Below are 53,129 nucleotides of genomic sequence, written 5' to 3' on the forward strand. Positions count from 1 at the left end.
GCTGCCAACCAGGTTATCGGTTTCGTTTGCGTCCAAAGCCATGATTTCCTCCAGTTGAGATTTGAAGGACGGAAAGCGAAAACGCGCGAGGAGCCGCTCCTGACAGGAGAGCGACGCTGCCCACTGCAAACGGTGAAGTCGCGCAAGTAGCGGAGTTCCTGTGTTACGTTTTGGACGAGCGCAAGATTGCTGATCGCGGTCGTCGCGGCCGTTGCCCGCGGCGCGCCCTGAAGCGCGCTCGATCACCTAACAGTGACGTAAACGATGTGAAGCAGCTCACGCGGCGCTTCCGCGATTGGGCGCAACGAATGTCGAAGGAAACGTGGGAGGGAAAAATGCGTATTGTATTTCTTGCCTTCGTGACATCGGCAATTGTCTTCCTGACCGGCATAAACGCGGCTTCGGCGAAGGATTACCCTTATTGCATTCAGGGTGACGACTTCGCCGGCGGGTCAGGCGAGTGTATCTTCTCGACGAGCGCGCAGTGTCAGGCCGCGGCTTCGGGCCGGACGGCTTATTGCGCCGACAATCGCAACTTCAGCGCCAACGCCCAGCACATCGACAAGAGCCGTGCCCGTCGTCGTTCGAACTGAAATCGGACGGCGCGAATAGCATTCACGACGTTTCGCGATGCACCGTTCAAAAACGATCGCGGCCTCCGCCAGGGAAGCTGACGGAGGCCGCGTTGACACTTCATCGCGCCGAGGTTCGCGATGGAGTGTGGGAGCTCGGGATAAGACGCAGAACGGCACAGCACGTCCATCACCCGCTGGCCGTAGCGGGCATGCGAGCCGCCGCAGGGCTTCCCCCTGCGGGGCTCGGCTGTTATTGTCCCGACAGAGAGCCTGAATGGCCCACGAGACGACACCGGGAGATGACGGATGGCAAGGACGTTGGTGACGATGGCCGGCGCTGCCGCGCTGACCGGGGTGCTGGCTGCTTTATCGGCGCCGGCGATGGCGCAATATCCCGATCGCCCCATCAAGATGATCGTGCCATGGGCCGCGGGCGGCGATACCGACAACATCTTCCGGCCGTTCGCCGTCGAATTCCAGAAGCATATCGGCCAGCCGGTGGTAGTCGCCAATGTCGGCGGCGCATCCGGCACTACCGGCGCACGCGAGGCCAAGGCGGCGGCGCCCGACGGCTATACGGTCTACGCAGTACACGACTATATCCATCTGACGTTCTATGCGGGCATCAGCGACGTCAAATACAGCGACTTCGAGCCGATCTGTCTGGTCTCGGCGACGCCCTCGGTGCTGACCGCAAGCGCCAAGACGCCCTGGAAGAACTGGCAGGAGCTCGCCGACGACGCCAGGAAGCGGCCGGGCGAGATCACGGTCGGCGCCACGCTCGGCTCGACCAGCCATATCTTTCCGGCACTGATCGAGAAAGCGGCCGGCTTGAAATTCAAGCTCGTGTCCTACGACGGCCTGGCCCCGCGAATGAACGCGCTGCTCGGCGGCCACATCAACCTCACCGACTCCAACCTGACGCAGAAGGGCAAGGTCGAAGCCGGCTTGCTGCGCTACATCGCGATCGCCAGCGAGAAGCGCGATCCGGAAGTGCCCGACGTGCCGACGCTCAAGGAGCTCGGCATGAACATCGTGTATGAAGTGGCGCGCGGCATCTTCGTTCCCAAGGGAACGCCCGCGCCGGTGCGCGCCAAGCTCGAGGACGCCTGCACCAAGGCGACCAAGGAGCCGAGCTTCGCCCAGGCGATGAAGCTGCAGGGCACCCGCGTGGCGTTCCTCAATGCCAGTGACTATGCGAAGTTCCTCGCCAAGATCGACGACGAGAACAAGGTCGTCATGACCGATCTCGGCCTGATCAAGAAATGAGTATCGGCCGCGACGGAATTGCCGGGCTGATCCTGCTCGCGATCAGCCTGGTCCTCCTGGTCAAATCCTTCCAGCTTCCGTCCCTTGCCATCGTTCCGGTCGGGCCGGGCTTTTACCCGGCCATCGTGCTGTCGTTCATGGCGGCTGCGAGCGCGCTGCTGGTCCTGCAAGACCTCCTGAAGCCCCGCCCGATGGCTGAAGCCGGCGTGGGCGACGCGCCGCGACGAAACTATCGCCTGGTCGTCATCGCATTCGCGATCGTCGGCGGCTATGTGGTGCTGCTGCCGCTTTTGGGATTTCGTGTCGCCACCGTCCTGTTCGTCGGCGCACTGCAGGCCGCATTGGGCCGGCCGCAAACGGCACGGCAATGGGTTGTGCTCGCCATGATCGCGCTCGGCACCGCCGTGGTGAGCTATTTCATTTTCGAACGCTACCTGCTGGTGCTGCTGCCGCGCGGCGCATGGACGGGTTTTTAGATGCTCGATCTGCTCTGGAACGGCCTCGTCAACGTCGCCCAGTGGAAATACCTGGTGCCGCTGTTTGCTGGCACCTTCATCGGCGTGATCGGCGGGGCCCTGCCGGGCGTCACCATCACCATGACGGTCATTGTGGTGCTGCCGTTCACCTACGGGCTCGACCCGCTGGCCGGCCTTGCGGCAATGACCGGCGTCTATGTCGGCGGATCGACCGGCGGCCTCATCTCCTGCTGCCTGCTCGGCATCCCGGGCACGCCGGCTTCGATCGCGACCACGTTCGACGGCTTTCCGATGGCGCGCAACGGCGAGCCGGGCCGCGCCATCTGGCTCGGCGTCTGGGCTTCGGTCTGGGGCGGCCTGCTCGGCGCTTTTTTCCTTGTGTTCCTCACCGGGCCGCTCGCGGCGATCGCGCTGGAATTCGGGCCGTGGGAATTCTTCTCTCTGTTCGTGCTCGCCATGGCGATGGTTGCGGGGCTCACCGAATCCTCGCTCGTCAAGGGCCTGATCTCGACCGCCATCGGGCTGCTGATCACGGTGATCGGCCACGATCCGATCGGCAGCGTGCCGCGTTTCACCTTCGGCTCGGAGTTCATCGGCGGCGGCTTCGCGTTCCTGCCGGTATTGATCGGCATTTTCGCCTTCGCGCAGATCATGACCGACCTGGAGAAGCTGGGTCGCCCGCAAGGCGAGGCGGTGCAATCCGCGGCTGACGTCAGGCTCGAACGTTTCTCTCACCTCAAAGTCAATTGGGAGATCGCCCGGCAGCCGTTCCTGCTCGGCTGGGCGACCTTCGTCGGGCTGATCATCGGCATCCTGCCGGCGATCGGCGGCAGCGCATCCAGCGTCATGGCCTATGACCAGGCCAAGAAATTCTCCAGGACGCCGGAGCGTTTCGGCAAGGGCCACCCCGAGGGCATCATTGCCTCGGAAGCCTCGAACAACGCTAACGTCAGCGGCTCGCTGATGACCATCATGGCATTCGGCATTCCCGGTGACGCTGTCACCGCCGTGATGCTCGGCGCGATGACGATCCACGGCATTCAGTCTGGACCGCTATTCATCTCGCAAAATCCCGACATCGCCTATGGCATCTATGCGGCCTACATCCTGGCGCACCCCTGCATGCTGCTGATCTGCGTCGCGCTGATGCCGCTGATGCTGCGCGTGACCTCGGTGCGGATGGCGGTGCTGGCGCCTGTCGTGCTGGTGCTTTGCATCCTCGGCGCCTATGCGCTCAACAACACGATGCAGAGCGTCTACGTGCTGCTGCTGTTCGGCGTCGTCGGCTACGTGCTGGTCAAGCTCGGCTTTCCGCTGGCGCCCCTGATCCTCGGCTTGATTCTCGGCGACCAGATCGAGATCAACCTTGTGCGCGCGATCATGACCGACGCCAATCCCTGGCTTTTCCTGACGCGGCCGATTTCCGGCTTGCTGCTGCTGGCGGCGGCGGCCTCGGTCGTGCTGGCCATATGGCAGCATTGGCGTCACCAGAACCGGGTGGCCGAGGAAGAGCCGGATTTTTGAACCGAGGTGATGGTGCCCTTTTTTCAAGAAAGGGGCATGACAGCTGTCACCACAGTGTTCAGGAGACTGCTGCTGTGCGGTCGCGGAGGATCGCGAAGCGACCGATGGCAAACTTGGAGAAAGGCTTACGACCCGACCCGCGAGTTGCGGTTGCCGGACTGGGAACGATTGGAGATTGCGACGGCGATGTCGCCATTCCTGACATTCAGCCAAACGACCACGGCCTCCGCCAGGGGAGCTGACGGAGGCCGTGTTGAACATCTCCGCCGCGCCTAGGTTCGCAACGAGATGTGGGAGCTCGGAATGCAGTCTAGAACGGCAGCAGCACGTCCATCACCTGCTGGCCGTAGCGGGGTTGCTGCACGTCGGTGATCTGGCCGCGACCGCCATAGGCAATGCGGGCCTGCGCGATCTTCGAGGAATCGATGGTGTTGTCGCTCTGGATGTCTTCGGGGCGGACGATGCCGGCGACGATCAGCTCGCGGATTTCGAAGTTGACGCGGATCTCCTGCTTGCCTTCGACCACGAGGTTGCCGTTCGGCAGCACCTGCGTCACCACGGCGGCGACGTTGGTCTGCAACGCTTCCTGGCGGTTGACCGAGCCCTTGCCGTCGCTCGACGACGTCGAGTCCGTGGTCAGGATCTTGCCGGGCAGGATCTTGTTTGCCTGCGTGATCGTGCTTGACCCAATGAAATCGGTGATCCCCGAGTCTTCCTTGGCGGAGCGGCTGCGTTGGGTCTCGTTGGACAGGTTGGCCTTGTCGGTGATGTTGACGGTCACAGTCAGGAGGTCGCCGATCCGCGCGGCGCGCTGGTCCTTGAAGAAGGCGCGCGAGCCGTTCCGCCACAGCGAGTTGGCATTGTAGGAGGCCTGCTCCGGCTTCGGCATCGGCATCTGCACCGGCTTGTAGCCGGGCTGCGTGGTCGGGTTTTCGATCTCCGTCAGCTTCGGCTTTTCGCCGATCTGGGAGAGACGGTCGATCGAGGAACAACCGCTCGCGGCGACGGCCAGCGACATCATGGCGCCGGTAAGGATGATGCGGTTGAGACGGGGGACTGACATTTACATTACTCGGCTTTTGGAGCGACTGGCGGACTGACGGCGGCGACTGCAACGGGCGCGGGTCGTGTTGTGCCGAGCGAGGAGGTGGTATCGCTGGTCTGCGCCGGGCGGGACGGTAGTGGCGTGATCGAAACCTGGCCGCGGCCGACCACGGTGCCGGACAGCGTGCGCTTCGACTGCAGGTTCATGACGTTGACGACGTCGCCCTCGGTGCCGTTGTCCAGCGCCTTGCCGCGCATGGTGAGGTAGATGCCGGGCGCATCGTAGATCAACGTGACGTTCTGGTCGCGCTGTACCAGGTCTGGCTTGACGAGATCGGCGGTGCGGATCGCCTGGCCCGCGCGGAGCTGGCGGCGGGCCTGCATGCCCACCGCGCGGTCGCGCGCGGCGGCGTCAGTGCCGACTTCCGTTTTCGGGCGGCGCTCGACCATCACGTCGGATGATTTCACGATCTCATTGCGCTCGATGGTGCGCGCCAGCACTGCGGCCTCGACGGTCTCGATCGCCGTGCCGGTAAAGCGCAGCTTGGCTGCGGCGCCGTTCTCGTTGGCGATTTCAAAGGTAACGTCGAAGCGGCCGTTGCGGTTGTCATAGCGCGCGATGGTCGGCTGCAGGCCGCCGGTGAAGCCGGCGTCCAGCCTGACGTCGCCGGGGTCGCGGTCGAAGGTCAGCGACAGATTGGCGGCGTCGCCGAGACCGTTGCGGCGCTCCAGCGCGCGCGCCACCTGCAGCTCGATGTCCTTGCCTTCAAGGGTGCGGGCGAGGCGCGTCACCGAAATTTCCTTCAGGTCGCGGGTGTCGACGCCGATCACTTGATGGGCGCGCAGCGTGTTGAGCACCTGCGCGACCGGCAGCGAGCCCGTGGTGCCCAGATCCGGCGCGCGGTAGATCGCGATCTGCCCGGCGCTGCCGGCATTGTCGATGACATCGCCGATCCGCACCAGATCGCCCGACACCTGCACGGTGGCGCGCAGCACCGGCGCGGCGATCACGTTGCGGTTCGCGAAGGTATCCCGGGTCTGCGCGACCGCGGCCGCGCTCGATGCGGCGATCAGGGCTGTGGCCAGGAGGAGGGCGCGGGCGATCATGACCAGTCCTTTAGCGGAACATGTTGGAGGTGGATTGCAGCATCTGGTCGGCCGCGCTGACGACCTTGGCGTTCATCTCATAGGCGCGCTGGGCGGCGATCAGGTCGGAGATTTCGGTCACCACCTCGACATTGGCCTGTTCGAGATTGCCCTGCTGCATGTCGCCAAAACCGTCGGTGTTGGCGACGCCGTCCTGCGGCGTGCCGGAGGCCGGGGTGTCCGTGAACAGATTGTCGCCGATCGGGTTGAGGCCGGCCTTGTTGATGAAGCGGGTCAGGCCGATCTGGCCGACCAGGGTTGGCGTGGTCGAGCCCGGCAGCATCACCGTGAGCTGGCCCTGCGCGTTGATGGTGATCTGCGAGGAGTTTTGCGGGATCGTGATCGTCGGCTGCACCGGGTTGCCCTGCGCGGTGACGACGCGACCCTGCGCGTCCATCATGAACGAGCCGTCGCGGGTATAGGCATAGGTACCGTCGGGCACCTGGATCTTGAAGAAGCCTTCGCCGCGGATCGCGACGTCGAGGTCGTTGCCGGTGGGCGACAGCGTGCCCTGGCTCATCAGCCGCGGCGTGCCGACGGTCTTGACGCCGCCGCCGATATCGACGCCGACCGGCAGGATGGTGCCCTGGTCGGAAGCCTGCGCGCCGACGCGGCGCACATGGTCGTAGATCAGATCCTGAAACGCCGCGCGCTGCTTCTTGTAGCCGGTGGTGCGCATGTTGGCGATGTTGTTGGAGATCACCTGAACGTTGAGTTCCTGTGCCGCCATGCCGGTCGCTGCTGTGTAAAGGGCGCGCATCGATCAATGCCTTACGGTTATGCCGGAACGTCGGCGAGTTTCTCGACTGCGGTTCGGTGCAGGTCGTGCTGCTGCTGCAGCATCGCCGAGATCTGCGTGTAGGTGCGCGTGATCTCGATCATGCGGCTCATTTCGTGAACGGAATTGACGTTCGACTTCTCGATAAAGCCCTGGCGGACCCGTGAGGTGGTGTCGGGCTGGGCGGCGACGCCCTGGCCCGCAGAGTAGAGGTTGCCGCCTTCCTTCACGAGCTTCTGCGCGTCGGCAAAATTGACCAGCCGCAGCTTGCCGCGGACCGAGTCGGTGCGGCCGGTGCCCTCGAGGACCGTGACATTGCCGTCGGCTGCGATGTTGATCGCCTTGTCGGTCGGCTGGAACACGATCGGGCCGGAGGTGCCCAGCACCGCATCGCCGCTCGCGGTCACGAGCTGGCCCTGATTGTTGATCTGCAGGCCGCCGTCGCGGGTGTAGCGCTCGCCGGCGGCGGTCTGCACAACCAGGAAGGCGTTGCCGTCGATCGCGACGTCGAGCGGGTTTTTGGTCTGCTCGGAGGGACCGGCTGCGAAATCGTGGAAGGTGGCGCGGTCGTGCACGAAAGAGACGCGGCGGTCGGCGCGCACGAAATTGTCTTCATGCGCCGGCGAGCGCAGATATTCCTCGAACAGCGACCGGTCGGCCTTGAAGCCGGTCGTGTTGATGTTGGCGACGTTGTTGGCGACGACATCCAACTGCCGTTCCAGCGTCATCTGCCGCGAAAGTCCGACGAGAAGCATATTCTCCATCGGTGGTTCTCCCCTTGATCGATCCGAAGCAGGCTCTCCCAAGCCCGTGGTCCGGATCCGTCGTAAACCTTTGGGCTCTCCCAAGCCGGCAGGTCACGCCAGTTACTCAGCGAAAGCCGTGCCAAGTCGGGAAATACCGATTTTTTAATGGGTTAAGCGTTTTCCAGGGCGCGGGGCGGGCGGCAGAAAGGTCTTGTTGACCATGTTTGCCCGGCAGATTTTTCCTACTTGGGCGCTAATGGAAAGGTTCCGTTAACCATTATTACCCTAGCGTTGCACGTATGGAGCGCGTGTGCGCTGGCGGCTTTTGTTTCGCGTTGTGGGGGCTTCGTTACCCAGGCTGGTGGCAACTGCGTTCGTTTTCGGAATCGAAACGGGCGGGGCAATGGCTGACAACGACCAGGCGGAAGGCGCAGACGGCGCAGAAGCCGCATCGTCGAAAAAGAGCAAGCTCAAGCTGATTGTTGCGGCGGCGGGTTTCGTCGCGATCCTCGGCGCCGGCGCCGGCTGGTTCTTCCTGATGCGCGGCCATGGCGAGGAAAAGCACGCCGAAGCGCCGCCGCCGAAGCCGCCGTCCTTTGTCGAAGTGCCCGATATGATGGTCAACCTGGTCGGGGCCCCCGGCGAGCGGGTGCAATATCTCCGCGTCAAGGTGGTGCTCGAGATCAAGGACGAGAAGCAGGTCGAGGCGATCAAGCCGAACCTGCCGCGCGTCACCGACCTGTTCCAGACCTACCTGCGCGAACTGCGTCCCTCCGACATCAACGGTTCGGCCGGGCTGTTTCGCCTCAAGGAAGAACTGACCAAGCGGGTCAACAACGCGGTCGCGCCGCAGCAGGTGAGCGCCGTGTTGTTCAAGGAAATCGTCGTGCAGTGATGGAACGGATCTAGCATCATGGCCGGCAACCAAGACCAGATGGACCAGGACGCGATTGCCGCCCAGTGGGAGGCTTCGCTCGATTCCGAGGATCCCGCGGCGGCCGCGGAAGAAGCTGCCGCCAATGAACTCTCCGAGAGCATGGCGCTGCAGTGGGCGGCCATGGTCGAGGACGGCGGCCGCGAGTTCGGCAACAAGAATTCCGGCGAACGGGTTCTGTCGCAGGAGGAAATCGACAATCTGCTCGGTTTCAGCGTCGGCGACGTCAATCTCGACGACAATTCCGGCATTCGCGCCATCATCGATTCGGCGATGGTGTCCTACGAGCGTCTGCCGATGCTCGAAATCGTGTTCGACCGTCTGGTGCGGCTGATGACCACGAGCCTGCGCAACTTCACCTCGGACAACGTCGAAGTCTCGCTCGACCGCATCACCTCGGTTCGCTTCGGCGACTACATGAATTCAATTCCCTTGCCGGCCGTGCTCAGCGTGTTCAAGGCCGAGGAGTGGGAAAATTTCGGCCTTGCGACGGTCGATTCCAGCCTGATCTATTCGATCATCGACGTGCTGCTCGGCGGCCGGCGCGGCCAGACCTCGCTGCGCATCGAGGGCCGGCCCTACACCACGATCGAAACCAATCTGGTCAAGCGGCTGGTCGAGGTGGTGCTATCAGACGCCGAGCAGGCGTTCCGGCCGCTGTCGCCGGTGACGTTCTCGATCGACCGGCTGGAAACCAATCCGCGCTTCGCCGCGATCTCCAGGCCCGCCAATGCCGCGATCCTGGTGCGGCTGCGCATCGACATGGAAGACCGCGGCGGCAATATCGAATTGCTGCTGCCTTATGCGACCATCGAGCCGATCCGCCCGGTTCTGCTCCAGATGTTCATGGGCGAAAAGTTCGGCCGCGATCCGATCTGGGAAGGACATTTCGCGACCGAAGTGGCGCAGGCCGAGATATCGGTCGATGCGGTGCTCTATGAAGCCGACATTCCGCTGAAGCAGCTGATGATGCTGAAGGTCGGCGACACCCTGCCGCTGGAAATGCGCCCTGAAGCGCTGGTGCAGGTCCGCTGCGGTAATGTTCTTTTGACCGAAGGACGTATGGGCCGGGTCGGTGACCGCGTCGCCATTCGCGTCACCAAGCAGTTGCGTAAGCCCAATACCACCTTCGCGATGTTCGAGAAGGCCGACGAGCAAACCAAGTTGATGGAGGCACAATGAGTCATTCCCTTGGCGTTGTAATCGAGAGTCTGGTGGCGGTGCTGCTGATGCTCACGATCGGCTACTGCATGCTGCTCAACAAGCGGCTGCAGCGGCTGAAGGCGGACGAGCATTCGCTGAAAGCCACGATCGCCGAACTGATCACCGCGACCGAAATCGCCGAGCGGGCGATCGGCGGCCTCAAGCACACCGTGCGGGACGTCAATGAGAATCTCGGCAGCCAGCTTACCGCGGCGACGCAGATGGCGGGGCATCTGAAGAACATGCTCGCCGAAGGCGACGGCGTCATTCGCAGGCTGTCCAAAATCGCGATCGCGGCGCGGCCCTCGCAGGAGGCCGAACCCGCTGCACCCAAGGTCTCTACCGCCAGGGCGGTTGCCGCGGCGGCTGAGGCATTCTCTGAACGCCGAAGGGCCAGTGGCCTCGCCGCATGAAGTCGTTTCGCGACATCCGCGTCATTCCGGTCGTGCTGGTCGCGATCTTCGGCCTTGCAGTGCTAAAGGTCGCGGGCCTCGTGATCGATGGCGGATACGTGTTCGACTATCAGGTCAGTGAGCCGGCCAAGCGTTCGTGGGCGCAGGATAATCTGGGTTATCCGAGCGGCGCCAAAGCCGATCCCGCCGACATCACCGGTTCGGTCAAGAAGGAAGAGAAAAAGGAGGAGGCGCCGAAGCCGGCCGCTCCCGCCACCGACGCGCCGAAGCCCGACGGCGTCGTGGTGTTTCCCGACCAGAACCCGCAATCGGTGTCGCCGTCGGAGCGCGCCATCCTGGAACGGCTGCAGGCGCGGCGCCAGGAACTGGAGCAGCGCGCGCGCGAAATCGAAATTCGCGAAAGCCTTTTGAAATCCGCCGAGAAGCGCATCGAGGGCCGCGTCGAGGAAATGAAGGCCACCGAAGCCAAGATCTCGACCGCGACGGGGCAAAAGGCGGAGCAGGACGCCGCCCGCTTCAAGGGCATCATCACGATGTATGAGGGCATGAAGCCAAAGGACGCCGCCAAGGTGTTCGACCGGCTGGAAATGTCGGTGCTCTACGAAATCGCCTCCCAGATCGCGCCGCGCAAGATGTCGGACATTCTGGGCCTGATGCAGCCGGAAGCGGCCGAGCGGCTGACGGTCGAACTGGCCCGCCGCGCCGGCACCGATAAATCCACGTCCACGGCCGAACTGCCGAAGATCGAAGGCAAGATCCTGCAGCAAAAGCCCAACTGACGCCGGGTGCCGGGCACCCCGCGGTAAAAAGGCGCTGAGGCCCCCAGGTCAGAACCTGCGCGGCCCCGACGAAACGAACGAGCGATGAGCTACGGAGAGCGCGCCGCGCTCGTTGGTTTCAAGGGCGATCTTCTGCGCCAGCATGACATCCCCCGCCACGAGGTCGCCATCCGGAACGAAGCACCATTTGCAGACGTGGTGGCCCGTGCCGTTGAGCTCCTCGATGTTGGTCTGCGTGCCATGATGGATCCGATAGCGCGTCCCGGTGTCGCTGCCGACGACGTCGAAATATCGGAAGCGCTCGTAGCAGGCGCGCTGCTTCGGCGAGAGCCAGCCCTTCAACAGGGTCAACGCTCGCGCTTCGATTTCGTAGCGGAACGATCTGCTACAGGAACCAGATCGCGCCACGACCAGCGAAAGCGCCGAAAGCAGCACTGTGCCAAGCAAAGCCAGGACGAACGAGCATATCGCCAGGACGATCTGCTGGGTCACGGCCGTCAGCCACCAACGAGACGCGGATAAAACAGCGTTTCCTCCGCGGTCGGATCGAAGGAGCGGATAACCCGTTGCTCGCCGGGCCCCGATCGGACCGCCGCCGTAAAGCCTGCGCCGGTCAAATCCCTGAAACGCCGCTCGGCCTTTTCGACCTCCGCGCGATCATGGATGTCGAATGTGTGGCGGGTATCACCGGTACGATCCATCACGATCTGGGTTGCCATTTCACGCACTCCGAATTGGCTGCCTGAGGCAGGTTTGGCGACCCGGGAGCGTTGGTTGATTGACTGCCGGCCCCGCGTCCCGGGTCCATTGTTTCCCTAAGACGGGATGGCTGATGTTGGTTCCATCCGTTTTGCGATAATGATTCCAATCACGGCACGCGCGGCACTATCGCGCTTATTGCGGCCCGGATGAGGGCGCATTCCGGCGACCCCGGGCGCGGCAGCGGGTGCCCGTCGCCCCCTCCAACGAAATCAATGAGTTGACGTTAACAAAACCTTAAGTCGGCCAATCCAAGATTCAAACCCGCAGGCGAGGGCGCTTCGCCGCAGAACTCATTGAGGCCGCGAGATTTCCTGGATGGGGCAAAGGGCTGCCGCTGGAACTGGGTCGCAGGGCCGCGCTTTGGCGCGGGCGGCCTGGCTGTGCCTCGGCCGGCCGCTTGCCTTTGTCCTGCTGCTCGCCGGCCTCGCTGTTTCGCAGCCCTGCCGGGCCGACGATCCGGTCCGGGGGGAGGCGACGTTCACGTCCGCCGGCGGCTTCGCGCGGCTGGTGTTGAAGCTGGCCGAGGACGTCGAGTCAGACGTTTCGACGGCGGGTTCGATCATCATCATCCACTTCAAGCGCCCGGTGGATATTCCCGTCGAAAAATTGTCGGACGCTGTTCCCGACTACGTCGGCTCGGCGCGGCGCGATCCCGACGGTACGGCGATCCGGCTGTCGCTGTCGCGGCGGGCCACCGTCAACACCATGACGGCCGGGGAGCGGATCTTCGTCGACTTCCTGCCCGATAGCTGGACCGGTCCGCCGCCCTCGCTTCCTGCCGCGGTCGTGCGCGAACTGGCGGAACGGGCGCGGGCCGCCGAGCGGGCGCTGCGCGCGCAGATGGCGGTCAATGCCGCAAAGAAGAGGCCGCCGGTGCGTGTCCGCGCCTCGGTGCAGCCGACCTTCGTCCGCTTCGTGTTCGAGATGCCCGACGGCGTCAACGTGTCGTCGGTGCTGAACGATCAGAAGCTGACGCTGCAGTTCAACGGCGTGCTCAACTTCGACCTGGCGGATGCGAAAGTGGCGGCGCCGCCGAACATTGCCTCGATCAACCAGCGGGCCGACATCGATTCTTCCGCAGTCGACATCGTGTTGATCGGCGAGGTCGACGTGCATTCCTTCCGCGAGGAAAAGAACTATGTGATCGATGTCGCCTTCCAGCAGGCGGAAAAGCCGGCTTTGACCGCGCCGCAAGCCGAGGCCAAGCAAGCCGTACCGGCCAGGCCTGGGCCTGCTTCGCGGATTTCGCGCGACAAGGACCTGAAGGAATCGCCGCCGCAGCAGCCGGCGGAGATTCCGCCCGTCACCTCGGAGACGATTGCCGAACAGGCCAGGATCGAGATCAAGCCCGCCCAGGTTACCGAAGCGCCGGCCGTGGCCGAGGCCGCAATGCCTGCCGTCGAAAAAGTGACGCCGGCCAATGACAACGTGGCTCCCGCGGCCGAGAAGATGGCAGCCGTTGCGGAAAAAACATCACCGCCGGCGGAAGCCGCGAAAGCGGTGCAGCCTGCCGAACAGGCCCAGGCCGCCGCTGTGGAAGCACCGAAGGCGGTGGCGCCCAGGCAGGCTCCACTTCCCGCGGAGCCGCCGAAGCAGCCGGCGCCGGCGGCATCCAGTCCGCCGCCGGAAAGCGGCGCCAAGGACAAGGCCGCCACCGTCGAGGCGAGGCGTGACAGCGACGGCCTGCGCGTGACGTTCTCCTTTGCCGCGCCGACCCCGGCTGCGCTGTTCCGCCGTGCCGACACGGTGTGGCTGGTGTTCGACCATGCCGAACCGGTCGATATCGAACCGATCCGCGCCAAGGGCGGCGCCATCATCGGCGATGTCAGCCGGCTGCCGCTGGAAAAGGGCCAGGCCATCCGCCTCCGCCTCAACCGGCCGCAGATACCCTCGCTTGAAAGCGAAGGCCGCGCCAACGGCGCCGAGTGGACGCTGACCTTCGCCGACCGCGGCCAGGCGTCGCCGCTGCCGCTGATGGTGCTGCGGAACATTACCGATCCCGCGCGCGCCAATGTCACCGTGCCGCTGGCCAATGCCGGTGCGATGCACCGGCTGGTCGATCCCGACGCCGGCGATACGCTGCTGGTCGTCACCGCGCCGCCGCCGACTCGCGGCCTCATCAAGCGGCAGGATTTCGTCGAACTATCGCTGCTGGAATCCGTGCACGGCGTGGTCGTGCATCCGAACTCCGACGACATCAACGCCGAGGTCGGCGCCGACAAGGTGATGCTTGGACGGCCCGGCGGATTGACGCTGTCGTCCGCCGACGTCGCGGCCGAACGCGCCACCGCGGCGGTGAGGCCGCTGTTCGACGCCAACGAATGGCGCAAGAACCGGGAAGAGAAGTTTCTCCCGCGGCTGGATGCGCTGATCAAGGCAGCGGCCGCTGCGGTGCCTGGGCAAAAGACGCAAGCCCGCCTCGAGCTTGCTAATTTCTACATGTCGCGCGGGATGTATCAGGAGGCGAGAGGGGTGACCAACCTCATCCTCTCCGAGACCAATCAGGGGAGCGAGGAGGCCAGCGTGCTGATGGTGCATGCGGTCGCCAGCATCCTGATCGGCCATCCCGAGCGGGCGCTGAAGGATCTTGCAAGTCCTGCGATCGGCAACGGCTACGATTCCCAATTGTGGAAAGGCTTCGCGCTCGCCCGTCAGGAAAAATGGGCAGACGCGCGCGAAAAGTTCAAGAACTCCGAATTCTCAATCGCCGCGCTGCCGCCCGAACTGCAGCGCATCGTCACCGCGGATGCGATGCGGGCCTCGCTCGAGGTGAAGGACTATGCCGGGGCCTCGCGGCGGCGCAGCGAACTGGAGGTGATCGGCATTCCCAACGAGATGAAGCCCGAGATCGCGGTGCTGCGCGGGCGGCTCGCCGAGGCGCTGGGGCACGAAAAGGACGCGCTCGACGCCTACAGGTACGCGGCGCAGTCCCGCGACCGGCAGGCGTCGGCGGAGGCGAGGTTGCTGGAGGCCTTGCTGCGGCACAGGCGCGGCGAGCTCGACCAGGCCGAGTTGCTGCGTGAGCTGGAGACGTTGTCGGTCACCTGGCGCGGCGACGCGATCGAGTTGAGGGCGTTGAACAAGATGGCCCAGATCTACGCCGAAAACGCCCGCTATGCCGACTCGCTCGGAGCCGCCAAGACCGCGACGAAGTTGCAGCCCAATTCCGAACTGTCGCGGCAGGGCCAGGATGCGGCGTCCGCCTTGTTCGCAGAGATCTATCTCGGCTCGAAGGGCGACGACATGAAGCCGGTCGACGCACTCGCCATGTTCTATGAGTTTCGCGAATTGACGCCGATCGGCCGGCGCGGTGACGAGATGATCCGACGCCTCGCGGACCGGCTGGCTACGGTCGACCTGCTCGACCAGGCCGCGGAGCTGCTGCAATACCAGGTCGACAAGCGGCTGGAGGGAGCGGCGCGCGCGCAGGTGGCGGCGCGCCTTGCCATGGTCTACCTGACCAACCGCAAGCCGGACCGGGCGATCGCGGCGCTGCGCCTGACCCGGATCGCCGATCTCTCCGGCGAACTGCGGCAGCAGCGGCTGCTGCTCGAGTCACGGGCCCAGAGCGACATCGGTCGGCATGATCTCGCGCTCGATATCATCTCCAACATCACCGGCCGCGAAGCGATCCGGCTGCGCTCCGACATCTATTGGGCGTCGCGGCAGTGGCGGGAGGCTTCCGAACAGATCGAACTGTATTACGCCGACCGCTGGCGGGATTTCAGGCCGCTGAACGCCGCCGAGAAAAGCGACGTGATCCGCGCCGTGGTCGGCTATGCGCTGGCCGGGGACGCGATCGGCCTGGCCCGTTTCCGCGAGAAATACGCGCCGCTGATGACCGGCGAGGCCGACCGGTTTGCATTCGACACCGCAAGCAAGCCGGCCGCGTCCAACAGCACCGAATTCGCCGTGATCGCCAAGATGGCCGCCAGCGTCGACACGCTCGACGGCTTCATCCGCGAAATGAAGATCCGCTTCCCGGATGCGACCGCCCGCGCGCCGCTATCGCCGGAAATGTCCGGGGCCGAGCCGGTCCATACCGGCGCCTTGCCCGCGATATCAGGCATCCGGCGGATCGAGTTGAAGAAGCCGGTGAAGTAACGGATTTGGCCGCAGGTTCGGCCAATTTTTGACCAGTTGACGCATTAGGCAGGACGTCAGCGTCGCCTTGGCGGTGCTTGTTATCGTCTCTAGCTAGCTGCCCAAAACTGGCCGTCCGATGCCGCTGACCCGGGACCGAATTATTGGACACGACAACGAACGCCTGGCGTTCAGGTTCACCATGCTGAACGCCGCCGACACGGTCGAGTGCCAGATCAGCGATGCCGCATTGGACGAGCTCGGAGGCGTGAAGGGTACGGAAAGCATCGCAAGGCAGGCGCAATTTTTGGCGCTGCGGGATGCCGTCGAGGGCATCGCATCCGAAATCTTCGACAAAGGGCCGTGCGTGAAAGGCCAGATCGTCAGGATATTCACCAAGCACGTTCAGAAATCACCGCCATCGCTGGCCGACCCGATCGCGACCGGCGCGGAGCCGGATACGGACAACACCGTTTCGCTGCGGGTCATTGCCGAAACCAGGCCGGCAAGCGCAGCGCAACAATAATGCGCCGCGCTGCGGTCGCCTCCAGAGCGGCCGCATAACAGCAGCCGCGTTCGTATCACGGTCCCGGCGTCACCCAGGCGGTTGAAATCGTTCCTTTCGAGTCCAGCGCGATCCGCCAATGCGACGCGCCGTTTTCGTGCCGGACGCTGTAGACGTCCTCGCCCTGGGCGCCCACGCCCAGAAATATGACTGACTGCACCGCGCGCAGCTCGGCAAGGCCGGACTGCAGGTTCGGCAATTGCTGACGGGTAGCTTCGGCCAGACCCGCGCTCATTTCGCCGTAATTCGGCTTGCCGCTGATGATTCCCTCAATGAGGCGGCGGAGAGCTGCCTCGGTCCCCGGGCTAGCGGACTGGCTTTTCACCTTTTCCTCTATCCGGCTTGTTATCTGCTGCGCGGTTGCCGCGTCGATGCGTTGCATTGGGTAGCTCGCACCACCCTGGTGCAAGATCACGGATGTTGCCGGCCCCCGTTCCCCCCGGACGAAAGTGATCTGTGCGTGGACAACGTCGCTGAAAAATTCAGTTGGGCTCTGCGCATGGAATGGGACGTCGCGTTGTCCCGTCAGACACGTGAGCAGATGATCGGCCTCGCGCGTGACCGCGTAAACGGCGTTGTCGTTAAACGGATAGAACCCGACGTAATTGTCGAGGGTCGCGGCAGCCACGATAATCTTCTGACGCGCGGGTTGGCCGGACGGATCGTGGCCGGGCGGCGGTGATCCTGTCTCCTGCGCCGATGTAGCGCTGCTGGACGCAATTCTGGCGGCCAGCGCATTCCAATCCCGGCAGCCGAGAATTTTGGCGATCAGTTCCAGAGACTCGCTGTGGGTGAGGGAAACCGACTTAGCGTTCAGCGCTTCACGTAGCGTTTGTGCCATAGCTTTTGTGTCGCGGAAATCGCGCATGGGACGATCCTCTGCATCGACGAACGGAGAAACGTCAGGAGCTTGCGTTGCTGACCCGTTCGCTCGGGGCATGAGGAAAGCCTGAAAGCGCGGCTTGATACGTTCACCGTACCCGGGAGGGGGCGCAAGCGGCGGGTCGTATCCACCTGTCGAATTTGTGCGCCTCTGATCCCGGATTTGTCAATCGTCACGGCGCGCGGAATGGGGCCATCGAGCGCGACGAGATGGCGCGTCGTTCCGTCACCCCTCGACAGATGCGCGTCAAAGCGGCAACCTGCAGGCACGACCTGCCGGAGGACGCCATTGCGATGAGCAAGCCCGCCAAGACCGAAGCCGAACTCATTGCGATGGCGCGAGCCGAGTTGAAGGTCCACGTCGATTGTCCCGAGGGCATTGCGATCTCGGTGATCCGCGACGGCGATAGCTGGGAATTCCGCGCCAAGGCCGACGACGCCACGATCGCCAAACCGGGCTATCCCGAATGCGTCGCCATGCTGGTCCAGATCGGCGACCACCTCTGCAAGCAGTATGATTTTAGGGAGTGAGGGGCAGTTGCCAGCGTCCGGCCCGGCTTGACTGTCCAAAACGTCTTCACACCGTAAAAATCCGCCCCGGGTTGAGAATGTTCTTGGGGTCGAGGGCGCGCTTGAGCGTGCGCATCGTTTCGATTTCCTCCTCTGTCCGGCTCATTCTTAGGTAAGGCCGCTTCAGGATGCCGATACCGTGTTCGGCCGAGATCGAGCCGCCGAATTCGCCGGTGATGTCGTAGCCGAGTTTTTCGAATTCATCGTGCTTGTCGGGCGTGTGCTCGTGATGCACGTTGACGTGCAAATTGCCGTCGCCGGCATGGCCGAGCACGATGACGAACGCTTGCGGATCAATGGCCCTGACGCGCGATTCGATCGTATCGATATATTGCTCCATCCGGTCGATGACGAGACTGACGTCGAAGCCGATGCGGGCGGTGTAAGGGAAGCTACGGCTCAGTTCGACGCTGGAATCGCGGATGCGCCAGATCGCGGCGGCCGATGCATTGGAGGTCGACAGCGTGGCGTCGAGGATCAGTTTGTCGCCCATCGCCATCTCGAGCAGCTTCTCGAGGTCGGCATGAATGCGCTCGGGATCGCTGCCGGAAGCCTCCAGCAGAACGTAGAACGGGTGGTGCGTTGGCAGCGGTCCGGCCAGGCCCTTCACGCGCTCGAGGGTGAGGCGGTAATACGCATTCCACATCACTTCAAATGCGGTCAGTTCGCCGCCGAGACGCTCCCGCGCCATCTTCAGGAATGTAATTACCTGCCCGAACGAGGGCAGGGCGCACAGCGCCACCTGCCGCTCCGCCGGTGCTGGAAAGACGCGCAGCGCAGCGCGCGTCACCACGCCGAGGATGCCCTCGCTGCCGATGAAAAGCTGTTTCAGGTCGATGCCGGTGTTGTTCTTGATGTACTTGCGCAGGCCTTTGAGCACGGTGCCGTCGGCGGTGACGACTTCGAGGCCGAGGACCAGGTCACGCATCATGCCGTAACGGATGACGCGGTTGCCGCCGGCATTGGTCGAGATGTTGCCGCCGATGGTGCAACTGCCGCGCGCGCCAAGGTCGAGCGGAAACATCAGGCCATCCTGCTCGACCCGCTCCTGCAGCTTTTGCAGCGGCGTGCCGGCCTGCGTGATGGCGACGCCGGCGGAGGCATCGACCTCTTCAACGCTGTTCATGCGCTCCATCGACAGCACGATTTCGTTCGCATTCGGCAACGCGCCGCGTACCAGCCCGGTCATGCCGCCCTGCGTCGTAACCGGGACACCTTCGCGATGACAGAGCCGCAGCAACACCGAGACGTCCGCGGTCGTTCTCGGGCGGACGACCGCACGCGGTTTCGGCACCGGATTGCCGGCGATATCGTGATGATAGCGCGCATCGATGTCGCCGCCTGACAGCACCGCGCCCTGGTCGAGCGCGTTGCGCAGTTCGTCAATGAAGCCCTCGGACATGCCTCGCCTCTTCTTTATGAGAAGTTTGGCCGAAGCTTTACATGCGACGTGGCCAGGAAGAAACCCGGCCCGGCATGGGAAAATGCGTCTTTAAAGGTGGTGGTCTATCTCGACTAGCGCCGCGGCCGCCGCGCCGCCCCTGATCGGCGGCGGATCGCTTCTTCCTGCCGCTCCGGCTCGACCGACGTGATCTGGTTGCAGGCGTCGCACTTGTAGACGTAGACGAGCGGGCGCAATCCGATTCGGGGCAGCTTTCCGATCCTGACCGTGCCGATCCCGCAAATTTCGCAGCGTGGCGGCAAACCGGTTTCTGGATGCGGTGCGGGCATATCTAACGATCGCTGAGTAACAATGAACAAAGGAAGGTATCAGCGAAACTGGTCGTTGATTGCATCTTAATCAAGGAAATGGGGGTCCGTAAGAATACGAGGTCCGCCACCGGCGTCCATCTTTTGCCACCAAATCGACCCCGGCCGGGCATCCAAACAACACACTGCAGGTTGTAGATTCGAATGGCCAACGCGCGACCACACGGAAAATTCCGCCGGATCCTGTCCGGCCGGATTCCCATATGTGAGGCGTGCAGAAATGTCTTCCACCAACGGTCACGACACATCGATGCGAGCGGCGCTGGCGACCGCGGAGGCCGCGGCGTCCCGTCCATCGCCTGCCGACAGATTCAATATCGACCGGGAAGGGCCGGCAAAACGCGCCGGAAAACTTCAGGCGCTGCAACAACAATTCCAGAAACTGAATGAATATTGCGACGAGGCGGTCGCCGAAATTCGCGCTTCGCTGGAGCGGGCGGCGCCGCGCCAGGGGTAGTTCCGGCTACGAGGCCCGGGCTTTCCGGAGCAAGATAACATTTCGAAGAAACGTCATCTTGTTCAGGGCGCTCCGGGCCTCGCTATTCTCCAATCGAAGCGAGACATCACGAACTTGGATGCTGCTTCACAATGCCTCACTTCTTGTCGATCTTCGTGACCGCGTCCGTCTTGTCGATCTTCGTGATGGTCCTGGTCCCCGCCGCGTCGCTCACGGCAAAGCTCACCCTGTCGCCGGCGTGCAGGGCATTCAGCCGTGCGCCATCCTGGACCTTGAATTCTTCGGTCGCGGCGCCGGCGTTCGCGCCGGTGGTGCCATCAGGCATATCCTTGATCGAGATCGTGCCGGTGATCCGGTCTATTCTGGTCACCATCCCGGTCCGCATTTGCTGGGCAAGAGCGGACGTACCGGCGATGCTGAGGGCCGCGGTGGCGGCCATAATCATCCCTGCGATTTTCATGAAATACTCCGGCTGTGGGACGTCTGCGATAAGCCGGAATTGCGGCATTAGTTCCGCGCCGAAGCGGGATTGCGGCATTTTCTTCAAGGCAAGAATTAAAGTTGCGGCCCTGATTCAACCAGAACCGATGAAGTTCTAGGCCGCACCGGCCTCGGGCTCGAGTTCGGTTTCCGTCACCGTGCGGTTACGGCCGAGCCGCTTGGCTTGATACAGCCCGCGGTCACAGCGCTCGATCATGGCGTCCGCGGATTCGGCGAGGCGGAATTGCGCCACCCCGATCGAAACCGTAATGCTGCCGATCTCCTTGCCGGTTGCGCGGCGGGTCAGCTTCGCTTCGGCAATGCGGCGGCGAATGCGCTCGGCGACCGACGTACAAGCCTCGAGGTCGGCGCCCGGAAGCACCGCGATCAATTCCTCGCCGCCATAGCGGGCTGCGAGATCGACTTCGCGAACGCCTTCCTGCAGGACCTTGGCCACCAGCCGGAGCACCTGGTCGCCGACCTGATGGCCATAATCGTCGTTGAATTTCTTGAAGTGATCGATGTCGATCAGGAAGACGCTGAGAGCCTCGTCCTTTTCCATCGCCGTGATCTGGGCGAGGCGGAGAAATTCATCCATCGAGTGCCGGTTGGCAAGCCCGGTCAGCGCATCGGTGTTGGAGCGTTGCTCGGCCGCCTTCAAGGAGTCGCGGATGCTGTCCAGTTCCTCCGAGGTGGCGGCGAAATTTGCCTCCAGCGTTGCGGCTCGCGCCGTCGCCTTTGACAATTCATCAACCAGTTTCGCAATGATCGTCCGGGGATCGCTGGTTCCGGCGGCTTCGGAGGACACTTCGCCGAGCGCCTTGATGTGGGTCTGGTTGTCGGTGACGGCGGTATTCAGGAACTGCTGGGCGGTCGCTATCAGCCCGCTCAATTGCTCGGGAAGGTCACCGAGCGGGTCGGGGCTGGACTGCGGCGTCACATAGGTAATGTAGAGTTCGTGGTTGATCGCCGGGTCGAATTTGCGCTTGCCAGCGATCAGGATATCGATGGTCTTGCGCAGCGCCAGCGAATTGCCCAGGGAATATTCGAACCAGACCGCAAAATTGGTCGGGGTGGCAGGAACTGATTGCTGCGCCATCAACCGCATAGCCCGGTCGGCAATCGTCGTTGCGTATTCGGCGTCCATATCGCCGATAGGCTGGCCTGCCATCGTTTGACCCGGTGATGCGTTTGCTACGAAAATTCGTTTCCCTGGCATCCATTTGTGCACGAAGGAACTAATCTGACCTTAAATTCGCTCAGAAACTCCGCGGCAAATACGTAACCAATATTGACCTATTTGGCCGTGGAACTTGCGGAAACCGGCCGCTAGCTGCCGCCGTAACTCTGCACCAGGCTCCCCGCCACCAGCGACCAGCCGTCGACCAGCACGAAAAAGATCAACTTGAACGGGAGCGACACCACGACCGGCGGCAGCATCATCATACCCATCGACATCAGGACCGATGCGACCACGAGATCGATGATCAGGAAGGGGAGGAACAGCAGGAAACCGATCTCGAAAGCGCGTTTCAGTTCGGAGATCATGAAGGCCGGGACCAGGATCCGCAGCGACAGGTCTTCCGGCGTTGCCGGCAGCGGCTCGCCGGAGAGGTCGACGAACAGCTTCAGATCCTTTTCACGAACGTTCTTCTGCATGAAGCCGCGCAGCGGCACCGAAGCCTTTTGCAGCGCTTCCTCGACCCCGATCTGGTTGGCGACAAGCGGCTTGATGCCGTCGTCATAGGACCGCTGCAGGACGGGGCCCATCACGAACGCGGTCAGGAACATCGCGAGCGCAATGATCACCGAATTGGGTGGGGCGGTCGCGGTGCCCAATGCGGTGCGCAGCAGCGACAATACGACGACGATCCGCGTAAACGAGGTCATCATGATGAGGATCGACGGCGCGATCGACAGCACCGTCAACAGCGCGATCAACTGGATCGCGCGCTCGGTGACCCCGCCGCCGCCCTGGCCGAGACTGATGCTGATATCCTGCGCCAACGCCGGATCGGCGAGCGATCCGGCGGCGGTCAGGACTAGGAAAAATAAAACTCTACGCGGAGAAGTCGCCGGCCTCACGAAGGGTTCTTCGGCCGGCCCAGTAGGGACGCCATCTCGTCTTCGAGATTTTCGAAGCCGCTCTTCTGAGGGGCCGGCGTGGGAGCAGGGGGCTCGCCGCGGGCGGTGCGGGCAGGCGGCGTTTCCGGTGCCACCGGTGGCGCCACCGGTTCGGCCGGCCGGCGCAGGGCGGCTTCCAGCCGCTGCGCCATCTCGGCGAGATTCTGGTCGGCACTGGAAGGCGCGGGGGCCGGCGGAGGAGGAGGTGGTGGTGGTGGCGCGGCTGCGCGTTCCGGCGCTCGGGTCGGCGCCTCGCGGACAGGCGGCGCCTCACGGACAGGCGGCACCTCACGGATAGGCGGTGCTTCGCGGGCTATCGGTGCTTCGCGGACTGACGCTGGATCGCGGACCGGCGGTGCCTCGCGGGCTGGCGGTGCCTCGCGGACTGGCGGTGCCTCGCGGACTGGCGGTGCCTTGGCCAGCTCGCGCTGCGGCCGGGGCATCAGCGGTTCGGGACGGGTCAGGCGCGGCGGCCCCGCTTCGGGACGACCGCTGATCGATTCCGGCGCAAAGCCCGTCAATGGTTCGCTGCGGCGCTCCGGCGGCGGCGCCGGGCGGCGGATTTCGTCGGCGAAGGAGGGCCGTGCGGGGCGCGGCGGCGGCTCCGGCATTTGCGGTTCGGCATGATGATCGTCGGCCGATCGCGAATCGGATCGTGCCGCCTCCTCGCTCCAGGCGGCATCGGGCAGCGGCGCGATGCGCGGCGGCTGCTCGCCGACGGCCGGGCGCGGCGCCATCTGGTCGCGGTTGGGCATCGCGCGCACGATGTTGGGTTCGACCACGATGTCGCTCGGGCCGCCAATCATCAGGAGATGCTCGACATTGTCGCGCCGTACCAGCACCAGGCGCCGGCGGCCGTCCACGGCAGCGGCGTCGATCACGGCGAGCCGCGGCATCCGTCCGCGCTGCGTGCCGGCGCCGATGCGGTTGTTGGCGTAGCGGCGAACCAGCCATGCGAACACGCCGATCAGCGCCAGAACGGCGATGAATGCGAAGAGGAATGTCAGTGTCTGCATTCTTTAGTCCCCGGCCACGGGCCGTTCTCCTGGATTGCTGGCTTCAAGTGCGGTCTTAGGTCTTGCTGTCCGAGCATGTTCCCCCGGGAATACGGTTCCCGGCATCCTGACCATGCCCCGAAGCGATCCGCAGACGGCGAATCACGCCCGAGATCAGCCTTATTTCTTAATTCCCCGCGGCGAACGCCGCCGTCCGGTTAACTAATAGACCAAGAATCGCTTGAGCCAAAACGACTTCTGAGCGCCCCAAGCCGCGTTGGCCGCTGCTGGTTAACGCAGTTTTCGTGGCGAAAATGCGCTCGTTTTGCCGCTGTCAGCCGGTATTGGCTGATGGCGACGGCGATCGAGCGTAATTTTAACCAGCCGTTAACCATACACCGGGCAAATTCTGCCTACCTCGCGGCGTCTGCCAGAGGTTAACGGGGACCAGCTCGATGGCCATCAACGATCTTCCGATCCTGTCGGCGCTGCGCACCAAGATGCAGTGGCACCAGGAACGCCAGCGCGTGCTCGCCGAAAACGTGTCCAATGCCAATACCCCGAATTTCAGGCCGAGCGACCTGGTCGAGCCGAAGTTCGACAACAAGGGCGCGAACGTCGGCGGTGCGATGGGCTCGCTTGGCATGATGCGCACCTCATCGACCCATATCGGCGTTTCCGGCGGCGCACCAAGCTTCAGAGGAGACGGCGGCAAGGACGGCTTTTTGACCAAGCCTGCCGGCAATTCGGTCAATCTGGAAGACCAGATGCTGAAGGTCTCGGCCAACCAGATGGACTATGCGGCCGCCACTTCGCTCTACACCCGCAGCCTGGGCCTGCTCAAAACCGCCATCGGAAAACGCTGACGCGCCGCGATTAGGAGAACCGGGTCATGGCAGATGATGGAAGCGATTTCGCCCGCTCGATGAGCATCGCGACCTCAGGGTTGCGCGCGCAGGCAGGGCGGATGCGGGTGATCTCGGAAAACATCGCGAATGCGGATTCCACGGCGCCGACCGCCGCCGGCAATCCCTATCGCCGCAAGGTGCCGACATTCTCGTCAGCGCTCGATCGCACGCTCGACGCAAGGGTGGTGACGCTCGGCAAGGTCAGGACCGACCAGTCGGAGTTTCGCGTCAAGCATGAGCCGAGCAATCCGGCGGCGGACGCGGCCGGCAACGTCAAATACCCGAACGTCAATCCGCTGGTCGAAATGACCGACATGCGTGAGGCGCAGCGGTCCTATGAAGCCAACCTCAACATCATCAGCGCCACGCGCCGCATGATCCAACGCACGCTCGACATCCTCAAGGCCTGAACAGGAACCATAGAAAATGGCTTCACCCACCGTTGCAGCAAACGCCTACGCCGCGCTTTCGCGCATCATGGAATCCGGCGGCGCCGAGAAGGGCGGCCAATCCGCCGGCGGCCCGTCCTTCAGCGCGCTGCTCAAGGACGCGGTGGGAAGCGTGCTGGATGCCGGCAAGAAATCCGACGCCCAGACCATGGCGATGAGTTCGGGCAAGGCCAACGTCATGGACGTGGTGACGGCGGTCGCAGAGACCGACGTCGCGGTCTCGACGCTGGTATCGGTGCGCGACCGGGTGATCCAGTCCTACGAGGACATCATGAAGATGCCGATCTGACGGTGGCGAATTGCGAATAGGGAGTGGCGAATAGCGTGACGGGCAGTTCTGAGATCCATTCGCTATTCGCCACTCGCCATTCGCGTGCTTCGAGATAACGGAACAAGTGAAACTGAGAGAATTGAAATGACCGGTGCTGAAACCCTCGACGTGGCGCGCGATGCGATCTGGACCATCGTGGTGGTGTCGTCGCCCTTGATGGTGATCGGGCTCGTGGTCGGCGTCGTGGTCTCGCTGTTCCAGGCGCTGACCCAGATCCAGGAACAGACGCTGATCTTCGTGCCGAAGATTCTCGCGATCTTCGTCACGCTGTTGCTGGCGTTGCCGTTCATGGCGGATTCGCTGCACAGTCATATGATGCGGATATCGTCGCGAATCATAGGCGGTTGATGCATTGTAAATGAATGCGCGTCGACATATCGCTGCTGCCGGCCCTTGCCGCCACCTTCATGCTGGTGTTTGCCCGCGTGGGCGCCATGGTGATGCTGTTGCCGGGATTCGGCGAGAGCAACATCCCGGTGCGCGTCAAGCTTGCGATCGCGCTCCTGCTGACGCTGATCATCCTGCCGCTGCACCGCACCGCCTACCACGTCGACCTGACCTCGATGACAGCGCTCGGCGTATTGATGGTGCACGAGATCGTCATCGGCATCGTGCTCGGCGCCACCGCGCGCGTCACGCTGTCGGCGCTGGCAGTGGCGGGTTCGGTGATCGCCCAGCAGCTCGGCCTCGGCTTCGTCACCGCCGTCGATCCGACCCAGGGGCAACAGGGCCTGCTGATTGGCAACTTCCTCACCATTTTAGGCATGACGCTGCTGTTTGCCACCGACAGCCATCATCTCGTGATCGCGGCGTTGAACGAGAGCTATCGTATTTTTTCGCCGGGCGAGCTGATGCCGAGCGGCGACGTCGCGGCGCTGGCGACGCGCGCCTTTGCCACCGCCTTCAAGATCGGCATGCAGCTCGCGGCGCCGTTTCTGGTGTTCGGCCTCGTCTTCAATATCGGGCTTGGCGTGCTGGCGCGGCTGATGCCGGCGATGCAGGTTTATTTCGTCGGCGTGCCGCTGTCGATCATGGTGGGCTTTCTGATCTTCGCGTTCGTCCTCACCGGAATGATGGCGACCTATCTCAACTACTTCATCGGCGTGATGCACGAGCTGACGCCGCTGAAATAGAGCATGATCCGGAAAAGTGGGTACTGGTTTTCCCTGGCGACAAACGCGGAGCGCGTTTGCGCGGAGATCATGCTCAAACAAAATGCTAGGACGCCGCGATGGCCGACGATACCGACGACAAAACAGAAGACCCTACGCAAAAACGTCTCGACGATGCGCTTGAAAAAGGGGACGTCGCCAAGAGCCAGGAGGTCAACACCTGGTTCATCATCGCGGGCGGCACGCTGATATTGTCGACCTTCTCGGGATCGGTCGGCGGCGGCATTCTGACGCCGCTGCGCAACCTGGTCGCCAATGCGGGTCAGCTTCGTGCCGACGGCGCGGCGCTGCTCGCGCTCGGCAACACGCTGGGCTATGCCGTGCTCGGCGCAATCGGCGTGCCGCTGTTGATGCTGGCGCTTGCCGCGATCGCCGGCAACATGATCCAGCACCGCCTGGTGTGGTCGTCGGAATCGCTGAAGCCGAAGTTCAGCAAGATTTCGCCCGGCGCCGGACTGAAACGCATCTTCGGCAAGCAGGCGGTGGCGAATTTCGCCAAGGGCCTGTTCAAGCTGATCGCGCTCGGCGCCGTCATGATGGCGGTGCTGTGGCCCGAGCGCCATCGCCTGGAATCGTTCCTGATGTTCGATCCTTCGGCGATCCTCGGCGTCACCACCAATCTGACGCTGCACCTGATGGGCGCGGTGGTCGCGATGCTGGCCGCGGTCGCGATCGCCGACTACTTCTTCCAGTACCGGCAATGGTACCAGCGGCAGAGGATGTCGCTGCAGGAGATCAAGGACGAGTTCAAGCAGTCCGAAGGCGACCCCCACATCAAGGGCAAGATCCGGCAGTTGCGCCAGCAGCGCATGAAGAAGCGCATGATGGCCGCCGTTCCCAACGCCAGCGTGGTCATCACCAACCCGACCCACTATTCGGTGGCGCTGTCCTACGATCGCGGTATGTCGGCGCCGATCTGCGTCGCCAAGGGCGTCGACAACGTCGCGTTCAAGATCAGGGAAATTGCCAAGAAGCACGACATCCCGATCGTGGAGAACGTGCCGCTGGCGCGCGCGCTTCATGCCACCGTCGATATCGACGAGGAGATTCCGGTCGAGCACTATCACGCGGTCGCTGAGATCATCGGCTACGTCATGAACCTGAAGAGCGGGCTTGCCGCCCGGAGAATGTGAAGGAACCGCTGGAAATCGCCTTGAAATGCCTTCAATCTGTCAAATAGCTGCCTGATGGGCTTGCGCTTGCGGGGCCGATTCAGGCACTCAGGAGGGGTGCGCCAGCCGAACGCGGGGTTACCCGTGGCCGGTGGATCCCGACCGGCGCGTGACCGCCTCGCCGAAGGGCAACGCCGCTTCATTATGACCGTCGAAACTGACAGCGATCCGCCGACCGAGCCCTTTGCGGCCCATGAACCGGCGCGGCGGGGCGGCAGCATCGTGCTGGTGCTGCTGGTGGCGGCCGGCATCGTGGCCGTGGCGGTGGGGCTGATGACCATCGGTCGCGCGCAGGCCCAGCCCTACATCCTCGGCGTGCTGGCGCTGCTCGCCATGGTCGGCCTGTTCAATCTGTTCGCTTTTGCCGCCGGTATCATCCGCTTCACCGACCGCGCCGCCGACGACCCCGTGATGGGCCGCATCGCCGATCACGCCCATGACGGTTTGGCCGTGACCGACCCGAAGGGCCATGTCGTCTATTCGAACGCCGCCTATCTGGCGTTGACGGGCGCCGCGAGCCGGCAGGACGTGCGGCCCGTCGAACGCGTCTTCATCGGCAATCCCGACGTCTCGGAGGCGGTATTCCGCCTGCTCAAGGCCGCCCGCGAAGGTAAGCGGCAGCAGGAGGAGGTCCGCATCGCCGGCTCTGACGGTTCACCGGGGCGCTGGCTGCGGATGCGGGTTCGTCCGCTCGGCCAAGGCAAGCGCGAGGCAAAATACGCGGTGTGGTCGATCGCCGATATCACGCGAGACCGCGAGCGCCAGGAAGATGTGTTCCGGGAGCTGCAGCACGCGATCGAATATCTCGACCATGCGCCCTGCGGATTCTTCTCGGTCAATCCGGCCGACGACGTCATCTATGTCAACGCCACGCTGGCGAACTGGCTCGATTACGATCTCGCCGAGATCGGCTCGGGTGGGCTGAAGCTCACCGACATCGTCTCCGGCGATGGCGCTGCGCTATTGACCTCGATCGTGGCGGTGCCCGGCGAGGTCAAGACCGAAGTGTTCGACATCGACCTGCGCATGCGTGGCGGCAAGACCATGCCGGTGCGGCTCTACCACAAGCTCGCCTTCGGCGCCGACGGCTCGCCGGGTTCTTCGCGCACGCTTGTGATCAGCCGCGCGCGCGACGAACATTCCGATCCCGAACGCGCCGCCGAAGTCCGCTTCATGCGATTCTTCGACCACACGCCGATGGCGATTGCGACGGTGGACCGTGCCGGCACTGTCGTCCGCGCCAATGCCCGCTTCGCCAAGCTCGCGCAAAACCTGAGCCCGGACGGCGCGGCCAACAAGTCGATCTTCCGCACCGTGAATGCGCGCGACCGCAGCCTTCTGATCGCGGCGATCAACCAGGCGGCGGAAGGGCAGGGCGACATCGCACCGGTCGAGGCCATGCTCGACGGCGCCAAGGAGCGCTGGGGACAGTTCTTCGTCACCGCGGTCGAGGAGGACGAGCGCGACACCGAGGCCGCCATCGTCTATCTCCTGGAGACCACCGAGCGGCGCACGCTGGAAAACCAGATCAACCAGTCGCAGAAGATGGACATGGTCGGCCAGCTCGCCGGCGGCATCGCGCACGATTTCAACAACGTGCTGTCCGCCATCATGATGGCCAACGACTTCCTGCTGAACGCGCACAAGCCGACCGATCCGTCGTTCCAGGACATCATGCAGATCAAGCAGAACGCGACCCGCGCGGCGACGCTGGTGCGGCAACTGCTCGCGTTCTCGCGCCGCCAGACGCTGCGGCCGCAGGTGCTCGACCTCGGCGACGCCTTGTCCGATCTCACCATGCTGCTGCGCCGATTGATCGGCGAGAAGGTCAAGCTCGACCTCGTGCATGGCCGCGACCTCTGGCCGGTCAAGGTCGACGTCTCGCAGTTCGAACAGGTGGTCGTCAATCTCGCGGTCAACGCCCGCGACGCGATGCCCGATGGCGGCAAGCTGACGGTGCGGACCGCCAATGTGACGGTGGATGAAGCCGCCCAGCTCGCCCACAAGGGCATGCCGGCCGCCGATTATGTGCGGATCGACATTTCCGATACCGGTACCGGAATCCCGGCCGACATCGTCGACAAGATTTTCGAACCCTTCTTCTCGACCAAGGAGGTCGGCAAGGGCACCGGGCTTGGTCTCTCGACGGTGTACGGCATCGTCAAGCAGACCGGCGGCTTCGTTTACGTCGATTCCACGCCCGGCGAGGGCACCACCTTCCGCATCTTCCTGCCGCGTCACCGGCCCGAACCGGAAGCGCAGCCGGAGGCGCAGGCGACCAACGGTACGGGCAAGGAAGGGTCGGCCGAACCGCCGAAGCCGCGGCCCGACCTGACCGGGCAGGGAACCATCCTGCTGGTGGAAGACGAGGATGGCCTGCGCTCCCTGAATGCGCGCGGCCTTCGTTCGCGCGGCTACAGCGTGATCGAGGCTTCCAACGGCATCGAGGCGATGGAGGCGCTCGACGAAAAGGACGGCGCGGTCGATCTCGTCGTCTCCGACGTCGTGATGCCGGAAATGGACGGCCCGACGCTGCTGCGCGAAATGCGCAAGCGCAATCCCAACCTTAAGATCATCTTCGTCTCAGGTTATGCCGAAGAGGCCTTCGACAAGAGCCTGCCGGAGAACGAACAGTTCGCCTTCCTGCCGAAACCGTTCGCACTGTCCGCGCTGGTCGAGAAGGTGAAGGAGACCATGACGGCGTCGTGAGTTCGGTCGGGCAGGCCGGCCATGAGGGGCTACGTCCTGGAACCCTGTCGTGCTCGCGCCTGTGGAACGGCAGGTGTTCTGCCGGGGCAGCGGACGAGGGCGCTCGCCACACCCCGTAATTGCTGCTAACCCCCTGCCAAATCGTCACATCCCCGCGACTGAGGGCCGCAGCCGCGGTTCCCGATAGTGGCTTCACTTTTAGGCATCTGTGCCCATCTTAGGGGCGCTTCCCCATCCTGGGGAACTGAGGAAAAAGCACATGAATTTCTCGCAAGGCACGCGCGGAATTGTTCGGGCACTGGCCATCGTCCTGTCCGTGGCGCTCCCGTTGGCGGTCGCGGTCTCGGAGGCTGACGCCCGCGTCGGCGGCGGCGGCAGTTCCGGTTCGCGGGGATCGCGAACCTATTCGGCGCCCCCGAGCACCACCACGGCGCCCGGCACAGCGCAGCCCATGAACCGTACCTTTACCCAGCCAGGCACGCCCGGCGTCGGCGCACCGGCGGCGGCCGGCGCGGCCAACAAGGGCGGCTTCTTCAATCGGCCCGGCATGGGCATGCTCGGCGGTCTTGCCGCGGGCTTCCTCGGCGCTGGCCTGCTCGGCATGCTGTTCGGCGGTGGCTTGTTCTCCGGCCTCGGCGGCCTGTCTTCGATCATTGGCCTGCTGCTGCAGGTCGCCCTGATCGTTATCGTGGTGCGGCTGGCGATGTCGTGGTGGCAGCGCCGCCATACACCGGCCTCCGCTTACGCGACGGGACCTGCTCCTGCCGCTGAAGGCCCCGGCGGCCAGACCAGCTTCCGCTCTGGACTGGGCGGCTTTGGACTGGGTTCGGGCAGCGCGCCGCTGGAAATTCAGCCGGCCGACTACGAAGCCTTCGAGCGGCTGCTCGGCGAGATCCAGGCCGCATGGTCGAACGAGGACGTCGCCAAACTGCATACGCTGGCGACGCCCGAGATGGTGTCCTACTTCTCCAAGGATCTCGAGGAGAACAAGGCCAATAACGACGTCAACAAGGTGACCGACGTCAAGCTGCTGCAGGGCGACCTCGCGGAAGCCTGGCGTGAAGGCGAAACCGATTTCGCCAGCGTGGCGATGCGGTTCTCCCTGGTCGACAAGACGCTGGAGCGCACCACCGGCCGTCTGGTCTCCGGCAGCGAAACGCCGATCGAAGCCACCGAAGTGTGGACCTTTGCCCGGCGGCGCGGCGCCGATTGGGAACTCTCGGCGATCCAGCAGACCAGCTGATCGCCACAACAAGACGAGGAAGGCGCTGCGGTTCGTTCCGCGGCGCCTTTTTCTTTGCCGGAATGCCCGTTTCATTTCGCGCCGGAATAATGGTCGCCATGATGTGTTGATGCCAACGAACCAAAAAACAACAGGGAGAAACCAGATGAAGAGCTTCGCCAGAATTGTTTCGCCGGCATGCTTTGCGCTTGCGGCCATATCGGCTCTCGCCGGCACCCCTGCGCAGGCGCAATCCGCCGATACCAGCTTCTTCCTGACCAGCAACGGCATCGGCAATGGCGGCAATCTCGGCGGGCTCGCCGGCGCCGACAATCACTGCCAGACATTGGCGCAGGCGGCAGGCGCCGGCGGCAAGACCTGGCGCGCCTACCTCTCGACGCAGGCCGCCGATGGTCAGCCTGCCATCAATGCGCGTGACCGCATCGGCAAGGGACCGTGGAAGAATGCGAAAGGCGCTATTGTCGCCAAGGACGTCGCCGATTTGCACGGCGCCAACGGCCTCATCAAGCAGACCACGCTCAGCGAGAAGGGCGAGGTCATCAATGGCCGCGGCGATACGCCCAACCGTCACGACGTGCTGACGGGATCGCAGCCCGACGGGTCAGCGTTTGCAGCCGGCGAGGATCGCACCTGCAAGAACTGGACGAGTTCGACTCAAGGTGCGGCGATGGTCGGTCATTCCGATCGCATGGGACTCCGCGACGACGACGCCTCGAAATCCTGGAACTCCTCGCACCCCTCGCGTGGCCCGGATGGCGGCTGCTCGCAGGCCGACCTGAAGAGCACGGGCGGCGACGGACTGTTCTATTGCTTCGCGGCGAACTGACGAGCGGAGGTGGATTGCAAGATCCGGGTGACGCGCCTCTCCATGGTGAGGAGCGCGCAGCGCGTCTCGAACCAGCACCTGTTGCGCTCCCGTCGCGCCGCGCTGCAGTACCTGCGGGTACCAAGCAAGCGTCTCGTGCCCCCGGACACAGGCGTTCCGGGGCTGCGAACCCGGCCCCATTCTACTTTGCATGGGGTTGTTTTCGATATTTTGTATCGGAGGCGTGCGGTATAGCGGCGATCAGATGCCGATGCACAGGAAGGCCGCCGTCAGGCGGCCTTTTTCTTTGCGCGCTTCTTGAAAGTCTTCTTCGAAGCTTTCTTCGGCGTTTTCTTGGCGCTCTTCTTGCTGCCGGTGAGGTAGGCGCCGACGTTCTTCGACGAATGCCCGACGGCGGCCACCGCGGCTTTCAGTCTGGCCGGCGTGACCTTGAACTTCTTCGACCAATAGCTGACTTCATAGGGCTGGCTCACCGCGATCCGTGCCCGGTCGGAGGCGTTGTGCTTCTGCAGCTTGATATAGGCGTCCACGTTCTTGGCGGAGTGCCCCACTTTCTTGACGGCGGCTTTCAGCCTGGCCGGCGTGATCTTGAATTTCTTCGACCAGTAGGCGACCTCGTAAGGCTCGCTCAACGCGATCAGCCCGCGATCGGCGCCGCCGCGCTTCTTCCTGTTGTCCGCCATCCGCATTCTCCTGTCGTATTGAGAAAATCGACGCTTCAAACGGGAGGCAACCTAACACGCCCGCTCGCATTCGGACAGATTCGGACCCTGTGGAGATCCGCGCGAGGCAGTCTGTGCCGCGACGGTCGCGCGGACGCCGCGTTTGGCGTGACGAACGAACCGCAAGATGATTTGTTATGTCGGTCAAACCGTCAGCGGAGGTGTCATCGATGCGTTACGAGCTCTATTACTGGCCGGGCATTCAGGGCCGTGGCGAATACGTCCGCCTCGCGCTGGAAGAGGCGGGCGCCCGTTACGCCGACGTCGCGCGCCGTGGCAACGGCATGGCTGCGATGATGCGAATGATGGAAACGCGGAAGGGCGCGCCGCCCTTCGCGCCGCCGTTCCTCAAAGACGGAAAGCTCGTGATCGGGCAGACCGCAAACATCCTGCTCTATCTGGGATCACGGCACGGGTTGGCGCCGAAGTCGGAGACCGGCAAACTCTGGGTACATCAATTGCAGCTCACGATCGCCGATCTGGTGCTGGAAGTCCACGACACTCATCACCCGCTCGGCCCGTCGCTTTATTACGAGGAGCAGAAAGCGCCGGCGAAGAAACGCACCGACGAATTCTGGAAATCGCGCGTGCCGAAATATCTCGGCTACTTCGAGGACCTGTTGGCGGCCAATGGCGGCACCTACGTCACCGGCCGCCGCCTGACCTACGTCGACCTGTCGCTGTTCCAGATCGTGGAAGGCCTGCGCTACGCCTTTCCGAAACGCATGAAGGCGTTCGAGCAGGAAATTCCTGGCTTGGTCGAACTGCGCGACCGCGTCGCGGCGCGGCCGAACATTAAAACGTATCTGGCGAGTGATCGAAGGATTGCGTTCAACGAGGAGGGGATTTTCCGGAGGTACAAGGTGCTGGATGGGTGATGCGTGAACTCGCCGTCATGGCCGGGCTTGACCCGGCCATCCACGTCTTGGCCCGCACGAGGGTAAGCAAGTCGTGGATGCCCGGGCCAAGCCCGGGCATGACGGGCCGTGATGACTACATGTTCCGCCCATCCACCGGCGTCATCTTCAGTTTCGACAGCTCGATGCCGTCGATGCAGCTCACATTCAGCGCCACCACATCGCTGCCATCGGGCTTCTTGCCGCGCGCGAACACGTCGACGCCGCAATCGACGCAGAGCTGATGGTGGATTGCGTGCTTGTTGAAGAGATATTCCTTCAGGTTTTCCTCGCCGGCGCGAAGCTGAAAACTCTTCGGATCGAGGAAGGTGAAATGCAGCCCCTTCTTGGTGCAGATCGAGCAGTTGCAGGCGGTGACCATTGCAAGGTCGGTGGTGCATTCGAAGCGTACCTGGCCGCAATGGCAGCCGCCGGTATAGGTCTTGCTGTCGGGCATCGCGATCTGCCTCTCTCACCAAAGTCCGGGCACCAGACGATAGCGCACGCGCTCGGCATAGTCAGCATAATCAGGCAGCCCTTCGACCAGCGCGCGCTCCTCGATGCGGGCGCGAATGGCGAAGAGAATGGCAAACACCGGCGCGATCGCCACGCCCCACCACGATCCGAGGAGCAACGGTATTCCAAGGAAGTACAGCATGATGCCGCTGTACATGGGATGACGGACGAAGGCGTAGGGCCCGCTCGAGATCACGCGTTGGTGGCGGGCGGCCTGCACCTTGACGACCGGTGCGGCGAACGAATTCTCGCGGAACACCCACATGATGAAGGCGATCGAGAGCAGATACATCGCAAGGCCGAGCACCTGCAGCAGCAGCGGAACGTCGGAGGCGTTCGCGCGCCGGTCGAGGCCGATCGCAACAAGCCATAGCAACAGCGCCAGGAAGAAGATCAGCATGAAGATCTTGTCGGCGGCAGGCTGGTTGGCCTGAAACGTCGGCCGCAAGCGCTCGGCGAGCAGCGCCGGATCGGTCCTGGCTAGCCACAATCCGCAGGCGGGACCAAGGATGGCGCTGACGATCAGCATTACCCACGCCGCTGGCCAACCCAGCGAACCCGCCGTGGCGAACAATAGCGCGCCGATGGCAACGACGACGATGGTGTTTTGCAGCAGAAGCCTTGCGATCATGCCAGGGTTCCGTTCCCCCGTGGCAGCATGATCGCGTGATTTTCCGGCAAACTTGCGGCGCTGGTTTCGTCCCGATCGGGACGCCAGCGGTTACGCCAGTTGGTCGATCCGCGTTCCCTGACCCGGCGGCAGGGGAGCAACCAGCGTCGGCTTCGGCGTGCGGGTGCCGTCGGCGGCAGCGCCGTTCTGGACGTCGGGGGTCTTGTCGGGAGCCTTAAACACGGGGACTTCAGGCGGTTTGACCACCACCGTTGCGGGCACAGCGGAGACATTCATCGGAAGCGTCCTTTTGGTTGCTTCCGACACTGGCCGGGGTGAAGCGAAGGATTGGTGAATCCGCCGCAGCAATCCCGCGCCGACGCCGTCAATCCCGGCCAATGGTGAACGGGCGACTCGCGGAATCGTTACAATGCGACGGATCGGGAGCGGCTACTCGTCCTTGCCGCGGGTCACCACGATCGAAGCCTCGGTCTTGGTGCGTGTGCATTCCATGTTGAGCCGGCGGAAGCGCATGGAAACCTTGTCGCCGCGGAGTAAGCCCATGCGCTTGATGCAGCGCGAGGACCCAGTCGCAACATCGGGCTTCGGGATGGTGAAGATGAGAGCGCCGGCCGAGGCGATCAGTTCGAAGAATTGCGGCTTCGGCTTGCGCTCAGCCTTGGCATAGAGCTCGACGGAATAGTTGCGGCCGCGGCAGCCGAGCGACAGCTCTTTCGCCGCCGGATGCGTCAGATAGATCATGTTGCCGGTGTTGACGCTGACCTTGAGGCCGTCGATCTGGTTCTTCATTTCCTTGGCGATATCGTCGCAGCGGTCGGCCTGCGCCGGCGATGCGCCGACCATAGCCACCAGCGCCAGCGTGGCGGCAAGCAAGGTCGGTCGGCGAAATTGTGGTCCCAAAGCCATTGTGAATGCCCCTTTGCGCCATTGAACCCCGCGCGCGAATTTCCTGCAAGGGCCGCGCGCGGAAGTCAACTTGCATGTCAGAAACCGTAGAGGAAGACGCTGATGCCGAAGGCGATCACGGCCAGCACGTCGAATAGCGTGGGAATGCTGACCAGCAGCGCGGCGAGCCCAAGCCGCTCCTTGCGTGCGGCGAGCGCGATGGCGCAGGCGCCCAGCAGCGGAAACGCGATGATCTGGACCGGGGTCTGGAAGGCAGAGAGGCCGCCGAAATCGAGGCCATGCCGCACCACCGAAGGCATGTAGTTCAGCCAGTTCATCACCACGAGCGTGCCCAGCGCCATGATCGCGTAACGCAGCCGGCCAGCGGTGGCAAACGCCAGCGCCGCCAGCGCCAGCAGGGGATGGCTTGCAACGTACGCCTTGATGATCGCGCCACCGAGGCCGGGGCCGGGAATTTCCGACATGTCACCGAACAACATCGGCGCGTGCGAAAGCCCGTCGAAGGCTTCGATCGCGGCAACGATGATCAGAAGCAGATAGAGTCCGAGCAGCCGCGGCGCGCGAACCGGGACAGGGGCTGCGTCAGGCAATGGGGTGGCGGAGTTCATTACGATCGCTATCGGTTCAGGGAGCATTGGAAATCTCCGATTTGTCTGAAGAGGGCCCGGAACGGTTCAACGGCGATTGGCGGCCGTATTGACCGGCTTCGGCCGCATCTGGCGGGCAAGCAAAACCTTCCTTTTGCTCGAAAAATGCTTAGAACGGGTCTACTGCGGCGGCGCCGTTTGGGCCGCCGCCGGCTCCAACCCGAGATATCGACATGAACGCCCCGACTGCTTTTCCCGACCAGAAACCCGTTCCGCCCTACAAGCATACGCCGCTGTTTCCGCTGGGGCCGGACATAACGCCCTACAAGAAGATTACAGCCGAGGGCGTGCGGGTCGAAAAGGTGCTCGGCAAGGACATGCTCGTCGTGTCACGTGACGCGCTGCGGGCGCTGTCGGAGGCAGCCTTCGGTGACATCAATCATTACCTGCGGCCGGGACACCTGAAGCAGTTGCGCTCAATCCTGGAAGACAAGGAAGCCAGCGACAACGACAAGTTCGTCGCCTTCGACTTCCTGAAGAACGCCAACATCGCCGCCGGCGGCGTGCTGCCGATGTGTCAGGACACCGGCACCGCGATCATCATGGGCAAGAAGGGCTGCAACGTCATCACCGACGGCGACGATGAGGCCGCGCTCTCGGAAGGCGCGCGCGACGCTTACTTGCGCCGTAACCTGCGCTATTCGCAGGTGGCGCCGCTGTCGATGTATGAGGAGAAGAACACCGCCAACAACATGCCGGCGCAGTGCGAGATCTACGCCGAGGGTGGCTCTTCAGAAATAGACTCGGCCTACAAGTTCATGTTCATGGCCAAGGGCGGCGGTTCCGCCAACAAGAGCTTTCTGTTCCAGGCAACGCCGTCCGTCCTGACCAAGGACCGCCTGCTGGCGTTCCTGAAGGAGAAGGTGCTGACGCTCGGCACCGCCGCGTGCCCGCCATATCACCTCGCCATCGTGATCGGCGGCACCTCGGCTGAACTTTGCATGAAGACGGTGAAGCTGGCTTCGGCGCGTTATCTCGATGCGCTGCCGACCCACGGCTCGGCTGATGGCAACGCCTTCCGCGACCTGGAGATGGAGCAGGAAATTCTGAAGATGACGCAGTCGCTCGGCGTCGGCGCGCAGTTCGGCGGCAAGTATTTCTGCCACGACGTGCGCGTGATCCGGATGCCGCGCCACGGCGCGTCGCTGCCGATCGGGCTCGGCGTATCGTGCTCGGCGGACCGTCAGGTGCTTGGCAAGATCACGAAAGACGGCGTCTATCTCGAGGAGCTTGAGCATAACCCGGCGCAGTATCTGCCGGCGGTGGAACAGTCGCTCGGCGGCGAGGTCGTCAAGATCGACCTCAACCAGCCGATGAAGGAAATTCTGGCGACGCTGTCGCAATATCCGATCAAGACGCGCGTCTCGATGACCGGCACCATGATCGTGGCCCGCGATTCCGCCCACGCCAAATTGCGCGAGCGGCTGGAGAAGGGCGAGCCGTTGCCGGATTACTTCAAGAACCATCCGGTGTATTACGCCGGTCCCGCCAAGACGCCCGACGGCTACGCCTCCGGCGCGTTCGGCCCGACCACCGCGGGGCGGATGGATTCCTTCGTCGACCAGTTCCAGGCGGCGGGCGGATCGATGGTGATGGTGGCCAAGGGCAACCGCGCGGTGGCGGTGCGCGAGGCCTGCAAGAAGCACGGCGGCTTCTATCTCGGCTCGATCGGCGGTGCGGCGGCAAACCTCGCCGAGCACTGCATCAAGAAGGTCGAGGTCGTGGAATATCCCGAACTCGGCATGGAAGCGATCTGGCGCATCGAGGTCGAGGATTTCCCGGCCTTCATCATCATCGACGACAAGGGCAACGACTTCTTCAAGGAATTGAATCTGGGGTGACCTGTTCGCGTTCGGCGTGAAATGTGAGCGAGGACGCGATGATCGAGTGGTTCGACGACCTGAAGATCGGGATGCGCTTCAAGAGTGAGGCGGCGACGGTGTCGAAGGAGGACATCATCCGCTTCGCCAAAGAGTACGATCCGCAGCCGTTTCATCTCGATGAGGAGGCGGCCAAGAAGTCCATTCTCGGGGGCCTCGCCGCCTCCGGATGGCAGACGGCGGCGATCGCCATGCGGCTCGCCGCGAGCGCGCGCCCGTTCGGGCCGCATCCGCTGTTCGGCGCCGGCGTCGACGATCTGCGCTGGCTGAAGCCGGTGCGGCCCGGCGACACCATTTTTCTCGAAGGGGAGGTGGTGGAATTGGCGGCGTCGCGCACGAAGCCGCAAGGAATCGCCCGGGTCAAGTGGACCGCCTACAACCAGCATGGCGAAGCGGTCTATACCTTCAATCCGATTGCAATCGTGCCCAGCCGGCCGAAGTGAGCAAGAGGTCGGGCTGCAGGGCGCTTGGCCTCGACGGGTTCAGCAAAGGCTGGGTCGCCGTTCTCCTCGACGGTGACGTGCAGGAAATCTCTTTTCATCGCGACATCACGGACGCGCTGTCGCGTTCTTGCGACAGAGCGGGGATCGATATCCCGATCGGGATGAGCGATCACGGCGAACGCTACTGCGACCTGCTGGCTCGCGCAAAATTGCGACCGCACGCGTCGCGCGTCTTTGCCGGCGCTCGCCGCTGGCTGTGGTCGGAGTTCAGCGATCCCAATGATGCCAACCGGGAGGCGCAGCGGCGCGGGCAGAAGCGGGTGTCCCGCCAGCTCTGGCATCTGGGTGTGAAGATCATGGAGGTCGACGCGTTCGTGCGCGCGAATCCATCTCGCGATATTCGCGAGGTGCATCCCGAACTGGTGTTTCTGCGATTGAACGACAACGAGCCCTTGCCGTCGAAGAAATCCGCCGGGGGAGTTGCGCTGCGCCGCGCGCTGCTCAAGCAATCAGGCTTTCGGCAGATCGATCGCTGGCTGACCGACGAACGTAGCGGTGCAAAGCCTGACGATGTGCTGGATGCCTGCGCGGTTGCGATTGCGGCCCGCGAGCCTGCGGGCAGCGTCCCCGAGGGGGCGCCGCCCGTTGATGCGCACGGCTTGCCGATGCGGATCTGGTTTTAGGGGGAGAACCTACGCCCGCGCCCCCGTGAAGGGGAAGCTGCCCATCGGGCCGATGCCCATTTCGCCGGACATGCTGTCGCCGGAAACCTTGCCGGTGAAGGCAAGCGTGAGCGGCATCGGGTTGGTGATGGAGATCTTCCAGGCGACGTCGTCGCCGTTGACGGTGCCGTCAAAGATTTCGCCGGAATTGCCGTCGGCGCCCTGCGTCCCCGTCAGCGCGCCGCCCGCGCTCGTCAGCGACAGCGTGGCCTTGCGCTCGCCCATCGGCGTGCTCATGGTGATGTTCCAGTTTCCGTCCACGGCCATCTTTGTCTCCCCGACATTTCTTCCCGGCAAACCGGAATGGCTTGCGAGATCCGCTCAACTCGATCGGCGGTATAGCCTATCTCGCCATACAAGCCCAACCGTCTCAAGCGTCCTTTTGACGCGTATTTTTCAGGCGCGCTGGGCGGCAGCGCGAAGCCGGCCGCCGACCAAAACACGAAACGCGACGTATTGAATTGCGAAGGCGGCAATCTTGGCGCCGACCAGCACGACCGTCACGTAGAACGTCCACAGTTTCATGTCGCCGGTCATGGCGACAGCGATGGTGCCGGCGGCGAGCACGAAACACAGTCCGGCCCAGGCATAGCCCGCGAACGTGACATATTCGGGAATGGTCTGTGTCACGATCGCCGGCATATAGCGCAACATCCAGCCGCGCTTGAGCATGATGATGCCGATCGCGAAATGCCCGATCGCGGGCTTCGCCAGCACGAAGCGGGGGTCGTGGGTCAACAGCGTCGCGCTGCCGAGCACGATGACGAGCGCCAGGCTCGCCCACGTCATGTAGCCGAGCTCCTTGCCCTTGATGCGCGAGTAGATCACCTGCGCGATGGCACCGGCGATGGCGACGCCCGTCGCCAGCAGCACGTTGTCGGTGGCAAGGTAGATCGCAATGAACAAGATGGTGGAGAAAAAATCGGCGGCCAGTCTGGCGAATACGTCCTTCATCGTCTTGCTCTCTGCTGCTGATGTTTCGGCTGGAGTGGTATCTTAATTGGTGCCGGGGAGGGCGTTCGCAGGCGGTGTACCATACTTCGCCTTGCGATATTGTGGATACCATGCCGTGAAGAAGGCGGCGCTGTTGCGGGCAGCGAACGCGATCACAAGTCCCGACCATAGCGGCAAGCCCGGCACATAGATCGTCAGCACGTTGCCGATGATCATCAGCACGAAAGCGCCGGTCCAGGCCCAGGTGATGATGTAGGTCGCCTTCAAAAAGTCGGGCAGCCTGGCCGTGGCGGCATCGACTTCCTCCAGCGCATATTGCAGCACGAACGGCCTGCGGATGGCGATCGATGCCAGCGAGATCGCAAGCACGCCGACATCGGCTGCGAGCTTCACGGCCGAACTGCTCAGGTTCGGGTCGATCAGCGTGACGTAGGCGCCAATGCCGGAGAAGACGACGACGCTGCCGGTGCCAAGCATCTTGACCGAGCGGCCACGCGCGATGTCGATACCGATGACAGCGAGGCAGATCGCGGCCGCTGCGAACAGGCTGATTTGGGCTGATGTCACCAGCATCAGCAGGGCGAACGAACCGAACGGGGCGAGGATCAGGAAGATAGTCATGGCAGTCTCTCAGGGGCCTAATCTTTACATCGTAAAGATAGACTAGGGGTGAGGCCGGGAGTCGTCAAGAAAAATCTTTACAGTGTCAAAATTAAATTCGGAAGCAAAAGAACTGGCGTATTTGCAATGGCTTGGGAGTAAGTTCGGGGCTCTACATGACGCGCGCCAGGATCATCAGGGCGCAGGCGAGCAGTAAAACGAGCGTGATCGTGATGCCGCCCATCCGGCCGACGCGGAATTGCAGCGTATTGGGCGCGGCATACATGCCGAGCGGATGCAGCAGTCGCGATAGCAACAGTGCGCCCATCAGCAAATGAATCCACATGGCTGCGAGGCCGGACATTTCCAGCATCGCCACCATCAGCGTGATGATGGGCACGTATTCGATGAAATTGGCATGCGCGCGGATCGCGCGGCGCAGTTGTTGGCTTCCATTGTCGCCGAACGCGGCCCGGTCGCGCTGGCGCAGCCGCCCGACCTGGAGGGCGAGCACGGTGTAGAGCAGGGCGAGAATGGCGAGATAGGTTGAGGTGATCGAGGGCAGGTGCATGAATGTCTCCCCGGAATCGTCACTTACGCGGTCATTCCGGGGCGCGCGTTAGCGCGAACCTCAGATGCGCAATTGCGCATCGGGGAATCTCGAGCTATGACCTCTAGATTCCGGGTTCATCCTGCGCGATGCCCCGGAATGACGGAGCTAACCTTACGCCGCGCCAACCCAATTGCCGTGAAAGCCGTCGGGCACGCGATGGCCGAGATGTACCAGTGCAACGGGCCCCGACTCCACGTCCTGCGCGTTGAACACGGCAAGATCGCTGCGGTTCTCCTGCGCGCGCCATACCGCGGCGAGCAGCCAGCCGTCGCCGTCGCTCGCCTCACTGCTTCGTTCGACAAACACCGGTTCCGAAATGGTGTCGCCGGCGGGCAAGAGATAATGGCCGAGACGCTTGCCCTTGCCGTCGACATGGACGATGCCGGACAGCGCGCCGAACATCGGCAGATCCGGGTTAGCGCAGGCATACCAGCCATGGCTGTTCGCCTGTCCCGCGCGGCGGTCGTCGATGCGCGGGAATTCGCCGGTGAGATCGTCGAGATAGGTCTGCGTGAAGCGGTCGGTATTGCCTGACAGGTCGAAGGTCCAGCGGCAATAGCGCGCGCGCGACTTCTCGGGGTCGGTCTTCGAGCCATCGGGATGGTTGAACAGCGGGGCTTCCTCGAATTGCATCACGTCGGCAATGATGCGGTTGCCTTCCTCCCACGCATTCATGACGTGGAAGACGTAGCAGCTCTCGGCGCGGAACCAGACGATGTCCTTGGCCGAGCCGTTGCGCTTCATCACGCCGACGTATGCACCTTTCTCCGGCTCCCAGGCATAGGGCGCCTTGCCGCGCATCGCCCGCTCCATGCTGCCGGTGATGGGGAGGATCGGAAACAGCAGATGATTTTCGGTCACGATGAAGTCGTGCACCATGCTGGCATAGGGGGCGTCGAAACGATCGAACCGCGTCACCACGCCTGCGGCGTTGACCGATCCGAAGGAGAGGGCAGGGGTCAGGGGGCCTGCGGCGTTGTAGCCGAAGAACACCATCTCGCCGGTCACGGGGTCGATCTTGGGATGCGCGGTGAAGGGACCCTGGATGGCGCCCTTGTAGTCGCAATAGCCGACGCGATTGAGAGTGTCGGGCTCGATCTCGGTCGGCAGATGGCCTTCCTCGAGCGCCAGAAGCTTTCCGCCATGGAAGATGATGTTGGTGTTGGCGACGCCGCCATCGTCGGTGATTCCGGCCGGCGCACCCGGCAGCTTGCGGCCGAAGCCGCCAAACAGCGCGCGGCCGGCGTCGTGCTCGGCCAGCCATTTCGGGGTGCGGACCCAGCGGTTGCGGTAGCTGGCGCGGCCGTTCTCCAGGTGGAAGGCGTGCAGCATGCCGTCGCCGACGAACCAGTGCGCGCCGGGGACATCGAACTGCGGATTGGGACCGTTGCGATAGAGCGTGCCGTTGAGCTCGCGCGGCAATTCGCCGGTCACCTTGAGATGCGGCGCGTCGCATTCCATCGGGATCGGCGCCAGATTGGTTCGGGCCGCCTCGGTCTTCACCTGGTCGAGCATCTCACGTTTCCTCTGGTTTATATCTTTACATCGTAAAGATATCAGTAGGGATGTTGCGGCCGGCCGTCAAGCAAAATCTTTACAGTGTAAAAATTGCGGCTATAAGGATTCGTATGACTAGAGCCTCGAGTGAAACCAGAACCAAACGTCCCGCCGCGAAGCGCAGGCCGGCAAGGGCGGTGGCCGAAAGGCCGGCCGGCCGGCGGCACCGATCGGCAAGCGAGACCCCCTATCATCACGGCGATCTGCACGACGCCTTGCTCGCCGCCGCCGAGCGGGTGCTGGAACGCGACGGGTTGCCGGGCCTGACTTTGCGGGCCGTGGCGCGCGAGGCCGGCGTATCACATGCCGCGCCCACGCATCATTTCGGCGATCTCTCCGGGCTCCTGAGCGAACTCGCCGCGATCGGCTTCCGTCGATTCAACGAGGCCATGGCGGCGGCGGGCAAGACCGATATCCACCCGCTGATGAAGGCAATGGCGCGCGCCAAGGCCTATGTTGCCTACGCGCAGGCGTGTCCCGGCATGTACGGGCTGATGTTCCGCACCGAGCGGCTCGACATGACGCGGCCGTCGCTACACGAGGCGGCTACTGCCTCCTTCGAGGGCTTGGCGAACGCGATCGGCGCCGGGCGCAACGAAAAACTCACCGGCGAGGCGCTGGAGGCGCTGTCGCTCGACCAGGCTGCCGCGATTGCGCGGGCGTGGTCGCTGGTGCACGGCTTCACTACGCTGCTGCTCGACGGGCGGCTGAAGGACATCCTGCACCGGCTGCCCGAAGGCACCGGGGTCGACCAGCTGCTGGATGCGATGCTGCGTTCGACGGTGCCGCGACCGCCGGGGATGTAGGGCGGCGGCATTACGGGGGTTCGTTGGCGTCGGGATGACCTGCGCGGCGACGTTGCGCGTGGCGTGCCGCTCAGCAACCCCTGCAAATCTTGGTTTGTCGCGCCAGCCTTGCGTCGGCTTCGACGTCTTCGTTGGGCTGCCGCGTCCACTCGTCGTAGCGCGCTTTGGCGTCCGATTGGGCAGGGGCATCATTCAGCGGGCCGAGGATGATCTCGCGATTGCGGGCCGTTTTTCGCTTTGCCGGCCGTTTTGGCTCGCCCGGCTCGTCATTTGCCGTCGGTGGTTCTCCCAACCCATCCCATGCGATCGGTGCGCCAGCCGTCTGCGTCGAGCAGCCCGTGCCGGAGGCGCAGCAGCCGGTCAGGGCGGCGCAAGCGATGAGGAGAGCCAGAAGTTTCGTTTGCATTATTGCCCCGCGTGATGCCGCCGCAAAATATCATGATTTGACAAGGTTTAAGCACTCAAGCTTGAAGCTTTGACGTTAATACGGCGAAAACAGGCCGGCTCACCGGCTTCATCAGCGCTTCGCAAGGCCTGACCTGCGCCGTGCTGCCGTTCTCGGGCTTGCCGATGGTGCGGCAATCCTTCGGCGCCGTCGATGTGTAGCTGCCGCTGAATGTTTGGGCATTAGCCGGTGAAATCAGGCCACATCCAGCAGCGATCAGGGCCGCGGCTGACGATATGATGAGCTGCCGATGGGAGGCACGTTTCATCTGCACTTCTCGCATGGAACCCACAAGGTCAAACATGTGCAATCTGGGGAAGGTTCATGGCAAAGGTACGAAACACCTGACTTTGCCGCGGAATCGTCCTAGAAGAGCGGCTCGCAATTCGTCGTTTCCCAAGCGCGCAGTCATTCATTCGTCATGCCTTCCATACCATCGAATAAGCCCTATCGCGTCGGCCGCTCCCGCACCGGGCTTGGCCTCTTCGCCACCAAGCCGATCAAGAAGGGCACCAAGATTATCCGCTATTTTGGGCCGCTTCTGGATTCGAAGAAGAAAAAAGACGACGCGATCGAGAACAAGTACCTGTTCGAGCTGAACGACCGCTGGACCATCGACGGCTCGGTGCGCAAGAACATCGCCCGCTATATCAACCACGCCTGCAAGCCGAACGCGGAATCCGACGTCAAACCGCGCAAGCGCAAGGTCTTCATCCGCGCCATCAAGAACATCGAGCCGGGCGAGGAGATCAATTACGACTACGGCACCGACTATTTCAAAGCCTATCTGAAGCCGATCGGCTGCAAATGCGCGGCCTGCGAAAAGAAGCGCAAGAGGCAGCGCGCCGAGGCGCGGGCGGAGAAGGCCCGCCTGAAGGCGAAGGCCGAGCGCAAGGCGCTGAAGAATGCCGAGAAACTGGCGAAGGCGGAGGAGAAGGCTGAAGCGAAGCTGAAGGCGCGGAGCGCGAAGAAGAAGCTCAAGCTGAACGGCCATTCCCTGAATGGCAAGTCTCTCAATGGCAAGTCTCTCAATGGCAAGCCACCCAACGGCAGGTCGCTCAACGGCAAGTATCTGAACGGCAACAGCCGCGTCAGGGTTGCCGGCAAAAAATCGAGCGTCAGGAAGCCGCCAGTTTCCGCGCCCGCGCCGGTCCTTGAGGTTCAGCCCGCTGCTATCTCCCTTGAGGCGCAGCCCACCGCTATCTGAAGTCTCATCCGCCGGTCTTATCCGCCAGCCTTGCGCACCGACTTCGGCAGCAACGAATCGCCGAAGTCGACCGCCGAGCGTTGAATGATCGCGCCGGTTTCGTCGACCACGACGCGAAAGCGCCGGTGTTCGGACAGGAACGTCAGGCGATGCCGTCCGCTGTCGGCATCGACGCCGCGCTCGGCAAAACTCGTGATCTTGCCCGCGCGCATCTCCTTCTGGAGCAGGGGCAGCGTCAGGCCGAGGCCTTTGGCGACGATGGATGCGTCAATCTGCACCGCGCCATTTTCGAATTCGATTGGTTTCATGGTTTTGTCCTGATGCCCTGTTGCGACCGTCACGCGGGTGCCGGAGTACGTTTGAGCCGCGCCGGATAGGCGCATTCCGCCAGCGTCGTGGTGTCGAGTTCACGCATGAAGGCCTCGCGCGCGGCGGCGAGCCTTGCCTTCAGCCGGCAGCGCGGCATCAGCACGCAATCGCCGCCATCCTCACGAAAACACTCCACCAGCGGCGGCCCTTCAAGCGCCCGCACCACTTCGCCGATCGTGATCGACTGGGCCGGGCGCGCAAGCGTGAAGCCGCCACCGGCGCCGCGCTGGGTCGAGATGAAGCCGCTATCGGCGAGGTCGCGCACCACCTTGGCCAGGTGGTTGCGGGAAATGTCGAGTTCGGCCGCCATTTCGCCGGTGGCGAACGACCGGCCCGGCTCGCCCGCCAGCCGCATCAGGGCGCGCAAGGCATAATCCGTGAACGACGTCAGGCGCATGAGAGCCCTTTCAAAAGATCTGCTTGCAAAACATCTATAGCCGCCTAAATAGGTATTTGAAATACCTATTTAGGGGCAGGCGAAGAAATGGAAGCGATCGTGGCGGGGCCGGAGCGGCGTGAGCGGCTTACGGCCGAAATCATGGAGCGGACCGGCATTGACGAGGCGATGATCGAGCGCATGGTGCACGGCTTCTACGCGAGGGTTCGTGAGGATGCCGTGCTGGGACCGATCTTCGAGGTCCGGATCAGGGATTGGGAGCCGCATCTGAAGCAGATGTGCGCGTTCTGGTCGTCGGTCGCGCTGATGACGGGCCGCTACCACGGCACCCCGATGGCCAAGCATCTGCCGCTGCCGGTCGATGCCGGGCATTTCGACCGCTGGCTCGAGCTATTCGAGCAGACCGCCCGCGAGATCTGTCCGCCCCAGGCGGAAGCGCATTTCGTGGAACGGGCGCGGCGGATCGCAGCGAGCCTCGAACTCGGCATCGCCGGCGCCCACGGCGTCATGCTCGGCAACGGCGAAAGATTTCGGTCCAATCAAACAGGAGCAGTGTGATGGCTTACCGTGCACATGTCGTGACGAACAAGGAGCAGGCCGATCCGTATGCCGGCAGCAGCCTGGTGCCGATGCTCGTCATCGGGCTCGTGCTGACCTTTGCCGGGATGATCGCGGCGTTGGTGTTGAGCTGAGGGGAAACCCGGCCGCCACGAATGCCATCCTTCGCCCTCGTCATTGCGAGGAGCGAAGCGACGAAGCAATCCATCTATCCGTCATGCTGCGATATGGATTGCTTCGCTTCGCTCGCAATGACGGTTGAGGCCTACGCCGTCACCACACCACCGCTCTTGCGCATGCCGATATACTGCAGCTCGGCAAACACGCCGGTGGCGATCGCCTGCGCCACGACGACGATTTGACCCAGCAGGTTCGGGCTCACCGCACCCGAGAACAGCAGCGCGATGCTGCCCAGTGTCCACGCGGCATTTCCAACGATCACGAGCAATACCAGCGCCTTCGGCACCGATGACCGCGTGGCGAGCCAGCCGACCAACGCCGTATAGGCGATCAGGAACAAGCCGGTCTCGCGCAGTAACGCTTCCGGCAGATTGAGGAAGGGTGCCAGCACGCCGGCGCCCAGCGTCAGCGCGACCGCTGCGACGCCGCTGAAGATGGCGTCGGCGAGGAGGGCGCGGCTCAGGAATGTGGACGGATGGATCATGACAATTCTCCTTGGCTTGGGGGACTTTGGGCGAGACAGGGATCAGCGCTGCAAGAGCGACCGGAGCTGACGCATCAGCCGCATCGGGCAGAGCGCCTTGCCGATCCTGTTCTCGATCGTCCGCACCCGCACGAACACGAAGACGCCGGTGTCGTGCACCACGGGTTCAGGCATGTTCAGCGAGCGCGCCAGCAACCAGGTGGCCAGATTGAGCGTCCACGGGATCGCCGCGGCGGCGATGCGAAAGAGGGTGAGTATCAGCATCGGTCATCTCCTGTGCCCCAGGATGACCCGGCCCGTGACCTGTTTCGATTACCTCGGACGTAATGGAATGGGTGAAATTCGCATGGTAGGTTTTCCACCATGAACGCACATGCTGCCACGGCGCGAGCCGAACGAACCCAACCCGTCCATATCGGCGATCACCTGCGCGAATGGCGCCAGCGCCGCCATCTGAGCCAGCTCGATCTGGCCGGAGACGCCGAGATATCCGCGCGCCACCTCAGTTTTGTCGAAACCGGCCGCGCCGCGCCGTCGCGGGAAATGGTGCTGAAGCTCGCCGAGCGATTGGAGGTTCCCTTGCGTGAACGCAACGTGCTCCTGGTCGCGGCGGGCTTTGCGCCTGCCTTTCCGCAGCGCTCGCTCGACGATCCCGCGCTCAAATCGGCGCGGCAGGCCATCGACCTCGTCCTCAAGGCGCATGAGCCCAATCCGGCACTGGCCTATGACCGGCACTGGAATCTGGTGACGGCCAACCGCATGGTGGCGCCGCTGCTCGAAGGCATCCCGCCGCATCTGCTCGGGCAGCCCTTCAACATTCTGCGGCTCGCCTTTCACCCGGAGGGGCTCGCGCCGCGCACGGTCAATCTCGCCGAATGGAGCGCGCATCTGCTGGAGCGACTGCATCGGCAGTGCGAGGCGACGGCCGATCCCGAATTGCTGAAGCTGTATCAGGAACTGAAGGCCTATCGGATGCCGGCGCGCTCGGGTCCTATCTCGGCGGACAATGTCGCGATCCCCTTCAAGCTGCGAAGCGCGGGCGGCGAGGTGCTGAGCTTCATCTCCACCACCATGGTGTTCGGCACGCCGGTCGACATCACGCTGCAGGAGCTGGCGCTGGAGACGTTCTTCCCCGCCGACGACCTGACCGCCGAGCGGATGCGGCAGATGGCGGCGGAGCTGACTTGATGAGTAGAATGGGTGGAGCGAAGCAATACCGATCCGCGTCATAAGATTCGCTCTACCATCTACATACTCGCAGTTTATACCGACCCACTTCTCGCTCGACCCCGCGTCATCAGCGCCGTGGTCGCGCTGCCCTGCAGCATATCCGCTGACCACGGCGCGCCCGCCTGTTCGGCGGCGCGAAACAGGGGCCATGCGGCCTGAAAATGGCGGTCATTGCAGGCTCCGTGGTTGAATCGATGCGGGATTTCTAGGCAGCCCTGGCCACCGCCACAATAACCGCGGAGGTTATGTGATGTGAGACATGCGGTTAGCGGTCTTGTGCGGCGGCCCATTCGGCTTACTTTGCGGGCATCATTTTTGAGCCTCTAATGAGCCCTGAGGAGACCCCGATGAGCACCTTAAAGCCCCTCAAGATCGACATCGTCTCCGACGTGGTCTGCCCCTGGTGCTACATCGGAAAACGCCGGATCGAGAATGCGCTGGCGCTGGTGCCTGATGTTCCCGTCGAAGTGCGCTGGCGGCCGTTCTTCCTCAATTCCTGGGTACCGCGCGAGGGCATCAGCCGCGACGAATATCTCACCGCCAAATTCGGCTCGGTCGAAGCCTACAAGGGCATCGCCGGCCGCGTCGTGGCGGCTGCGGGCGAGGAGGGGCTGACCTACCGCCCCGAACTGGTAAAGCGCCAACCCAACACCATCGATTGTCACCGCCTGATCCATTGGGCGGACGCGCAGGGCAAATCCGCCGAGATGAAGCAGCGCCTGATGGAATTGTATTTCCGCGATGGCGGCGATCTGACCGACGTGAACGTGCTGGTGCAGGCCGCAGCCGATGTCGGCCTCGATAGCGACGACGTCCGCAAGCGTCTCGCAACCGATGAGGATGTCGCGCTGATCTCCAGCCAGGCGCAGGAGGCTTCCGACAAGGGCATTTCGGGCGTGCCGACTTTCGTGTTCGCGCAGAAATACGCCGTCTCCGGTGCGCAGCCTGCCGAGCAGCTCGCCCGCGCCATCCGTCAGGTGTCCGGCGAGATCAACGCGCAGGCTGCGGAGTAGAGCGCGGCTGGTTCGCCCGGCCTTGTGCCGGGCATCCACGTCCTGACCACGGGTGCGGCAAGAAAGTCGTGGATGGCCGGGTCAAGCCCGGCCATGACGATCGGACGAAATCATCGGCACAAGAAACCTTGGGGAGGCGTCATGATCTATGAACTGCGCACCTACACCGTAAAGCCCGGCACGCTAGGCGACATGATCAAGGCCGCGAGCACGATATCGCGTGACATCCGCAAGGACGATTACGGCAAGCTCGAAGGCTATTGGTCGACCGAGATCGGGCCGCTCAATCAGGTCCTGCACATGTGGAGCTACAACAGTTTCGACGAGCGCACGCGGATGCGGGCGGAGCTTGCGAAGAACCCGCGCTGGACCGGCGAGTATGTGCCGCTGATCCGCCCCTTGCTGGTGCGTCAGGACGTCCGCCTGATGAACGCGGTGCGGCCGCCGGTTGCGCCGGCATCGGCGGGCAATGTCTACGAACTCCGCAACTATCGCGGCAAGCCTGCCGGTGGCCTCAAGCTGTGGCTCGATGCATTCACTGCGGTGCTGCCGGAGCGCGAGAAATATTCAAAGATCGTAGGCCTGTGGACGACCGAGGCGGGGCAGCCGAACGAGGCCTGCCACATCTGGGCCTATCCCAGCCTGAACGCCCGCGCCGAAGCGCGCGGCAACGCGATGAAGGATCCGGCCTGGCAGGAATTCCTCGGCAAGGGCCCGGGCTTCCTCGAGGAAATGCACTCGACCATCATGCTGCCGGCGCCGCATTCGCCGCTGCAGTGAAGTTTTGATGTAGCCCCGTTGGCTCATCAAGGCTTCAGGTCACGCGCCTTTCAGATAATAATTCGCGCGCTTGCCGAGCGCGATCCGCCGCAGCACGCGGCGCATCGCCATCGAGGCGCGCAGCGGCTTGATGGTCAACGTGACGGAGCGATAAAACGCGAGCTTCAGCGTATCGAGCACCGGCTGTTTGCCGGGAGGCTGCTGCGGCAGGCCGATGCCGCGAAGCATCGAATTGAAGAAGTGCAGATCGTTCAGCCGCCGCACTTCGCGCGTCTTCCAGGTGATCGCCATCGAGATCGAGAACGAGCCTGATGTCCGCACCCAGTGCGGCCACTGATACGGTACGTAGCAGCCGTCGCCGGCGAACAAATGGAATTCGTTGCCGCGCGGCGCAAAGCTCTCGTCGTATTTCAGGTTGCGATGCTTGGTCATCGAGCGCTCGATCTCGTCGTCACTGACGATCGAGCGGTCGGCATTGTCGAAGATCGTGAAGAATTTTTCCCCGTGGATGTGGACGAAGAAATTGTCTTCGCTGTCGAGATGGAACGGCGTGGTCGAGTTCGGCGAGGATACGAACAGAAAACCCTCGACCTGCTCGAAGCCGGCATCGAGCAGGCTGTTGAAACCGCGGGCGCGGGCGACCGACAGCAGGGTGTCGTCCAGCAGCGATCGATACTCCGGCGAGTTCTCGACGCGCTTGAGCACCATCCAGGCGCCAGCGGTTTCGATGCTCTTCACCACTTCGACCGGATCGAGATCGACGGAGGGAATGGCGTCCGGATCCTGGCTGATTGCGACCTTGCCGGAATTGTACTCGATCAGGTCGCGCGGCAATTCGGCGGCGAGCTGCGCGATACGCGGCAGCGTCAGCAGCGGATGGCCGGCGAGCTTGTGATGGATCGCAAACGGCTTGAGCGGAAAGTCGCGACGAAGCGCGTCATGATCGGCCGCAATCACGGGCGCGATGGCGGTGAGCGTATTCATTCAGGATTTATCCTGCCGTGCTCTGACGAAATGAACGATGCGGCGTACCGGCTCGCGGATCGCGCCGCGCAAGCCCAGCGCGGCGCGGATCAGCGACACAACCGGATCGCCCCGCCGCAGCGGGATCAAGACATCGCCGATCGCAAGGCGTCCGCGCCAGATCGGGTTGATCATGGGATGGTCGGGGGCGGCGGTGGAATCGACCAGGCGAATGGCCGGATCCGCGCAGAGATACCGGGTCAATTCCAGCGTCAGCTGCACGCCGGGCGAAAATTTTGCAAAGCACTCGTCGACGCCGAGCTTGAAGTAGAAGGCGCGGTCGTGATGACGCAGCACGATTGCCGCGGCCACCGGCGTTTCGCCGGCCCGCAACGTCACGATCTCGCACTGGCCGGTCTCGGCCAGCGCCGAGGTAGCGCGACGGATGAAGGCCGCGTCGCCGTCGTCCTGGCTGAGCGCGGTGCCGCGCTGGCCCTTCCAGCCGCTGGCCTCCAGCACCAGGAATGGTTCAATCGCGGCGGCGACGTCAGCAGGCGTCCGCGCCACGTCGAAGTTGATCGCGCCGTGTTCGGCCAGGCGATTGCGCTGACGGCGCAGTTCTTTCAGTTTCTTCGCGCCCAGCGCCTCGCGCAGCACTTCGTCGGCGTCACCGGTAGCGTCAAGGCAGGCGCGGACATGCGATTGCAGCACCACGGGCTGCATGCGGCTGCGGTGCAGCACGTCGGCAAAGGCCTTCATGGCCGCGCCGTCAAGCGAGGTGGCGCGGAAGATCAGCGCGTGTGCGCCGGCCCGGCGAGCCTGCTGCAGAATGCCGGTGACCGCTTCCTCCGCCATGTCGCGGTCGAGCAGCGGCGTGCAGAGTGTGCCGTAGGGATCGGCGCTGACCAAAGCGGGCAGCGGGATTTTGTAGGCGCGCCACATCGAGATCACAGGCACCAGGCCGATCAGGGTGGAAGCATCGCGCCACGCACCGAGCGCGTCGGTGTCGCCGCGGCCCCGCACCGAAGCGTTCACCGCCAATTCCCATTCGGGCAGATAATAGCCGTTCGGCTCGGCGGCGCGTGTCGAGAGTGCGAGCCATTGGCCTGCGGAAACGCCGGCGAGCGGCGTCAGCGCCCCGCCGGCGCCTGGCGCGTGTACGTTCGCGTCCTTGCTCGATGCACGACGAGCCGTCGATGTGTCGGCAATGTCAGCCACTTCCCCG

Annotated in this window: 64 protein-coding genes (1 of these 64 cut by a window edge); 32 read left to right on the forward strand and 32 right to left on the reverse strand. The window is 63.5% G+C overall.

The features are described 5' to 3' along the window. A protein-coding gene (locus V1293_RS35245) for a PRC-barrel domain-containing protein (protein WP_334516330.1) crosses the window boundary here: on the reverse strand, positions 1-42 show its beginning. It extends 318 nt beyond the left edge of the window; only the first 42 of its 360 coding nucleotides appear in the window; it begins with the start codon at positions 40-42; its stop codon lies beyond the left edge, outside the window. 293 nt (positions 43-335) lie between these two features. On the opposite strand from V1293_RS35245, the gene V1293_RS35250 reads away from it, so the two are divergent. The 4 genes from V1293_RS35250 (at position 336) to V1293_RS35265 (ending at position 3,844) form a co-directional block, all read left to right on the forward strand. After that, complete coding sequence (locus V1293_RS35250) at positions 336-593, forward strand: DUF3551 domain-containing protein (protein WP_334516331.1); 258 nt, start codon at positions 336-338, stop codon at positions 591-593. A gap of 288 nt (positions 594-881) precedes the next feature. Further along, positions 882-1,844, forward strand: coding sequence for a Bug family tripartite tricarboxylate transporter substrate binding protein (locus V1293_RS35255; protein ID WP_334516333.1), 963 nt, complete (start codon positions 882-884; stop codon positions 1,842-1,844). Next, positions 1,841-2,320 carry a tripartite tricarboxylate transporter TctB family protein gene (locus V1293_RS35260; protein ID WP_334516335.1) on the forward strand — a complete coding sequence of 160 codons (480 nt, stop codon included), beginning with the start codon at positions 1,841-1,843 and terminating at the stop codon, positions 2,318-2,320. The genes V1293_RS35255 and V1293_RS35260 overlap by 4 nt, the downstream gene beginning before the upstream one ends. Beyond that, complete coding sequence (locus V1293_RS35265) at positions 2,321-3,844, forward strand: tripartite tricarboxylate transporter permease (RefSeq protein ID WP_334516337.1); 1,524 nt, start codon at positions 2,321-2,323, stop codon at positions 3,842-3,844. Positions 3,845-4,154: 310 nt separating this feature from the next. Here the strand turns inward: V1293_RS35265 and flgH are convergent, their stop codons facing one another. From flgH to flgF, 4 genes are read right to left on the reverse strand one after another with little or no spacing between them, the layout of a single operon-like run. Continuing rightward, a complete protein-coding gene (gene flgH, locus V1293_RS35270) occupies positions 4,155-4,907 on the reverse strand; it encodes a flagellar basal body L-ring protein FlgH (protein ID WP_442894323.1) in 753 nt (250 codons plus the stop codon). Between the two features lie 5 nt (positions 4,908-4,912). Further along, positions 4,913-5,995: a flagellar basal body P-ring formation chaperone FlgA gene (flgA, locus tag V1293_RS35275; RefSeq protein ID WP_334516338.1), complete on the reverse strand. Its 1,083-nt coding sequence runs from the start codon at positions 5,993-5,995 to the stop codon at positions 4,913-4,915. Between the two features lie 10 nt (positions 5,996-6,005). Continuing rightward, on the reverse strand, positions 6,006-6,794 hold the full coding sequence (gene flgG, locus V1293_RS35280; protein ID WP_171580568.1) for a flagellar basal-body rod protein FlgG: 789 nt from the start codon (positions 6,792-6,794) through the stop codon (positions 6,006-6,008). 17 nt (positions 6,795-6,811) lie between these two features. Next, entirely contained in the window at positions 6,812-7,576 is a 765-nt protein-coding gene (flgF, locus tag V1293_RS35285; protein ID WP_334516342.1) for a flagellar basal-body rod protein FlgF, read from the reverse strand. Between the two features lie 385 nt (positions 7,577-7,961). Between flgF and fliL the strand changes: the two genes are divergently transcribed. From fliL to V1293_RS35305, 4 genes are read left to right on the forward strand one after another with little or no spacing between them, the layout of a single operon-like run. Next, complete coding sequence (gene fliL, locus V1293_RS35290) at positions 7,962-8,453, forward strand: flagellar basal body-associated protein FliL (protein ID WP_334516344.1); 492 nt, start codon at positions 7,962-7,964, stop codon at positions 8,451-8,453. 18 nt (positions 8,454-8,471) lie between these two features. Next, positions 8,472-9,674, forward strand: coding sequence for a flagellar motor switch protein FliM (fliM, locus tag V1293_RS35295; protein WP_334516346.1), 1,203 nt, complete (start codon positions 8,472-8,474; stop codon positions 9,672-9,674). After that, positions 9,671-10,108: a DUF6468 domain-containing protein gene (locus tag V1293_RS35300; RefSeq protein WP_334516348.1), complete on the forward strand. Its 438-nt coding sequence runs from the start codon at positions 9,671-9,673 to the stop codon at positions 10,106-10,108. Before fliM ends, V1293_RS35300 begins: the two co-directional genes overlap by 4 nt. Then, positions 10,105-10,887 carry a MotE family protein gene (locus V1293_RS35305; RefSeq protein ID WP_334516350.1) on the forward strand — a complete coding sequence of 261 codons (783 nt, stop codon included), beginning with the start codon at positions 10,105-10,107 and terminating at the stop codon, positions 10,885-10,887. The genes V1293_RS35300 and V1293_RS35305 overlap by 4 nt, the downstream gene beginning before the upstream one ends. Before the next feature lie 48 nt (positions 10,888-10,935). Here V1293_RS35305 and V1293_RS35310 read toward each other — a convergent pair whose 3' ends face one another. After that, positions 10,936-11,301 (reverse strand): hypothetical protein, encoded by a 366-nt coding sequence (locus V1293_RS35310; RefSeq protein WP_334517055.1) that lies wholly within the window; start codon positions 11,299-11,301, stop codon positions 10,936-10,938. Positions 11,302-11,384: 83 nt separating this feature from the next. Continuing rightward, the gene (locus V1293_RS35315; RefSeq protein ID WP_057840383.1) at positions 11,385-11,606 is read right to left on the reverse strand and encodes a hypothetical protein; all 222 of its coding nucleotides are present in this window, start codon (positions 11,604-11,606) and stop codon (positions 11,385-11,387) included. Between the two features lie 358 nt (positions 11,607-11,964). Here V1293_RS35315 and V1293_RS35320 point away from each other — a divergent pair, with 358 nt between their 5' ends. Both V1293_RS35320 and V1293_RS35325 read left to right on the forward strand, forming a co-directional pair. Further along, on the forward strand, positions 11,965-15,753 hold the full coding sequence (locus V1293_RS35320; protein WP_334516352.1) for a tetratricopeptide repeat protein: 3,789 nt from the start codon (positions 11,965-11,967) through the stop codon (positions 15,751-15,753). Positions 15,754-15,871: 118 nt separating this feature from the next. After that, positions 15,872-16,258 (forward strand): DUF1488 family protein, encoded by a 387-nt coding sequence (locus V1293_RS35325; RefSeq protein ID WP_334516353.1) that lies wholly within the window; start codon positions 15,872-15,874, stop codon positions 16,256-16,258. A 55-nt stretch (positions 16,259-16,313) separates the two neighbouring features. Here V1293_RS35325 and V1293_RS35330 read toward each other — a convergent pair whose 3' ends face one another. After that, complete coding sequence (locus V1293_RS35330) at positions 16,314-17,165, reverse strand: glyoxalase superfamily protein (RefSeq protein WP_334516355.1); 852 nt, start codon at positions 17,163-17,165, stop codon at positions 16,314-16,316. Between the two features lie 308 nt (positions 17,166-17,473). On the opposite strand from V1293_RS35330, the gene V1293_RS35335 reads away from it, so the two are divergent. Then, the gene (locus V1293_RS35335) at positions 17,474-17,710 is read left to right on the forward strand and encodes a hypothetical protein (RefSeq protein ID WP_334517056.1); all 237 of its coding nucleotides are present in this window, start codon (positions 17,474-17,476) and stop codon (positions 17,708-17,710) included. A gap of 46 nt (positions 17,711-17,756) precedes the next feature. Here V1293_RS35335 and V1293_RS35340 read toward each other — a convergent pair whose 3' ends face one another. After that, entirely contained in the window at positions 17,757-19,151 is a 1,395-nt protein-coding gene (locus V1293_RS35340; protein WP_334516356.1) for an FAD-binding oxidoreductase, read from the reverse strand. A 113-nt stretch (positions 19,152-19,264) separates the two neighbouring features. Next, positions 19,265-19,480: a hypothetical protein gene (locus V1293_RS35345; RefSeq protein WP_334516357.1), complete on the reverse strand. Its 216-nt coding sequence runs from the start codon at positions 19,478-19,480 to the stop codon at positions 19,265-19,267. 259 nt (positions 19,481-19,739) lie between these two features. Between V1293_RS35345 and V1293_RS35350 the strand changes: the two genes are divergently transcribed. After that, positions 19,740-19,976, forward strand: a complete 237-nt coding sequence (locus V1293_RS35350; RefSeq protein ID WP_334516358.1) for a hypothetical protein — start codon at positions 19,740-19,742, stop codon at positions 19,974-19,976. A 136-nt stretch (positions 19,977-20,112) separates the two neighbouring features. Here V1293_RS35350 and V1293_RS35355 read toward each other — a convergent pair whose 3' ends face one another. From V1293_RS35355 to V1293_RS35370, 4 genes are all read right to left on the reverse strand, one after another. Next, positions 20,113-20,436 carry a copper-binding protein gene (locus V1293_RS35355; RefSeq protein WP_334516360.1) on the reverse strand — a complete coding sequence of 108 codons (324 nt, stop codon included), beginning with the start codon at positions 20,434-20,436 and terminating at the stop codon, positions 20,113-20,115. A gap of 135 nt (positions 20,437-20,571) precedes the next feature. Continuing rightward, a complete protein-coding gene (locus tag V1293_RS35360) occupies positions 20,572-21,555 on the reverse strand; it encodes a GGDEF domain-containing protein (RefSeq protein ID WP_334517057.1) in 984 nt (327 codons plus the stop codon). Positions 21,556-21,785: 230 nt separating this feature from the next. Beyond that, on the reverse strand, positions 21,786-22,541 hold the full coding sequence (gene fliP, locus V1293_RS35365) for a flagellar type III secretion system pore protein FliP (RefSeq protein WP_334516362.1): 756 nt from the start codon (positions 22,539-22,541) through the stop codon (positions 21,786-21,788). Continuing rightward, positions 22,538-23,596 (reverse strand): flagellar biosynthetic protein FliO, encoded by a 1,059-nt coding sequence (locus V1293_RS35370; RefSeq protein ID WP_334516363.1) that lies wholly within the window; start codon positions 23,594-23,596, stop codon positions 22,538-22,540. The genes fliP and V1293_RS35370 overlap by 4 nt, the downstream gene beginning before the upstream one ends. A gap of 434 nt (positions 23,597-24,030) precedes the next feature. Here V1293_RS35370 and flgB point away from each other — a divergent pair, with 434 nt between their 5' ends. The 9 genes from flgB (at position 24,031) to V1293_RS35415 (ending at position 32,385) form a co-directional block, all read left to right on the forward strand. Next, entirely contained in the window at positions 24,031-24,441 is a 411-nt protein-coding gene (flgB, locus tag V1293_RS35375) for a flagellar basal body rod protein FlgB (RefSeq protein WP_334516365.1), read from the forward strand. A 26-nt stretch (positions 24,442-24,467) separates the two neighbouring features. After that, the gene (flgC, locus tag V1293_RS35380) at positions 24,468-24,893 is read left to right on the forward strand and encodes a flagellar basal body rod protein FlgC (RefSeq protein WP_334385390.1); all 426 of its coding nucleotides are present in this window, start codon (positions 24,468-24,470) and stop codon (positions 24,891-24,893) included. Positions 24,894-24,909: 16 nt separating this feature from the next. Then, on the forward strand, positions 24,910-25,221 hold the full coding sequence (fliE, locus tag V1293_RS35385; RefSeq protein ID WP_212421629.1) for a flagellar hook-basal body complex protein FliE: 312 nt from the start codon (positions 24,910-24,912) through the stop codon (positions 25,219-25,221). Between the two features lie 126 nt (positions 25,222-25,347). After that, the gene (gene fliQ, locus V1293_RS35390; RefSeq protein WP_025588824.1) at positions 25,348-25,611 is read left to right on the forward strand and encodes a flagellar biosynthesis protein FliQ; all 264 of its coding nucleotides are present in this window, start codon (positions 25,348-25,350) and stop codon (positions 25,609-25,611) included. A gap of 14 nt (positions 25,612-25,625) precedes the next feature. Beyond that, a complete protein-coding gene (fliR, locus tag V1293_RS35395) occupies positions 25,626-26,396 on the forward strand; it encodes a flagellar biosynthetic protein FliR (RefSeq protein ID WP_334516367.1) in 771 nt (256 codons plus the stop codon). Positions 26,397-26,494: 98 nt separating this feature from the next. Beyond that, positions 26,495-27,568 carry a flagellar biosynthesis protein FlhB gene (flhB, locus tag V1293_RS35400; RefSeq protein ID WP_334516369.1) on the forward strand — a complete coding sequence of 358 codons (1,074 nt, stop codon included), beginning with the start codon at positions 26,495-26,497 and terminating at the stop codon, positions 27,566-27,568. 183 nt (positions 27,569-27,751) lie between these two features. Beyond that, positions 27,752-30,316 (forward strand): cell cycle histidine kinase CckA, encoded by a 2,565-nt coding sequence (gene cckA, locus V1293_RS35405; RefSeq protein WP_334516370.1) that lies wholly within the window; start codon positions 27,752-27,754, stop codon positions 30,314-30,316. Between the two features lie 259 nt (positions 30,317-30,575). Then, complete coding sequence (locus V1293_RS35410; RefSeq protein WP_334516371.1) at positions 30,576-31,559, forward strand: Tim44 domain-containing protein; 984 nt, start codon at positions 30,576-30,578, stop codon at positions 31,557-31,559. Between the two features lie 145 nt (positions 31,560-31,704). Continuing rightward, entirely contained in the window at positions 31,705-32,385 is a 681-nt protein-coding gene (locus tag V1293_RS35415) for a lectin (protein ID WP_334516373.1), read from the forward strand. Positions 32,386-32,654: 269 nt separating this feature from the next. On the opposite strand, the gene V1293_RS35420 is transcribed toward V1293_RS35415, so the two are convergent. Continuing rightward, positions 32,655-33,068, reverse strand: coding sequence for a DUF3606 domain-containing protein (locus V1293_RS35420; protein ID WP_334516375.1), 414 nt, complete (start codon positions 33,066-33,068; stop codon positions 32,655-32,657). 209 nt (positions 33,069-33,277) lie between these two features. Here V1293_RS35420 and V1293_RS35425 point away from each other — a divergent pair, with 209 nt between their 5' ends. Then, positions 33,278-33,985, forward strand: a complete 708-nt coding sequence (locus V1293_RS35425) for a glutathione S-transferase (RefSeq protein ID WP_334516377.1) — start codon at positions 33,278-33,280, stop codon at positions 33,983-33,985. Between the two features lie 115 nt (positions 33,986-34,100). On the opposite strand, the gene V1293_RS35430 is transcribed toward V1293_RS35425, so the two are convergent. The 5 genes from V1293_RS35430 to V1293_RS35450 all read right to left on the reverse strand — a co-directional run bounded on the left by V1293_RS35430 (position 34,101) and on the right by V1293_RS35450 (position 36,691). After that, positions 34,101-34,460, reverse strand: coding sequence for a GFA family protein (locus V1293_RS35430; RefSeq protein ID WP_334516378.1), 360 nt, complete (start codon positions 34,458-34,460; stop codon positions 34,101-34,103). Positions 34,461-34,475: 15 nt separating this feature from the next. Then, on the reverse strand, positions 34,476-35,150 hold the full coding sequence (locus V1293_RS35435) for a methyltransferase family protein (RefSeq protein WP_334516379.1): 675 nt from the start codon (positions 35,148-35,150) through the stop codon (positions 34,476-34,478). A 90-nt stretch (positions 35,151-35,240) separates the two neighbouring features. Beyond that, positions 35,241-35,426, reverse strand: a complete 186-nt coding sequence (locus V1293_RS35440; protein ID WP_334516381.1) for a hypothetical protein — start codon at positions 35,424-35,426, stop codon at positions 35,241-35,243. A gap of 153 nt (positions 35,427-35,579) precedes the next feature. After that, positions 35,580-36,056: a hypothetical protein gene (locus tag V1293_RS35445; RefSeq protein WP_334516382.1), complete on the reverse strand. Its 477-nt coding sequence runs from the start codon at positions 36,054-36,056 to the stop codon at positions 35,580-35,582. A gap of 77 nt (positions 36,057-36,133) precedes the next feature. Then, on the reverse strand, positions 36,134-36,691 hold the full coding sequence (locus tag V1293_RS35450) for a hypothetical protein (RefSeq protein WP_334516384.1): 558 nt from the start codon (positions 36,689-36,691) through the stop codon (positions 36,134-36,136). Between the two features lie 185 nt (positions 36,692-36,876). On the opposite strand from V1293_RS35450, the gene V1293_RS35455 reads away from it, so the two are divergent. Genes V1293_RS35455 through V1293_RS35465 form a run of 3 tightly spaced genes read left to right on the forward strand, consistent with a single transcriptional unit; the run spans position 36,877 to position 39,709 of the window. Beyond that, entirely contained in the window at positions 36,877-38,544 is a 1,668-nt protein-coding gene (locus V1293_RS35455; protein WP_334516386.1) for a fumarate hydratase, read from the forward strand. Between the two features lie 38 nt (positions 38,545-38,582). Continuing rightward, positions 38,583-39,026 carry a MaoC family dehydratase gene (locus tag V1293_RS35460; protein WP_057900711.1) on the forward strand — a complete coding sequence of 148 codons (444 nt, stop codon included), beginning with the start codon at positions 38,583-38,585 and terminating at the stop codon, positions 39,024-39,026. Continuing rightward, positions 39,023-39,709, forward strand: coding sequence for a DUF429 domain-containing protein (locus V1293_RS35465; RefSeq protein WP_334516388.1), 687 nt, complete (start codon positions 39,023-39,025; stop codon positions 39,707-39,709). Before V1293_RS35460 ends, V1293_RS35465 begins: the two co-directional genes overlap by 4 nt. Positions 39,710-39,718: 9 nt before the next feature. On the opposite strand, the gene V1293_RS35470 is transcribed toward V1293_RS35465, so the two are convergent. The 5 genes from V1293_RS35470 to V1293_RS35490 all read right to left on the reverse strand — a co-directional run bounded on the left by V1293_RS35470 (position 39,719) and on the right by V1293_RS35490 (position 43,430). Next, the gene (locus tag V1293_RS35470; RefSeq protein ID WP_334516390.1) at positions 39,719-40,015 is read right to left on the reverse strand and encodes a hypothetical protein; all 297 of its coding nucleotides are present in this window, start codon (positions 40,013-40,015) and stop codon (positions 39,719-39,721) included. Positions 40,016-40,144: 129 nt separating this feature from the next. Beyond that, positions 40,145-40,702, reverse strand: coding sequence for an inner membrane-spanning protein YciB (locus V1293_RS35475; RefSeq protein ID WP_334516391.1), 558 nt, complete (start codon positions 40,700-40,702; stop codon positions 40,145-40,147). A gap of 42 nt (positions 40,703-40,744) precedes the next feature. After that, positions 40,745-41,323 carry a hypothetical protein gene (locus tag V1293_RS35480; protein WP_334516392.1) on the reverse strand — a complete coding sequence of 193 codons (579 nt, stop codon included), beginning with the start codon at positions 41,321-41,323 and terminating at the stop codon, positions 40,745-40,747. Positions 41,324-41,474: 151 nt separating this feature from the next. Then, entirely contained in the window at positions 41,475-41,873 is a 399-nt protein-coding gene (locus V1293_RS35485; RefSeq protein WP_334516394.1) for an MAPEG family protein, read from the reverse strand. 153 nt (positions 41,874-42,026) lie between these two features. Then, complete coding sequence (locus V1293_RS35490; protein ID WP_334516396.1) at positions 42,027-43,430, reverse strand: carotenoid oxygenase family protein; 1,404 nt, start codon at positions 43,428-43,430, stop codon at positions 42,027-42,029. Between the two features lie 113 nt (positions 43,431-43,543). Between V1293_RS35490 and V1293_RS35495 the strand changes: the two genes are divergently transcribed. Further along, positions 43,544-44,278 carry a TetR/AcrR family transcriptional regulator gene (locus tag V1293_RS35495; protein ID WP_334516398.1) on the forward strand — a complete coding sequence of 245 codons (735 nt, stop codon included), beginning with the start codon at positions 43,544-43,546 and terminating at the stop codon, positions 44,276-44,278. A gap of 461 nt (positions 44,279-44,739) precedes the next feature. Here V1293_RS35495 and V1293_RS35500 read toward each other — a convergent pair whose 3' ends face one another. Continuing rightward, positions 44,740-45,027 (reverse strand): hypothetical protein, encoded by a 288-nt coding sequence (locus V1293_RS35500; RefSeq protein ID WP_334516399.1) that lies wholly within the window; start codon positions 45,025-45,027, stop codon positions 44,740-44,742. A 117-nt stretch (positions 45,028-45,144) separates the two neighbouring features. Here V1293_RS35500 and V1293_RS35505 point away from each other — a divergent pair, with 117 nt between their 5' ends. Then, positions 45,145-45,930 (forward strand): SET domain-containing protein, encoded by a 786-nt coding sequence (locus V1293_RS35505; RefSeq protein WP_334516401.1) that lies wholly within the window; start codon positions 45,145-45,147, stop codon positions 45,928-45,930. 17 nt (positions 45,931-45,947) lie between these two features. On the opposite strand, the gene V1293_RS35510 is transcribed toward V1293_RS35505, so the two are convergent. Then, positions 45,948-46,238: a DUF6522 family protein gene (locus tag V1293_RS35510; protein ID WP_334516403.1), complete on the reverse strand. Its 291-nt coding sequence runs from the start codon at positions 46,236-46,238 to the stop codon at positions 45,948-45,950. 29 nt (positions 46,239-46,267) lie between these two features. Continuing rightward, a complete protein-coding gene (locus V1293_RS35515) occupies positions 46,268-46,696 on the reverse strand; it encodes an RrF2 family transcriptional regulator (protein WP_334516405.1) in 429 nt (142 codons plus the stop codon). 87 nt (positions 46,697-46,783) lie between these two features. Between V1293_RS35515 and V1293_RS35520 the strand changes: the two genes are divergently transcribed. After that, the gene (locus tag V1293_RS35520; RefSeq protein WP_334516406.1) at positions 46,784-47,254 is read left to right on the forward strand and encodes a group III truncated hemoglobin; all 471 of its coding nucleotides are present in this window, start codon (positions 46,784-46,786) and stop codon (positions 47,252-47,254) included. Then, entirely contained in the window at positions 47,254-47,388 is a 135-nt protein-coding gene (locus tag V1293_RS35525) for a hypothetical protein (RefSeq protein ID WP_334516407.1), read from the forward strand. The genes V1293_RS35520 and V1293_RS35525 overlap by 1 nt, the downstream gene beginning before the upstream one ends. Positions 47,389-47,519: 131 nt before the next feature. On the opposite strand, the gene V1293_RS35530 is transcribed toward V1293_RS35525, so the two are convergent. Together V1293_RS35530 and V1293_RS35535 are read right to left on the reverse strand one after the other, a co-directional pair. Beyond that, a complete protein-coding gene (locus tag V1293_RS35530; protein WP_334516409.1) occupies positions 47,520-47,918 on the reverse strand; it encodes a hypothetical protein in 399 nt (132 codons plus the stop codon). A gap of 42 nt (positions 47,919-47,960) precedes the next feature. Then, entirely contained in the window at positions 47,961-48,182 is a 222-nt protein-coding gene (locus tag V1293_RS35535; protein WP_334516412.1) for a hypothetical protein, read from the reverse strand. Between the two features lie 99 nt (positions 48,183-48,281). On the opposite strand from V1293_RS35535, the gene V1293_RS35540 reads away from it, so the two are divergent. The 3 genes from V1293_RS35540 (at position 48,282) to V1293_RS35550 (ending at position 50,941) form a co-directional block, all read left to right on the forward strand. After that, complete coding sequence (locus V1293_RS35540) at positions 48,282-49,106, forward strand: helix-turn-helix domain-containing protein (RefSeq protein WP_334516414.1); 825 nt, start codon at positions 48,282-48,284, stop codon at positions 49,104-49,106. Between the two features lie 389 nt (positions 49,107-49,495). Next, the gene (locus V1293_RS35545; RefSeq protein ID WP_334516416.1) at positions 49,496-50,161 is read left to right on the forward strand and encodes a DsbA family oxidoreductase; all 666 of its coding nucleotides are present in this window, start codon (positions 49,496-49,498) and stop codon (positions 50,159-50,161) included. A gap of 141 nt (positions 50,162-50,302) precedes the next feature. Next, positions 50,303-50,941, forward strand: coding sequence for an NIPSNAP family protein (locus V1293_RS35550; RefSeq protein WP_334516418.1), 639 nt, complete (start codon positions 50,303-50,305; stop codon positions 50,939-50,941). Positions 50,942-50,980: 39 nt separating this feature from the next. Here the strand turns inward: V1293_RS35550 and V1293_RS35555 are convergent, their stop codons facing one another. Both V1293_RS35555 and V1293_RS35560 read right to left on the reverse strand, forming a co-directional pair. Further along, positions 50,981-51,925 (reverse strand): cupin-like domain-containing protein, encoded by a 945-nt coding sequence (locus V1293_RS35555; RefSeq protein WP_334516419.1) that lies wholly within the window; start codon positions 51,923-51,925, stop codon positions 50,981-50,983. Continuing rightward, positions 51,926-53,122 (reverse strand): GNAT family N-acetyltransferase, encoded by a 1,197-nt coding sequence (locus tag V1293_RS35560; protein WP_334516420.1) that lies wholly within the window; start codon positions 53,120-53,122, stop codon positions 51,926-51,928. Positions 53,123-53,129: the final 7 nt, after the last annotated feature.

It is taken from the genome of Bradyrhizobium sp. AZCC 1693 (assembly GCF_036924745.1).
Classification (GTDB): Bacteria; Pseudomonadota; Alphaproteobacteria; order Rhizobiales; family Xanthobacteraceae; genus Bradyrhizobium.

Coding starts and splice junctions, on each gene's coding strand:
- V1293_RS35250 (WP_334516331.1), top strand. CDS start 336: ATGCGTATTGTATTTCTTGCCTTCGTGACATCGGCAATTGTCTTCCTG.
- V1293_RS35255 (WP_334516333.1), top strand. CDS start 882: ATGGCAAGGACGTTGGTGACGATGGCCGGCGCTGCCGCGCTGACCGGG.
- V1293_RS35260 (WP_334516335.1), top strand. CDS start 1,841: ATGAGTATCGGCCGCGACGGAATTGCCGGGCTGATCCTGCTCGCGATC.
- V1293_RS35265 (WP_334516337.1), top strand. CDS start 2,321: ATGCTCGATCTGCTCTGGAACGGCCTCGTCAACGTCGCCCAGTGGAAA.
- flgH (WP_442894323.1), bottom strand. CDS start 4,907: ATGTCAGTCCCCCGTCTCAACCGCATCATCCTTACCGGCGCCATGATG.
- flgA (WP_334516338.1), bottom strand. CDS start 5,995: ATGATCGCCCGCGCCCTCCTCCTGGCCACAGCCCTGATCGCCGCATCG.
- flgG (WP_171580568.1), bottom strand. CDS start 6,794: ATGCGCGCCCTTTACACAGCAGCGACCGGCATGGCGGCACAGGAACTC.
- flgF (WP_334516342.1), bottom strand. CDS start 7,576: ATGGAGAATATGCTTCTCGTCGGACTTTCGCGGCAGATGACGCTGGAA.
- fliL (WP_334516344.1), top strand. CDS start 7,962: ATGGCTGACAACGACCAGGCGGAAGGCGCAGACGGCGCAGAAGCCGCA.
- fliM (WP_334516346.1), top strand. CDS start 8,472: ATGGCCGGCAACCAAGACCAGATGGACCAGGACGCGATTGCCGCCCAG.
- V1293_RS35300 (WP_334516348.1), top strand. CDS start 9,671: ATGAGTCATTCCCTTGGCGTTGTAATCGAGAGTCTGGTGGCGGTGCTG.
- V1293_RS35305 (WP_334516350.1), top strand. CDS start 10,105: ATGAAGTCGTTTCGCGACATCCGCGTCATTCCGGTCGTGCTGGTCGCG.
- V1293_RS35315 (WP_057840383.1), bottom strand. CDS start 11,606: ATGGCAACCCAGATCGTGATGGATCGTACCGGTGATACCCGCCACACA.
- V1293_RS35320 (WP_334516352.1), top strand. CDS start 11,965: ATGGGGCAAAGGGCTGCCGCTGGAACTGGGTCGCAGGGCCGCGCTTTG.
- V1293_RS35325 (WP_334516353.1), top strand. CDS start 15,872: ATGCCGCTGACCCGGGACCGAATTATTGGACACGACAACGAACGCCTG.
- V1293_RS35330 (WP_334516355.1), bottom strand. CDS start 17,165: ATGCGCGATTTCCGCGACACAAAAGCTATGGCACAAACGCTACGTGAA.
- V1293_RS35335 (WP_334517056.1), top strand. CDS start 17,474: ATGAGCAAGCCCGCCAAGACCGAAGCCGAACTCATTGCGATGGCGCGA.
- V1293_RS35340 (WP_334516356.1), bottom strand. CDS start 19,151: ATGTCCGAGGGCTTCATTGACGAACTGCGCAACGCGCTCGACCAGGGC.
- V1293_RS35345 (WP_334516357.1), bottom strand. CDS start 19,480: ATGCCCGCACCGCATCCAGAAACCGGTTTGCCGCCACGCTGCGAAATT.
- V1293_RS35350 (WP_334516358.1), top strand. CDS start 19,740: ATGTCTTCCACCAACGGTCACGACACATCGATGCGAGCGGCGCTGGCG.
- V1293_RS35355 (WP_334516360.1), bottom strand. CDS start 20,436: ATGAAAATCGCAGGGATGATTATGGCCGCCACCGCGGCCCTCAGCATC.
- V1293_RS35360 (WP_334517057.1), bottom strand. CDS start 21,555: ATGGCGCAGCAATCAGTTCCTGCCACCCCGACCAATTTTGCGGTCTGG.
- V1293_RS35370 (WP_334516363.1), bottom strand. CDS start 23,596: ATGCAGACACTGACATTCCTCTTCGCATTCATCGCCGTTCTGGCGCTG.
- flgB (WP_334516365.1), top strand. CDS start 24,031: ATGGCCATCAACGATCTTCCGATCCTGTCGGCGCTGCGCACCAAGATG.
- flgC (WP_334385390.1), top strand. CDS start 24,468: ATGGCAGATGATGGAAGCGATTTCGCCCGCTCGATGAGCATCGCGACC.
- fliE (WP_212421629.1), top strand. CDS start 24,910: ATGGCTTCACCCACCGTTGCAGCAAACGCCTACGCCGCGCTTTCGCGC.
- fliQ (WP_025588824.1), top strand. CDS start 25,348: ATGACCGGTGCTGAAACCCTCGACGTGGCGCGCGATGCGATCTGGACC.
- fliR (WP_334516367.1), top strand. CDS start 25,626: ATGCGCGTCGACATATCGCTGCTGCCGGCCCTTGCCGCCACCTTCATG.
- flhB (WP_334516369.1), top strand. CDS start 26,495: ATGGCCGACGATACCGACGACAAAACAGAAGACCCTACGCAAAAACGT.
- cckA (WP_334516370.1), top strand. CDS start 27,752: ATGACCGTCGAAACTGACAGCGATCCGCCGACCGAGCCCTTTGCGGCC.
- V1293_RS35410 (WP_334516371.1), top strand. CDS start 30,576: ATGAATTTCTCGCAAGGCACGCGCGGAATTGTTCGGGCACTGGCCATC.
- V1293_RS35415 (WP_334516373.1), top strand. CDS start 31,705: ATGAAGAGCTTCGCCAGAATTGTTTCGCCGGCATGCTTTGCGCTTGCG.
- V1293_RS35420 (WP_334516375.1), bottom strand. CDS start 33,068: ATGGCGGACAACAGGAAGAAGCGCGGCGGCGCCGATCGCGGGCTGATC.
- V1293_RS35425 (WP_334516377.1), top strand. CDS start 33,278: ATGCGTTACGAGCTCTATTACTGGCCGGGCATTCAGGGCCGTGGCGAA.
- V1293_RS35430 (WP_334516378.1), bottom strand. CDS start 34,460: ATGCCCGACAGCAAGACCTATACCGGCGGCTGCCATTGCGGCCAGGTA.
- V1293_RS35435 (WP_334516379.1), bottom strand. CDS start 35,150: ATGATCGCAAGGCTTCTGCTGCAAAACACCATCGTCGTCGTTGCCATC.
- V1293_RS35440 (WP_334516381.1), bottom strand. CDS start 35,426: ATGAATGTCTCCGCTGTGCCCGCAACGGTGGTGGTCAAACCGCCTGAA.
- V1293_RS35445 (WP_334516382.1), bottom strand. CDS start 36,056: ATGGCTTTGGGACCACAATTTCGCCGACCGACCTTGCTTGCCGCCACG.
- V1293_RS35450 (WP_334516384.1), bottom strand. CDS start 36,691: ATGCTCCCTGAACCGATAGCGATCGTAATGAACTCCGCCACCCCATTG.
- V1293_RS35455 (WP_334516386.1), top strand. CDS start 36,877: ATGAACGCCCCGACTGCTTTTCCCGACCAGAAACCCGTTCCGCCCTAC.
- V1293_RS35460 (WP_057900711.1), top strand. CDS start 38,583: ATGATCGAGTGGTTCGACGACCTGAAGATCGGGATGCGCTTCAAGAGT.
- V1293_RS35470 (WP_334516390.1), bottom strand. CDS start 40,015: ATGGCCGTGGACGGAAACTGGAACATCACCATGAGCACGCCGATGGGC.
- V1293_RS35475 (WP_334516391.1), bottom strand. CDS start 40,702: ATGAAGGACGTATTCGCCAGACTGGCCGCCGATTTTTTCTCCACCATC.
- V1293_RS35480 (WP_334516392.1), bottom strand. CDS start 41,323: ATGACTATCTTCCTGATCCTCGCCCCGTTCGGTTCGTTCGCCCTGCTG.
- V1293_RS35485 (WP_334516394.1), bottom strand. CDS start 41,873: ATGCACCTGCCCTCGATCACCTCAACCTATCTCGCCATTCTCGCCCTG.
- V1293_RS35490 (WP_334516396.1), bottom strand. CDS start 43,430: ATGCTCGACCAGGTGAAGACCGAGGCGGCCCGAACCAATCTGGCGCCG.
- V1293_RS35495 (WP_334516398.1), top strand. CDS start 43,544: ATGACTAGAGCCTCGAGTGAAACCAGAACCAAACGTCCCGCCGCGAAG.
- V1293_RS35500 (WP_334516399.1), bottom strand. CDS start 45,027: ATGTTTGACCTTGTGGGTTCCATGCGAGAAGTGCAGATGAAACGTGCC.
- V1293_RS35505 (WP_334516401.1), top strand. CDS start 45,145: ATGCCTTCCATACCATCGAATAAGCCCTATCGCGTCGGCCGCTCCCGC.
- V1293_RS35510 (WP_334516403.1), bottom strand. CDS start 46,238: ATGAAACCAATCGAATTCGAAAATGGCGCGGTGCAGATTGACGCATCC.
- V1293_RS35515 (WP_334516405.1), bottom strand. CDS start 46,696: ATGCGCCTGACGTCGTTCACGGATTATGCCTTGCGCGCCCTGATGCGG.
- V1293_RS35520 (WP_334516406.1), top strand. CDS start 46,784: ATGGAAGCGATCGTGGCGGGGCCGGAGCGGCGTGAGCGGCTTACGGCC.
- V1293_RS35525 (WP_334516407.1), top strand. CDS start 47,254: ATGGCTTACCGTGCACATGTCGTGACGAACAAGGAGCAGGCCGATCCG.
- V1293_RS35530 (WP_334516409.1), bottom strand. CDS start 47,918: ATGATCCATCCGTCCACATTCCTGAGCCGCGCCCTCCTCGCCGACGCC.
- V1293_RS35535 (WP_334516412.1), bottom strand. CDS start 48,182: ATGCTGATACTCACCCTCTTTCGCATCGCCGCCGCGGCGATCCCGTGG.
- V1293_RS35540 (WP_334516414.1), top strand. CDS start 48,282: ATGAACGCACATGCTGCCACGGCGCGAGCCGAACGAACCCAACCCGTC.
- V1293_RS35545 (WP_334516416.1), top strand. CDS start 49,496: ATGAGCACCTTAAAGCCCCTCAAGATCGACATCGTCTCCGACGTGGTC.
- V1293_RS35550 (WP_334516418.1), top strand. CDS start 50,303: ATGATCTATGAACTGCGCACCTACACCGTAAAGCCCGGCACGCTAGGC.
- V1293_RS35555 (WP_334516419.1), bottom strand. CDS start 51,925: ATGAATACGCTCACCGCCATCGCGCCCGTGATTGCGGCCGATCATGAC.